The organism is Sphingomonas sp. SAFR-052 (assembly GCF_051965015.1).
Taxonomy (GTDB): Bacteria; Pseudomonadota; Alphaproteobacteria; order Sphingomonadales; family Sphingomonadaceae; genus Sphingomonas.
The window spans coordinates 1-56724 of the sequence record NZ_JBQCMO010000002.1 but is presented as its reverse complement, the minus strand read 5'-3'; the positions used below and the strand labels follow the sequence as shown (position 1 = coordinate 56724).

At 66.8% G+C, this 56724-nt stretch carries 50 protein-coding genes and 1 tRNA gene (1 of these 51 only partly in view); 26 read left to right on the top strand and 25 right to left on the bottom strand.

The window, feature by feature from the left end; all coding sequences use genetic code 11:
* Positions 1-1442 carry the 5' portion of an NAD(P)/FAD-dependent oxidoreductase gene (locus tag ACTHQV_RS03260; protein ID WP_440488357.1) on the bottom strand. The gene continues 181 nt to the left of window position 1, outside the view, so 1442 of the gene's 1623 nt are visible here — the first part of the coding sequence; the start codon lies at positions 1440-1442; the stop codon falls past the left edge of the window.
* Positions 1443-1520: 78 nt separating this feature from the next.
* On the opposite strand from ACTHQV_RS03260, the gene ACTHQV_RS03255 reads away from it, so the two are divergent.
* Together ACTHQV_RS03255 and ACTHQV_RS03250 are read left to right on the top strand one after the other, a co-directional pair.
* On the top strand, positions 1521-3914 hold the full coding sequence (locus tag ACTHQV_RS03255) for a DUF3772 domain-containing protein (protein WP_440488356.1): 2394 nt from the start codon (positions 1521-1523) through the stop codon (positions 3912-3914).
* Entirely contained in the window at positions 3911-4666 is a 756-nt protein-coding gene (locus tag ACTHQV_RS03250) for a dienelactone hydrolase family protein (protein ID WP_440488355.1), read from the top strand. The genes ACTHQV_RS03255 and ACTHQV_RS03250 overlap by 4 nt, the downstream gene beginning before the upstream one ends.
* A 160-nt stretch (positions 4667-4826) precedes the next feature.
* Here the strand turns inward: ACTHQV_RS03250 and ACTHQV_RS03245 are convergent, their stop codons facing one another.
* Positions 4827-5249: a CoA-binding protein gene (locus tag ACTHQV_RS03245; protein WP_440488354.1), complete on the bottom strand. Its 423-nt coding sequence runs from the start codon at positions 5247-5249 to the stop codon at positions 4827-4829.
* Position 5250: 1 nt separating this feature from the next.
* Positions 5251-6222: an Mrp/NBP35 family ATP-binding protein gene (locus ACTHQV_RS03240; protein ID WP_440488353.1), complete on the bottom strand. Its 972-nt coding sequence runs from the start codon at positions 6220-6222 to the stop codon at positions 5251-5253.
* Positions 6223-6291: 69 nt separating this feature from the next.
* Here ACTHQV_RS03240 and hflK point away from each other — a divergent pair, with 69 nt between their 5' ends.
* The 5 genes from hflK (at position 6292) to ACTHQV_RS03215 (ending at position 12626) form a co-directional block, all read left to right on the top strand.
* Positions 6292-7410 carry a protease modulator HflK gene (hflK, locus tag ACTHQV_RS03235; RefSeq protein ID WP_440488352.1) on the top strand — a complete coding sequence of 373 codons (1119 nt, stop codon included), beginning with the start codon at positions 6292-6294 and terminating at the stop codon, positions 7408-7410.
* A complete protein-coding gene (hflC, locus tag ACTHQV_RS03230) occupies positions 7407-8276 on the top strand; it encodes a protease modulator HflC (protein WP_440488351.1) in 870 nt (289 codons plus the stop codon). Before hflK ends, hflC begins: the two co-directional genes overlap by 4 nt.
* A 93-nt stretch (positions 8277-8369) precedes the next feature.
* The gene (locus tag ACTHQV_RS03225) at positions 8370-9902 is read left to right on the top strand and encodes a Do family serine endopeptidase (RefSeq protein ID WP_440488350.1); all 1533 of its coding nucleotides are present in this window, start codon (positions 8370-8372) and stop codon (positions 9900-9902) included.
* A 124-nt stretch (positions 9903-10026) separates the two neighbouring features.
* On the top strand, positions 10027-11697 hold the full coding sequence (locus tag ACTHQV_RS03220) for a helicase HerA-like domain-containing protein (protein WP_440488349.1): 1671 nt from the start codon (positions 10027-10029) through the stop codon (positions 11695-11697).
* Positions 11698-11702: 5 nt separating this feature from the next.
* Positions 11703-12626 carry a hypothetical protein gene (locus ACTHQV_RS03215; RefSeq protein ID WP_440488348.1) on the top strand — a complete coding sequence of 308 codons (924 nt, stop codon included), beginning with the start codon at positions 11703-11705 and terminating at the stop codon, positions 12624-12626.
* Positions 12627-12667: 41 nt separating this feature from the next.
* Here ACTHQV_RS03215 and ACTHQV_RS03210 read toward each other — a convergent pair whose 3' ends face one another.
* The 3 genes from ACTHQV_RS03210 to queF form a co-directional block, all read right to left on the bottom strand.
* Complete coding sequence (locus ACTHQV_RS03210) at positions 12668-13948, bottom strand: glycoside hydrolase family 130 protein (protein ID WP_440488347.1); 1281 nt, start codon at positions 13946-13948, stop codon at positions 12668-12670.
* Positions 13949-13986: 38 nt separating this feature from the next.
* Complete coding sequence (locus ACTHQV_RS03205; RefSeq protein ID WP_440488346.1) at positions 13987-16254, bottom strand: glycosyltransferase; 2268 nt, start codon at positions 16252-16254, stop codon at positions 13987-13989.
* Positions 16255-16395: 141 nt separating this feature from the next.
* Positions 16396-16839 (bottom strand): preQ(1) synthase, encoded by a 444-nt coding sequence (gene queF, locus ACTHQV_RS03200; RefSeq protein ID WP_440488345.1) that lies wholly within the window; start codon positions 16837-16839, stop codon positions 16396-16398.
* A gap of 30 nt (positions 16840-16869) precedes the next feature.
* On the opposite strand from queF, the gene ACTHQV_RS03195 reads away from it, so the two are divergent.
* Entirely contained in the window at positions 16870-18417 is a 1548-nt protein-coding gene (locus tag ACTHQV_RS03195; protein ID WP_440488344.1) for a cryptochrome/photolyase family protein, read from the top strand.
* Between the two features lie 52 nt (positions 18418-18469).
* On the opposite strand, the gene mscL is transcribed toward ACTHQV_RS03195, so the two are convergent.
* Entirely contained in the window at positions 18470-18940 is a 471-nt protein-coding gene (gene mscL / locus ACTHQV_RS03190; RefSeq protein WP_440488343.1) for a large conductance mechanosensitive channel protein MscL, read from the bottom strand.
* A gap of 77 nt (positions 18941-19017) precedes the next feature.
* Between mscL and ACTHQV_RS03185 the strand changes: the two genes are divergently transcribed.
* Positions 19018-19545, top strand: coding sequence for an NUDIX hydrolase (locus ACTHQV_RS03185; RefSeq protein ID WP_440488342.1), 528 nt, complete (start codon positions 19018-19020; stop codon positions 19543-19545).
* Here ACTHQV_RS03185 and ACTHQV_RS03180 read toward each other — a convergent pair.
* Both ACTHQV_RS03180 and ACTHQV_RS03175 read right to left on the bottom strand, forming a co-directional pair.
* Positions 19473-20372: an SUMF1/EgtB/PvdO family nonheme iron enzyme gene (locus ACTHQV_RS03180; protein WP_440488341.1), complete on the bottom strand. Its 900-nt coding sequence runs from the start codon at positions 20370-20372 to the stop codon at positions 19473-19475. The two genes, ACTHQV_RS03185 and ACTHQV_RS03180, sit on opposite strands and share 73 nt — an antisense overlap.
* Positions 20369-22156: an arylsulfatase gene (locus tag ACTHQV_RS03175; RefSeq protein WP_440488340.1), complete on the bottom strand. Its 1788-nt coding sequence runs from the start codon at positions 22154-22156 to the stop codon at positions 20369-20371. The genes ACTHQV_RS03180 and ACTHQV_RS03175 overlap by 4 nt, the downstream gene beginning before the upstream one ends.
* Positions 22157-22331: 175 nt before the next feature.
* Here ACTHQV_RS03175 and ACTHQV_RS03170 point away from each other — a divergent pair, with 175 nt between their 5' ends.
* Positions 22332-24719, top strand: coding sequence for a TonB-dependent receptor (locus ACTHQV_RS03170; RefSeq protein ID WP_440488339.1), 2388 nt, complete (start codon positions 22332-22334; stop codon positions 24717-24719).
* Here the strand turns inward: ACTHQV_RS03170 and ACTHQV_RS03165 are convergent.
* Positions 24702-25646 carry an alpha/beta hydrolase gene (locus tag ACTHQV_RS03165; RefSeq protein ID WP_440488338.1) on the bottom strand — a complete coding sequence of 315 codons (945 nt, stop codon included), beginning with the start codon at positions 25644-25646 and terminating at the stop codon, positions 24702-24704. The two genes, ACTHQV_RS03170 and ACTHQV_RS03165, sit on opposite strands and share 18 nt — an antisense overlap.
* Before the next feature lie 280 nt (positions 25647-25926).
* On the opposite strand from ACTHQV_RS03165, the gene ACTHQV_RS03160 reads away from it, so the two are divergent.
* Positions 25927-28563: a TonB-dependent receptor gene (locus ACTHQV_RS03160; RefSeq protein ID WP_440488337.1), complete on the top strand. Its 2637-nt coding sequence runs from the start codon at positions 25927-25929 to the stop codon at positions 28561-28563.
* Positions 28563-29651 (top strand): Ca2+-dependent phosphoinositide-specific phospholipase C, encoded by a 1089-nt coding sequence (locus tag ACTHQV_RS03155; protein WP_440488336.1) that lies wholly within the window; start codon positions 28563-28565, stop codon positions 29649-29651. Before ACTHQV_RS03160 ends, ACTHQV_RS03155 begins: the two co-directional genes overlap by 1 nt.
* A gap of 108 nt (positions 29652-29759) precedes the next feature.
* Here the strand turns inward: ACTHQV_RS03155 and ACTHQV_RS03150 are convergent.
* A tRNA-Leu gene (locus tag ACTHQV_RS03150) sits at positions 29760-29846 on the bottom strand.
* Positions 29847-29989: 143 nt separating this feature from the next.
* On the opposite strand from ACTHQV_RS03150, the gene ACTHQV_RS03145 reads away from it, so the two are divergent.
* The 6 genes from ACTHQV_RS03145 (at position 29990) to gltB (ending at position 38668) form a co-directional block, all read left to right on the top strand.
* Positions 29990-30934 carry a complex I NDUFA9 subunit family protein gene (locus ACTHQV_RS03145; RefSeq protein ID WP_440488335.1) on the top strand — a complete coding sequence of 315 codons (945 nt, stop codon included), beginning with the start codon at positions 29990-29992 and terminating at the stop codon, positions 30932-30934.
* The gene (locus ACTHQV_RS03140; RefSeq protein WP_440488334.1) at positions 30931-31776 is read left to right on the top strand and encodes an undecaprenyl-diphosphate phosphatase; all 846 of its coding nucleotides are present in this window, start codon (positions 30931-30933) and stop codon (positions 31774-31776) included. Before ACTHQV_RS03145 ends, ACTHQV_RS03140 begins: the two co-directional genes overlap by 4 nt.
* Before the next feature lie 151 nt (positions 31777-31927).
* Complete coding sequence (locus ACTHQV_RS03135) at positions 31928-33373, top strand: NAD(P)-dependent oxidoreductase (protein ID WP_440488333.1); 1446 nt, start codon at positions 31928-31930, stop codon at positions 33371-33373.
* On the top strand, positions 33370-33669 hold the full coding sequence (locus tag ACTHQV_RS03130) for a nucleotidyltransferase domain-containing protein (RefSeq protein WP_440488332.1): 300 nt from the start codon (positions 33370-33372) through the stop codon (positions 33667-33669). Before ACTHQV_RS03135 ends, ACTHQV_RS03130 begins: the two co-directional genes overlap by 4 nt.
* Positions 33666-34139: a hypothetical protein gene (locus ACTHQV_RS03125; RefSeq protein WP_440488331.1), complete on the top strand. Its 474-nt coding sequence runs from the start codon at positions 33666-33668 to the stop codon at positions 34137-34139. The genes ACTHQV_RS03130 and ACTHQV_RS03125 overlap by 4 nt, the downstream gene beginning before the upstream one ends.
* The gene (gene gltB / locus ACTHQV_RS03120) at positions 34136-38668 is read left to right on the top strand and encodes a glutamate synthase large subunit (RefSeq protein WP_440488330.1); all 4533 of its coding nucleotides are present in this window, start codon (positions 34136-34138) and stop codon (positions 38666-38668) included. Before ACTHQV_RS03125 ends, gltB begins: the two co-directional genes overlap by 4 nt.
* 19 nt (positions 38669-38687) lie before the next feature.
* On the opposite strand, the gene ACTHQV_RS03115 is transcribed toward gltB, so the two are convergent.
* Both ACTHQV_RS03115 and ACTHQV_RS03110 read right to left on the bottom strand, forming a co-directional pair.
* Positions 38688-39086 (bottom strand): hypothetical protein, encoded by a 399-nt coding sequence (locus ACTHQV_RS03115; protein WP_440488329.1) that lies wholly within the window; start codon positions 39084-39086, stop codon positions 38688-38690.
* Positions 39087-39179: 93 nt separating this feature from the next.
* Positions 39180-39743, bottom strand: coding sequence for a hypothetical protein (locus tag ACTHQV_RS03110; protein WP_440488328.1), 564 nt, complete (start codon positions 39741-39743; stop codon positions 39180-39182).
* A 45-nt stretch (positions 39744-39788) separates the two neighbouring features.
* On the opposite strand from ACTHQV_RS03110, the gene ACTHQV_RS03105 reads away from it, so the two are divergent.
* Positions 39789-40460, top strand: coding sequence for a glutathione S-transferase family protein (locus ACTHQV_RS03105; RefSeq protein ID WP_440488327.1), 672 nt, complete (start codon positions 39789-39791; stop codon positions 40458-40460).
* A 344-nt stretch (positions 40461-40804) separates the two neighbouring features.
* Here the strand turns inward: ACTHQV_RS03105 and rpoN are convergent, their stop codons facing one another.
* From rpoN to ACTHQV_RS03075, 6 genes are all read right to left on the bottom strand, one after another.
* Entirely contained in the window at positions 40805-42286 is a 1482-nt protein-coding gene (gene rpoN / locus ACTHQV_RS03100) for an RNA polymerase factor sigma-54 (protein WP_440488326.1), read from the bottom strand.
* Between the two features lie 5 nt (positions 42287-42291).
* Positions 42292-43077, bottom strand: a complete 786-nt coding sequence (gene lptB, locus ACTHQV_RS03095; protein ID WP_440488325.1) for an LPS export ABC transporter ATP-binding protein — start codon at positions 43075-43077, stop codon at positions 42292-42294.
* Between the two features lie 119 nt (positions 43078-43196).
* A complete protein-coding gene (locus ACTHQV_RS03090) occupies positions 43197-43742 on the bottom strand; it encodes an LptA/OstA family protein (RefSeq protein WP_440488324.1) in 546 nt (181 codons plus the stop codon).
* Between the two features lie 5 nt (positions 43743-43747).
* On the bottom strand, positions 43748-44386 hold the full coding sequence (gene lptC / locus ACTHQV_RS03085) for an LPS export ABC transporter periplasmic protein LptC (protein WP_440488323.1): 639 nt from the start codon (positions 44384-44386) through the stop codon (positions 43748-43750).
* Between the two features lie 10 nt (positions 44387-44396).
* Entirely contained in the window at positions 44397-45017 is a 621-nt protein-coding gene (locus tag ACTHQV_RS03080; RefSeq protein WP_440488322.1) for a ribonuclease D, read from the bottom strand.
* Positions 45018-45026: 9 nt separating this feature from the next.
* Positions 45027-45845, bottom strand: coding sequence for a TerC family protein (locus tag ACTHQV_RS03075; RefSeq protein WP_440488321.1), 819 nt, complete (start codon positions 45843-45845; stop codon positions 45027-45029).
* A 207-nt stretch (positions 45846-46052) separates the two neighbouring features.
* Here ACTHQV_RS03075 and ACTHQV_RS03070 point away from each other — a divergent pair, with 207 nt between their 5' ends.
* The 4 genes from ACTHQV_RS03070 to ACTHQV_RS03055 all read left to right on the top strand — a co-directional run bounded on the left by ACTHQV_RS03070 (position 46053) and on the right by ACTHQV_RS03055 (position 49212).
* A complete protein-coding gene (locus tag ACTHQV_RS03070; protein ID WP_440488320.1) occupies positions 46053-46871 on the top strand; it encodes a cold-shock protein in 819 nt (272 codons plus the stop codon).
* 98 nt (positions 46872-46969) lie between these two features.
* Complete coding sequence (locus ACTHQV_RS03065; RefSeq protein ID WP_440488319.1) at positions 46970-47326, top strand: bleomycin resistance protein; 357 nt, start codon at positions 46970-46972, stop codon at positions 47324-47326.
* An 88-nt stretch (positions 47327-47414) separates the two neighbouring features.
* Positions 47415-48365: a glutathione S-transferase family protein gene (locus ACTHQV_RS03060; RefSeq protein WP_440488865.1), complete on the top strand. Its 951-nt coding sequence runs from the start codon at positions 47415-47417 to the stop codon at positions 48363-48365.
* Between the two features lie 52 nt (positions 48366-48417).
* Positions 48418-49212, top strand: a complete 795-nt coding sequence (locus tag ACTHQV_RS03055; protein ID WP_440488318.1) for a glutaminyl-peptide cyclotransferase — start codon at positions 48418-48420, stop codon at positions 49210-49212.
* 106 nt (positions 49213-49318) lie between these two features.
* Here the strand turns inward: ACTHQV_RS03055 and ACTHQV_RS03050 are convergent, their stop codons facing one another.
* The 4 genes from ACTHQV_RS03050 to ACTHQV_RS03035 form a co-directional block, all read right to left on the bottom strand.
* On the bottom strand, positions 49319-50929 hold the full coding sequence (locus ACTHQV_RS03050) for a cisplatin damage response ATP-dependent DNA ligase (protein WP_440488317.1): 1611 nt from the start codon (positions 50927-50929) through the stop codon (positions 49319-49321).
* 49 nt (positions 50930-50978) lie between these two features.
* Positions 50979-51470 carry a Dps family protein gene (locus ACTHQV_RS03045; RefSeq protein WP_440488316.1) on the bottom strand — a complete coding sequence of 164 codons (492 nt, stop codon included), beginning with the start codon at positions 51468-51470 and terminating at the stop codon, positions 50979-50981.
* A gap of 108 nt (positions 51471-51578) precedes the next feature.
* On the bottom strand, positions 51579-52139 hold the full coding sequence (locus tag ACTHQV_RS03040; RefSeq protein ID WP_440488315.1) for a TMEM165/GDT1 family protein: 561 nt from the start codon (positions 52137-52139) through the stop codon (positions 51579-51581).
* An 11-nt stretch (positions 52140-52150) separates the two neighbouring features.
* Positions 52151-52435, bottom strand: coding sequence for a hypothetical protein (locus ACTHQV_RS03035; protein WP_440488314.1), 285 nt, complete (start codon positions 52433-52435; stop codon positions 52151-52153).
* A gap of 180 nt (positions 52436-52615) precedes the next feature.
* Between ACTHQV_RS03035 and rpmG the strand changes: the two genes are divergently transcribed.
* Complete coding sequence (gene rpmG / locus ACTHQV_RS03030; protein ID WP_055757016.1) at positions 52616-52783, top strand: 50S ribosomal protein L33; 168 nt, start codon at positions 52616-52618, stop codon at positions 52781-52783.
* A gap of 363 nt (positions 52784-53146) precedes the next feature.
* Here rpmG and ACTHQV_RS03025 read toward each other — a convergent pair whose 3' ends face one another.
* Positions 53147-53449: a hypothetical protein gene (locus ACTHQV_RS03025; protein WP_440488313.1), complete on the bottom strand. Its 303-nt coding sequence runs from the start codon at positions 53447-53449 to the stop codon at positions 53147-53149.
* Between the two features lie 88 nt (positions 53450-53537).
* Between ACTHQV_RS03025 and ACTHQV_RS03020 the strand changes: the two genes are divergently transcribed.
* Positions 53538-53957 (top strand): CBS domain-containing protein, encoded by a 420-nt coding sequence (locus ACTHQV_RS03020; RefSeq protein WP_440488312.1) that lies wholly within the window; start codon positions 53538-53540, stop codon positions 53955-53957.
* A 62-nt stretch (positions 53958-54019) separates the two neighbouring features.
* Entirely contained in the window at positions 54020-54946 is a 927-nt protein-coding gene (locus ACTHQV_RS03015) for a hypothetical protein (RefSeq protein WP_440488311.1), read from the top strand.
* Here ACTHQV_RS03015 and ACTHQV_RS03010 read toward each other — a convergent pair.
* Positions 54943-56412: a lipopolysaccharide biosynthesis protein gene (locus ACTHQV_RS03010; protein WP_440488310.1), complete on the bottom strand. Its 1470-nt coding sequence runs from the start codon at positions 56410-56412 to the stop codon at positions 54943-54945. The two genes, ACTHQV_RS03015 and ACTHQV_RS03010, sit on opposite strands and share 4 nt — an antisense overlap.
* Positions 56413-56724: the final 312 nt, after the last annotated feature.

Below are 56724 nucleotides of genomic sequence, written 5' to 3'. Positions count from 1 at the left end.
GTCATCACTGCATCGGGATGGTCATAACCGGGAATCGTCCGTCCGAATGCGACCAGCGCCTCGCGCATTGCCGCCACCACGAAATCGGGCAGGCATTCGGCCAGGTCGGTCAGGTGGACGCCTGGGCGGTAGGATGGGATGACGCTGCGCAAGGCCGCCGAGGGGCGGCCGGCAAGGAAGTCGCCGAGCAGCTGCGCTGGGGCGCGATATTCGCCGCCGCCGGCCACGAAGGCGCGTTCTTCCCAATGGCGTTGCAGCGCGATGCCGGCAAGCGGATGGCCGGGATAGTCGCGCGCCGGATCGATGCCGACGACGATGCCGGAATTGGCATTGCGTTCGTTGCGCGAATATTGGCTCATGCCGTTGGTCGCGACCCGGCCCGGTTCGGAGGTCGCCGCGACCACGGTCCCGCCCGGACACATGCAGAAGCTGTAGACGGTGCGCTGGTTGGTGCAATGGTGCGACAGCGTATAGGCCGCTGCGCCGAGATCGGGATGGCCAGCGCACGCCCCGAACCGCGCCTGATCGATCCAGCTTTGCGGGTGTTCGATCCGCACCCCGATCGAGAACGGCTTGGCTTCGAGGAACACGCCACGATCGTACAGCATGTGGAAGGTGTCGCGCGCGCTGTGCCCCAGCGCCAGCACGACCGGACCATCGGCGGCCAGCGTCTCGCCGGTCGACAGCTTCAGCGCCGACAGCCGGCGCGTGCCGTTGGCGCGTTCCTCCAGCTCGATATCGTCGACGCGGTGCGAGAAGCGATATTCGCCGCCCAGTTCCTCGACGCTTGCGCGCATCGATTCGACCATCTGTACGAGGCGGAAGGTGCCGATGTGCGGATGCGCCTCGGTCAAGATTTCCTCAGGCGCCCCCGCCGTCACGAATTCGGTCAGCACCTTTCGGCCAAGATGGCGCGGGTCCTTGATCTGGCTCCACAACTTGCCGTCGGAAAAGGTGCCCGCACCCCCTTCGCCGAACTGCACGTTCGATTCGGGGTTCAGTTCGCTGCGCCGCCACAGGCCCCAGGTATCCTGCGTCCGCTGGCGCACGACCTTGCCGCGTTCGAGGATGATCGGGCGGAATCCCATCTGCGCAAGGATCAGGCCGGCAAACAGCCCGCACGGCCCCGCGCCGACGACGATCGGGCGGGGACCGGCATAGTCGGCAGGGGCCTTCACGACGAAGCGATAGCCGGTATCGGGCGTCGGCCCGACATTGCGATCGCGGCGGGTGCGCGTCAGCACCTGCGCCTCGTTGCGCACGGTCACGTCGACCGAATAGACGAGCTGGATATCGCCCTTGTCGCGCGCGTCATGCGCCCGGCGCGCGATCGTGTAGCGGACCAGATCGCGCGGGGTGATGCGCAGCCGGTCACGGATCGCGGCGGTCAGTGCCTCCTCGGGATGGTTCAGGGGCAGTTTGAGTTCGGTGATGCGAAGCATCCGGCCATCTACAGCCTGTCGGCGCGACGGGAAAGCGTCGCGATTGTCCCCGCGGCGCGATGGCGATAGGCCGGGGCCATGATGGCATTGCTTCGAACCCTGTTGTCGTTGCTGCTGCTGGCGACGGCGATTCCGGCACTAGCACAGGGCGCCGGCGACGTCGCTGCCAGGCTGGACGGTGCGGCCAGCGAATTGGGGCTGGTCGACGGCGCGCTCGACACCCGGCTGGAACAGAGCGACCGGGCGGCGCTCCGCGCACGGGCGCAGGTGGTGCGGACGACGACGCTCGACGCCGCGCAGCAACTGACCGTCGATCTGGCGCAGATCGATGCGCGGCTGGCGCAACTGGGACCTGCGGCGTCGGGCGAGGACGCGGCGATTGCCAGCGAACGCACCCAGCTCGCCCGGCAGCGGACGACGATCGATTCGGCGACGAAGCGCGCGCGGTTGTTGTCGGTGGAGGCCCAGCAGCTTATCGATGAGATTCAAGAGGGGCAGGCCGCCGAGATCAGCCAGAAATGGTTCGGTCGCGGCGCTTCGCCGCTGACGCCGGCCTTCTGGAGCGCGATCCTGCGCGCCATGCCGCGCGACGCGCACCGGATCGAGCGCTTCGTCGCCGCCGAGGTCCGTACCGTCGCCACCGCCGCGGCGGGGCGGATATGGCCGGCGCTGCTCGGCCTCGCCCTCGCCATCCTGTTGCTCGGACCCGCGCGTCTGGCGGCGGGGCGGGCCGGGCAGCGGCTGCTGATCGACGGCGCGCCGGGGCGGCGGGTGCGACGGTCGGCCAATGCGCTGGGCCGGGTGCTGGTGGGCACGCTCGCCCCGCTGCTCGCCGCCGCCGCCGTGCTAGCCGGCGCGCGCTGGGCGGGGCTGGTCGCGCCGACATGGAGCGCGATGCTCGACCAGTGGCTGGTGGCGATCGGCTTCACCGCCTTTACCAGTTCGGTCCTGGGCGCGGTGCTGATGCGCGGCAGCCCCAGCTGGCGGATCGCGCCGATCGGCGATGCACTAGCGGCGCGGCTGCGTCCCTATTCGTTCCTGCTGGCGTTACTGGCCGGCTTCGCGATCGCGATCGATGCCGCGCACGCCGCAATCGGCACCAGCGCCGCCGCCCGCACCGCGACCGCCGCGTTGCTGGCGCTGGCGCATATCCTGCTGATCGCGGCGGCACTGTTCGCGATCGGCCGGTTGCGGGCCGAGGCGAGCGCGGGCGAAGGCGCGAATGCACCGGCGCGCACCGGATTCGCCGCGATCGCGCTGTTCGCGTGGGGGATTGCCGGCGTCGCGCTGCTGGCACTGGCGGCAGGCTATATCGGGTTCGGCCTGTCGGTCGGGCAGCTGGCGGCGTGGACGCTGGTGCTCGGCGCGGCGGTCTATCTCGCGCTGGCAGCGATCGACGACGTCGCGACGACGGTGTTCGAACGGTCGAGCCCATTGGGCCTTGCCGTGACGCGCGGCCTGGGCCTGCGCGGCGGGACGGTCGACCAGTTCGGGGTATTGCTGTCGGGGGTGCTGCGCGTGGTGCTGGCGGTGCTGGCGCTGGCGCTGTGGCTGTTGCCGTTCGGGGGCAGCGGCGTCGCCGACATCTTTACCCGGCTGGGCGATCTGGCGCGCGGCATCGAGGTCGGCGGGGTGACGATCTCCCCGGGCGCGATCCTGCGATCGGTGGTGGTGCTGGCGATCGGCCTCACGCTGGTGCGCGGCTTCATGCGCTGGCTGGAGGGGCGGTATCTGCCCGCCACCGAGCTGGACGGCAGCGGGCGCAATTCGGTCAGCCTCGTCGCGCGCTATGTCGGCATTGCGCTGGCGGTGATCTGGGCGCTGGCGTCGCTCGGCATCGGGGTCGAACGGATCGCGCTGCTGCTGTCCGCGCTGTCGGTCGGCATCGGTTTCGGCCTGCAGGCGATCACCCAGAATTTCGTGTCGGGCCTGATCCTGCTCGCCGAACGGCCGATCAAGATCGGCGATCTGATCCGCGTCGGCACCGATGAAGGCGATGTGAAGCGGATCAGCGTGCGATCGACCGAGATCGAGCTGGCCGATCATTCGACGTTGATCGTTCCCAATTCCGAACTCATCACCAAATCGGTGCTGAACAAGACGCTGGCGAGCCCGCTGGGGCGCATCCAGGTGCAGTTTTCGGTACCGCTCGGCACCGATGCGGCACAGGTCCGCGATCTGGTGCTGGGCGCATTTGCGCGCGAGGAGGCTGTACTTGCCGACCCGGCACCCTCCGCTTTCATCGATGCGATCGCCGATGGCAGGATCGCGTTCAACTGCTTCGCGCATGTCGCGTCGCCGCGCGCGGCCTATAGTGCGCGCAGCAACATCCTGCTCGACCTGCTCACCCGCTTTCGTGCCGACGGGATCGAGATGGGGACCGTACCGCAGCGGCTGGAGCTGGTGACCACGCCCGGCGATCCGGTTCCGCCCTTGCCAGCCACGTCGGACGGGGGCACGGCGCGGCCATGATCCTGCACAGCCACGAGCATCACGACCTGCCCTGCCGCGATGGCGGGGTGATGCGGACCCATGTCTTTCGCCCGGTGGCGGAGGGGCGCTATCCCGGCGTGGTCCTCTATTCCGAAATCTATCAGGTGACCGCGCCGATCCGGCGGCTGGCGGCGTTCATCGCCGGTCATGGCTATGTCGTGGCGGTGCCCGAGGTCTATCATGAGTATGAGGCGCCGGGGACGGTGCTCGCCTATGACAAGCCGGGTACCGATCGCGGCAACGACTTGAAATTCACCAAGCCGGTGGCTGGGTTCGATGCCGACGCGACGCTGGTGATCGACTGGTTGATGGCGCATCCGGCCTGTTCGGGGCGGATCGGGGTGGTAGGTGTGTGTCTGGGCGGGCATCTCGCCTATCGCGCGGCGCTCGATCTGCGCGTGCTGGCGGCGGCGTGTTTCTATCCGACCGATATTCATTCGGCGACGCTGGGCGAAGGGCGCTGCGACGACAGTCTGGCGCGGATCGGCGAGATCGGGGCGGAGATGCTGTTCGTGTGGGGGCGGCAGGACCCGCATGTGCCCTATGCCGGGCGGCAGGCGATCCGCGACGCGCTGCAGGCGGCGGGGACGGTGTATGAATGGCATGAGGTGAATGCGCAGCACGCGTTTCTGCGTGACGAGGGGCCGAGGTACGATCCGGCGTTGTTCGTGATTGCGACGGGGTGGATGCTAGGGTTGTTTGCGCGGGTTCTGGGCGGGCGCATTTTGTGATTAACTAACCCACCTATCCGTTTGCTTCGAGCGCAGGTTCGAGCCTGTCGAGAACCGTAGTCGAGAAGGGGGTGCCACAAACGACCGCGTTCTCGACGGACGCTTCTCGACAAGCTCGAAGCTGCTCGAACCGAACGGTTTTGGGGGAGGGAGGGGTAGGTTAACCGACCGCCTTCACCCCCAATCGCGGAATCTCGATCGCCGGACAACGGTCCATTACCACCTGCAGGCCCGCAGCCTCGGCGCGTGCCGCGGCGGCTTCGTTGACGACGCCCAGCTGCATCCACACCGCCTTCGCGCCGGCCGCGATCGCCGCGTCGACCGCGTCACCGGCGGCGGCCGAGTTGCGGAAGATGTCGACGATGTCGATGCGCTCGCCGATCTGGCCGAGGTCGCGGAAGACGAATTCGCCGTGGAGATGCTCGCCGGTGATCTGCGGATTGACCGGGATCACCCGGTATCCCTGCCGCTGGAGATACGCCATCACGCCATAGGATGCCCGGTCGGGGCGGTCCGAAGCGCCGACCAGCGCGATGGTGCGGGCTTCGGTAAGAAGTTTACGGATGCCGTCATCGTCGAGCATGTCAGTTTCTCGTCAGCCAGTCGCCGACCTGCCCGGCGATCGACATGAACGGATCGGCTTCCGCGCCGTTCCCGGCGGCGGGCGGGGTGCCTGCGTCCGAGGCGCTGCGGATGGCGAGCGTCAGGGGCACGCGGCCGAGGAACGGGATGCCGAGTGCGGCCGCTTGTGCCTCCGCACCGCCATGCCCGAACGGGTCCGATTCCTGCCCACAATGCGGGCAGACATAGCCGGCCATGTTCTCGACGAGGCCGATGATCGGCACCCCGGCCTTGGTGAACAGGTCGATCGCGCGGATCGCGTCGATCAGCGCAAGATCCTGCGGCGTCGAGACGATGACCGCGCCGGCCGGCTTGTGCTTCTGGATCATGGTCAGCTGCACGTCGCCGGTGCCCGGCGGCATGTCGACGACCAGCGTGTCGGCCATGTCCCAATGTGCGTCGACCAGCTGGGTCAGCGCGCCCGCCGCCATCGGCCCTCGCCAGGCGATCGCCTGTCCGGCCGGGACCAGCTGCCCCATCGACAGCAGCGGCACGCCGAGCTTCGTCGCGACCGGCACCAGTTTCTTGTCATGCGCTTCGGCCCGGGTCCCGTCGACGCCCATCAGGCGCGGTTGCGACGGGCCGTAGATGTCGGCATCGACCATGCCGACCTTGCGACCCGACCGCGCGAGCGCGATGGCGAGATTGGCGGCGAGCGTCGATTTGCCGACCCCGCCCTTGCCGCTGGCGACCGCGATGATGCGCTGTGCCACGCGCTCGCTGGTCTGCGCGACACGGACGCCGGCGATGCCGGGGGCGGTCAGGGCGGCGGCGCGGACATCGGCCTCCAGCGCGCCGCGCGCCGCGGGGGGCAGGCCGGTCACGTCGAGGATGATGCTCGCCTGGTCGCCGGTCACGCGGGACGTAGCGCGGCCGGCGGCAACGGGGGCGAGCAGCGCGTCGAGCGCGGCGGCGGCGGGCGAAGATGCGGTCATGGCGGCGATGTAGCGTCGGGGCAGCGCGTTACCACTGTAAAAGGTAAGGCGGCCCCCTATAAAGGATGGATGCGATGGATCATGGGGCGGCGCGCACGCGCGCAAGTGCTGGGGATGAGCGACAAGGGCCCATGGGGCGGCGGCGGCGATTCGGGGAACGGATCGGGCGGTGGCGGTGAGGACGGCCCGCGCAATCCATGGTCGCTGCCGCCGGCCGGCAAGCGCGGCCGGGTCGGCGGATCGACTTCGCTCGACGAATTCCTGAAGCGCGCGCGCACCGGCGGTCCGGGCGGCGGGCCATCGTTTCCGGCCAATGCCGGACGGCTGTGGCTGGCGGCGGTGGCGGCGCTGGTGCTGGTATGGATCGCCTTCACCAGCTTCCATTCGATCGGGCCGCAGGAACGCGGCGTCGTGACGATGTTCGGCAAATATACCGGCACGCTCAACCCCGGCATCCAGTTCACCTTGCCCGCGCCGATCATGCGCGTGCAGGTCGAGGACGTGCAGAATACCCGCACCGAATCCTTCCCCGAGGGCAGCCAGCCCAATCTGATGCTGACCGGCGACCAGAATATCGTCGACCTCGCCTATTCGGTGCGCTGGAACATCAAGTCGCCCGAGGACTATGTCTTCGAGATCAAGAACCCGAAGGAAACGGTGCGCGCCGTCGCGGAAAGCGCGATGCGCGCGGCGGTGGCGGGCAAGAACCTGACGCAGGCGATCGGTTCGGGCCGCGGCGAGATCGAGGCCGAGGTGCAGACGCGGATGCAGGCGTTGCTCGACGAATATCAGTCGGGCGTGCGCGTGTTGGGCGTCAGCATCCAGAAGGCGGCAGCCCCGGCCGAGGTCGACGATGCGTTCAAGGCGGTGACCGCCGCGCAGCAGGAGGCGCAGTCGAACCTCAACCGTTCGCGCGCCTATGCGCAGCAGGTGATCGCCCGGGCGCAAGGTGACGCGACCGAATTCGACAAGATCTACGAACAATATCGCCTAGCCCCCGACGTGACCCGCCGGCGGCTCTATTACGAGACCATGGAGCAGGTGTTGAACCGCGCCGACAAGACGATCGTGCAGCCGGGCGTGCAGGCCTATCTGCCGCTGCCCGAGGCGCGTCGCCGCCAGCAGGCGACCCCCGAGCCCGAAGCGCCCGCGACGCCGCAGGCGCAGCCGACGGGAGCCGCACGATGAGCCGGTGGCTGCGCAATCCGATGGCGGCGGGCATCGCGCTGCTGGTGCTGGTCATCCTGTTCTTCAGCACGATCGTGATCGTGCCGGAGACGCGGCAGGCCGTGATCCTTCGCTTCCAGCAGCCGGTCGGCATCCTCAACCCCTATCGCGCCGACCAGCCGTTCGGCCGGACGGGCGCAGGGCTGGTCGCGAAGATCCCGTTCCTCGACCGGGTGGTTTGGATCGACAAGCGGGTGCTCGACATCGAGCTGAACAACCAGCCGGTGCTGTCGACCGACCAGTTGCGGCTGGAGGTTGACGCCTTTGCTCGGTTCCGCATCGTCGATCCGTTGCAGGCGGTGATCTCGACCGGATCGGCGTCGAACACCGAGGAGCGGGTCGCGGCCCAGCTCGAACCGCTGCTGTCGTCGGCGCTGCGTGCCGAGCTCGGCCGGCGGCCGTTCGCGACGCTGCTCAGCCCCGAACGCGGCGCGGTGATGGACAATATCCAGAACGCGTTGCAGCGGACCGCGCGCCAATATGGTGCGGAGATCGTCGACGTGCGGATCAAGCATGCCGACCTGCCCGATGGCAGCCCGCTCGAATCGGCGCTGACGCGGATGCGCTCGGCCCGCGAACAGGAAGCAGCGACGATCGCGGCACAAGGCCAGCGCGACGCGCAGGTCGTGCGCGCCAATGCCGAGGCGGAGGCCGCGCGCATCTATGCCGCTAGCTTTGGCAAGGATGCCGATTTCTATGCGTTCTGGCGGGCGATGCAGTCGTATCGCACGACCTTTGCCGGGGCGCCGAACCAGAGCGGCAGCACGTCGATCATCCTTTCGCCCGAGAACGGTTATCTGCGCGAATTCGGCGGGCGGGAACGCTAAGGACCAGCCGAACATTCAAACCGCGTTCAGCAAGGCAATGGCAGGTTCCCACCCGAAGGGGTCGTGAGCCTAATTCGAGAGGACCATATAACTGTGCGTTACGCCTACGCCATTACTTCCGCTCTATTGCTGGGCGGCGCTGCCGCGACCCTGACGCTGAACCCGTCGGGGGCGCAGACGGCGCAGAACGAACCCGGCGCGATCAACGCCATCTCGGCCCCGCGCGCCGGCGCGCCGATGAGCTTTGCCGACATGGTCGCGCGCCTGTCGCCCGCGGTCGTCAACATCTCCACCACGCAGCGCATCACCGTGCAGCAGCAGGCGAATCCGTTCCAGGGCACGCCGCTCGAGCAGTTCTTCGGCGGGCGCGGCGGCGGTGGCGGCGGTGGACGGACGCAGGAGGCGCAGTCGCTGGGGTCAGGGTTCCTGATCTCGAACGACGGCTATATCGTCACCAACAACCATGTCGTCTCGGCAGGCGCGGAGGGCGCAACGGTCGAATCGATCACGGTGACGCTGGCCGACCAGAAGGAATATAAGGCGAAGCTGATCGGGCGCGACGCGCTGTCCGACCTCGCGGTGCTGAAGATCGACGGCGCGAACTTCCCGTTCGTCCGGTTCGGCGATTCGCGGCAGGCGCGGGTCGGCGACTGGGTGGTGACGATCGGCAACCCGCTCGGCCAGTCGGGCACGGTGACCGCGGGCATCATCTCCGCACTGAACCGCGTGGGTCAGGGGCCGTATGACCGCTTCATTCAGACCGACGCGGCGATCAACCGCGGCAATTCGGGCGGTCCGATGTTCGACATGCAGGGCAATGTCATCGGCATCAATTCGCAGATCCTGTCGCCGACCGGCGGCAATATCGGCATCGGCTTCGCGATTCCCGCCGAACAGGCCAAGCCGATCGTCGACAAGCTGATGAAGGGTCAGTCGGTTGCGCGCGGCTATCTGGGCCTCGGGCCGCAGCCGGTGAGCGAGGATATCGCCAACGCGCTGGGTATCCAGAAGGATCGTGGCGAAATCGTGCGTAGTGTGACGCCGGGCGAGCCGGCATCGCGTGCGGGCGTCCGCGTCGGCGACGTGATTCTCGCGATCAACGGCAAGGAAGTCACCGCACAACAGTCGCTGACCTATCTAGTCGGGCTGGAATCGCCGGGCAGTCGCGTCACGCTCGACGTGCTGCGCGACGGTCGCCGCCAGCAGATCCCGGTCACGCTAGGCACGCGTCCCTCCGAAGAGCAGCTGCTGGCACAGGATGAGCGCTTCGATCCGAACGAAGCGCCAAAAAGCCCGCCCGCCAATGACAGTCTGTCGGCGACCGCCGGTATCGCAGTACAGCCGCTCAATCCGTCGATCGCGCGACAACTGGGCCTCGAGGCGACGACGCGCGGCGTCGTGATCCTCGCGGTCGATCCGAACAGCGATGCGGCGGCCAAGCAGCTGCGGCGCGGCTTCGTCATCTTGTCGGCGGATCGCCAGCCGGTGACGTCGTCGGCCGAACTGGCCCGCGCAGTCGCGGCGGCACGTGCCGCCAAGCGCAAGCTGTTGTTGCAGGTGCAACCGATCGGCCCCGGCGGGTCGGTGCCGCCGGCATTCGTCGCGATCGCGGTCGACAACCAGTAAGTTCGACGAAGCTGGCGAGAAAAGGGGGCGGGGACGAAAGTCGCCGCCCCTTCTGCATTCGAAATCACGTAATTTACGCGGGCAGCAAAGCAGGTAATATCCTGCCACGATAAAGGGCAGGGACATGACCGATACGACCGAACTGTTTCTGGGCGCGACCGCCGGGGGCATCCGCCAGTCGTTGGTCCTCAAGCGCGCCAACCGTCACGGGCTGATCGCGGGGGCGACCGGTACCGGCAAGACGGTGACGTTGCAGGGGCTGGCCGAAAACTTCTCCGCCGCCGGGGTGCCGGTGTTCGTCGCCGATGTGAAGGGCGACCTGTCGGGCATCGCCATGGCGGGCAGCGCGACCGCTAAGCCGCATGCCGCCTTTGCCGAACGCGCCGCCGCGATCGGCGACGGCGACTGGCAGTATCGCGACACGCCGGTCGTGTTCTGGGACCTGTTCGGTGAGGCCGGCCATCCGATCCGGGCGACGGTGTCGGAGATGGGGCCGCTGTTGCTCAGCCGGATGCTCAACCTGAACGACGTGCAGGAAGGGGTGCTGACCATCGCCTTCCACGTCGCCGACGAGGACGGGCTGCTGCTGCTCGACCTCGACGATCTTCAGGCGATGCTGGCGCATGTCGCCGAGCGCGCCGACGAGCTGACCACCCGTTATGGCAATGTCAGCAAGCAGTCGGTCGGCGCGATCCAGCGCGCGCTGCTGCAACTCAGGACGCAGGGCGGCGACCGGTTCTTCGGCGAGCCGGCGCTCGACCTCGCCGACTTCCGGTGCCTGAGCGACGACGGACGGGGCATCGTGTCGGTGCTGGCCGCGGACAAGCTGATGGCGTCGCCGCGCCTGTATGCGACGTTCCTGCTGTGGATGCTGTCCGAATTGTTCGAGACGCTGCCCGAGGTCGGCGACCCCGACAAGCCGGTGCTGGTCTTCTTCTTCGACGAGGCGCATCTGCTGTTCGACGATGCCTCAGACGCGCTGGTCGACAAGGTCGAACAGGTCGTGCGGCTGATCCGATCGAAGGGCGTCGGCATCTATTTCGTGACGCAGAATCCGGTCGACATTCCCGATGCGGTCGCGGCGCAGCTGGGCAACCGGGTGCAGCATGCGCTGCGCGCGTTCACGCCCAAGGAAGCGCGCGCCATCCGCGCGGCGGCGGAGACGTTTCGCGCCAATCCCGGCGTCGACGTCGCGCAGGCGATCACCGAGCTGAAGACCGGCGAGGCGCTGGTATCAGTATTGCAGGCCGATGGATCGCCCAGCCCGGTCGAACGCACGCTGATCCGGCCGCCGCGATCGCGGGTCGGACCGGTGACGCCGGTCGAGCGCAGCGTGCTGATCGAGACCGATGCGGTCGGCGACCGGTACGACACTGCGATCGATAGCGAGTCGGCTGCCGAACTGCTGGGAGCGAAGGCCGAAGAAGCCGCTGCCGCTGCGGCCGCTGCAAAGGCGCAGGTCGCGGCCGACAAGCAGGCGGCGTTGCAGGCGAAGGAGGACGCGCGCCTAGCCAAGGAGGCCGAGCGCCAGCGCATCGCCGAACAGCGGGCGGCTGACCGTGCCGCGCGTGAGGAGGATAGGGCGGCCCGCGCTGCCGAGCGCGAGGCGGCGAACAATCCATGGGCGCGCGCGACGCAATCGGCAACGCGATCGGCCGGGTCGGCGGTCGGGCGGATCGTCGTCAACGAAATCGGCAAGCAGGTGTTCGGCACCGGCCGGGGTGGCCCGGGGAACGGCGGTGGCGTCGTCGGCGGATTGCTGCGCGGCGTGCTCGGCGGGCTGTTCCGCGGTTGAGCCGGATGCAACCGGTCATCGGGGGGACCGAGACGCCCGACATTCCGCCCGCGCTGTTCGCGATGCCACCGGGCATGGCGATCCGTTACGAACGGCCCGATCCGGGACTGGCCGATTACACGACCGGCTATCACCTCTATGCCGCCAGCGGGCCGGCATCGATTGGCATGGAGAACTGGTTCCTGCCCGGCACCGCCAATGTCCGGGTCACGCTGAACGCCGGGCCGATCGCGGTATGGATCGGCAACCGCGTGTTCGATCCGATGCCGCAGGCGAGCCTGTGCGGGCCGAGCAGCCATGCGCTGCGCACGATCACCAATGGCGGGATCATGATCGGCTTCGGCGTCAGCGCGCTCGGCTGGTCGCGATTCTTCGCGGGCGGTGCCGACCTGTATGCCGACCGCATCGTGCCGCTGGCCGATGCCGCGCCGCCGGGCTTCACCGAACGGTTGGTGGCGACGCTGTCGGCGGTCGAGAACGAACATGGCGTGAAGGCGGCGCTCGATGCGTTCCTGCTGGCCGAAATGGGTCCGCCCAGCCCCGATGAGGCGCTGATCCGTCGGATCGCGCGGCTGGTGGTCGACGACGCGCCGGGTGGCCTTGCACAGGCGGCGCGCGAATGGGATATTTCGCCCGAGGTACTGCGGCGCATCTGTCGCCGACATTTCGGGTTCCTGCCGAAGACGCTGCTGATCCGCTCGCGCTTTTTGCGGTCGATCATTCCACTGATCGAATCGCGGGGCGAGGTCGATTATTCGACGATCGATCCCGCCTATTTCAGTGCGTCGCACTTCCTGCGCGATGCGCATGCGGTGCTCGGCACCACGCCGCGCCGGTTCCTGCACGAACAGCTCGACTTCCTAGTCGCCAGCCTACGCGCGCGGGCGGCGGTGCTGGGCAGCGCGACGCAGGCGCTGCACCGGTTGTGAGGACGAATGTGATCCCGGCGGTCACCGGGATGACGTCGTCTTTACATCGCGCCGAGCAGCGCCTCAATCGTGACGAACGCGAAGGCGACCGAACTGTCGGCGACGCCATAGGGAATGAAAATCCGGTCGCCATGGCGGATCGCGCCGCACGAATAGACGACGTTGGGGACATAGCCCTCGCGGTCTTCGTTCGCCGCCGCCAGGATCGGTTCGCGGGTGCGGCCGATCACCTTGGACGGATCGTCCTTGTCGAGCAGCACTGCACCGATCGCATATTTGCGCATCGCGCCGACGCCATGGGTCAGCAGCAGCCAACCCTCGTCGATCTCGATCGGCGGACCGCAATTGCCGATCTGGACCAGCTCCCACGGATAGACGGGCTTGAGCAGCATCTCGCCCTCGTCCCAATGGGTCAGCGTGTCCGATTTGATGAGGAACAGGTTTTCGCCGTCCTGCCGGCCGATCATCATATACTGGCCGCCGACCTTGCGCGGGAACAGGCCCATGCCCTTGTTCCGCGCGGCGCTGCCGGTCATCGGGACCAGATCGAACGCACGGAAGTCGCGGGTGCGCAGCAACTCGGACTGGATCATCGACCCGTTATAGGCGGTGTAGGTGCCGAGCCATTCGAAGCTGCCGTCCTCGTGCTGAAAGCGGACGAGGCGCATGTCCTCCAGCCCCTTCGACTGGGCTTCGGTGATCGGGAAGATGACGGTGCCCGACAGCGTCGAGTCGCGGTGGCGAAAGACGGTGACCTCGCCTTCGGGCGCCTCGTCCTCCTCACCGATCGCGTCGGCGGCGGTGGCGAAGGGCGGTTCGGGGGCCAGCGTCAGTTCGTTCTCGTCGGTGATGATCCCTTCGCGGAACGCGACCGACGAGATATGGCCCTCGCCGACCGCGCGCAGCGACATCAGGATGCGGAGCGAACCATCGGGCATGCCCGACTGGTCGAAATGCGGCACCGCGCTCGGGTTCATCAGCGCGGCGGCGGCATAGCTGTATTCGTGGCAAAAATAGGCGCCGATCAGCTGACGCTTCTCGTCACCGATCTCGGCGCCGTTGAGGCCAAGCACCGCCTCGATCTCGTCATAGCGGGTCATGAACACGCGGCGCGTCTGCCAATGACGCGCCTCGAAGTCCTTGAGCACGGTTTCGAGTTGTGCGCGCGTTTCGGCGGGCGACATCGCCAGCACCTCGCCGACCAGCCGCTCGGTGCGGCTGGGGGCAGAGCCGTTGCGCTGCCACGCGATATGGAAGGGGCGCACCACCACGCGCGAAGGATCGGCGTACAGCCGCAGGGGGTGGTTGTAGATGTCCAGCATTCGCGCGTCCAAATAGTCCCGGCCGAAGCCGCGGCCAGTCAGGCCACGGCGCGGCGAGGGTCTGCCACGGATGCGCGGCGCTTTGAAAGGGCTGAAATGGCGCAAGACGCCAATTGCAGTGCCAGAATCGATTCCGCCCCCTGATTACGGTTCAATCCGGTCGGCATCAGCCCGTCGAAACAGCCGCCATCGGCGACGGTCGCGAGCGGCAGGTCGAGGTCGTTGGCGCCGAGATACCAATTATACGCCTTCACTGCCTCCTCACGCCAACGCTGGTCGCCGGTTGCTTCGAACGCGGCGGCGCAGGCTTCGACCGTCGCCTGTGCTTCGAGCGGCTGCTGGTCGAACGGGAGCGGTTCGGCATAGGGGCGGCCGAAGCTTTCGGTGCCGATCGCGCGGAACCGGCCCTCGGGCGAGGTCTGGCGACCGACGATCCAGTCGAGCGTGTCGAGACCGACCTGCAGGAAATCGTCGCGCTTGAGCGCTTTGCCCGCGCGGATCATCGCTTCGGGCAGGCGGGCATTGTCATAGGCGAGCACGATTTCGAACCACTGCCATTCGGGGCGACGGGTCGCGTCGAGCAACGTCACCAGTTCGGCGCCGAAGCGGGTGGCGATCTCCGTCGACAAAGCGTGACCCGGATTGACCTCCAGCATCGCCACCGCCGCCAGCATGGCGAAGGCGCGGGCGCGCGGGGAGCCGAGATCGAGCGCGATCGACGCGGTCTGTTCATAGAGCGCAGTAGCCCAATCACGATGCTTGTGCGAGCGCGCGTCGCGAGCGGTGATCGCCAATGCCCATAGCGTCCGGCCGTTCGAATCCTCCGACCCTTCGTCTTCGCACCAGGTCCGGTCGAAGTTCATGAAGTTGCGGAAGCGACGCTTGTCGGGGTTCCAGGCGTATTGGACGAACGCGGCGTAGATGGTCGTCCACTTGTCGCGCTGGACTTCGTCGAGATCGTCGATCTGCGACATCAAGATCAGCGCGCGGGCATTGTCGTCGATGCAATAGCCATGGCGGCGATCGGGCACCGAATAGATCGAATGTTGCAACATGCCAGTCGCATCGCTCATCCGTTCGACCGCGGCAAAATCGGGGGTTAGCGCGGTCAGGTCGGCAGCGATCCTGACACGACTGGGACGGGCGGCAACGGCACGTTCGATCTCGACCATTGCCGCTTCGGCGAGGCGCGGGAACAACATCGTCCGGCCGCGGGCATAGGCACGTTCGGCCAGCGTATCGCGGCGCACATCGTTGCCGAGCAGGTCGACGATCTCACGCGCGAACGCATCGGCATCGCCGAAATCGACGATCACGCCGTGTCCGTCGGCGAGAATTTCGGTGGCATGGACGTAAGGGGTCGAGACGACAACCTTACCCACGCCGACCGCGTAAGACAACGTGCCCGAGGTGATCTGCGCCGGGTTGCTATAAGGAGTGACGTAGAGGTCAGCGGCCTGGAGATAGTCGAGCAGTTCGTCCTGTTCGACGAAGCCGTCGAGGAAGCAGACATTGTCGGCGACGCCCAGCCGGGCGGCCTGCGCCTTCAGCCGGTCGCGATAGGCCTCACCCTCATGCGCGACCAGATGCGGGTGGGTCGCGCCGAGTACGACGTAGAGCGCGTCGGGGTGGCTGGCGGCGACCTGCGGCATCGCGTCGATCATCGTCTCGATCCCCTTGTTCGGGGCGAGCAGGCCGAAAGTCAGGATGACGGGGCGGCCGGTCCAGCCGAACCGGTCCTTCATCGCATCTGGTACCACGAACGGACGGTCATGGACGCCGTGGGGGATCATCACGATCTTGCGCGCGTCAGTACCGTGAACACGCATCAGGATCTCGCGACCCTTGTCGGCCATCACCACCACCTTGGCCGCGCGGCGTAGCAGCGATTCGAGCACGCGGCGCTCATCGGCGTTGGGATGTTCGAGGATGGTGTGTAGGGTGATCACGACCGGCACGTTCACCCGGTCGAGCAGCGCGACGATGTGTTCGCCGGCCGGACCGCCATAAATGCCATATTCGTGTTGCACCCATACCGCCTGCGCGCCGCTCGCCTCGATCCGGCGGGCCGCGTCGAGATAGGCGATACGATCGTTCTGCACGATCGCATGGGTCACCTCGGGCGGATAGGCGTAGGCGCCGGGGCGGTCGTCCATCGCATAGACGTCGACGGCAAGGTCTGGGTACCGATCGCGCAGTGCATTGAAGGTGTCGGTCGTAAAGGTCGCGAGTCCGCATTTGCGCGGCAGGAAGTTACCGATCAGCGCGATGCGGTCGAGCGGCTCCAAGGCGACCATACGGTCCATCTGCGTTCCTCTTTGCAATGCAGTAATCCGCTCCCAAAGGGCGGTGTCCGCAAACAGAAACATTTCGAAACGCGGAAAGGTTGCATGATTTGTGCATTGCGGCAGGTTTAAGCGTGGCGAACCGTGGCCCCGCCGCGACGGTCACCCCCGCCCGCGATAGCCGGGCACGCCCTGATCCGGAATCCATACGCTCGCCGGTGGTTCCCCCGATTGCCAGAACACGTCGATCGGAATGCCGCCGCGTGGATACCAATAGCCGCCGATGCGCAGCCATAGCGGCGCCATTTCGCCGAACAGCCGCTCGCCGATGCCGACGGTGCAATCCTCGTGAAACGCGGCATGGTTGCGGAACGCGCCCAGGAAGAGTTTGAGCGATTTCGATTCGACGATCGTTGCGCCAGGGACGTAATCAATCACCAGATGCGCGAAATCGGGCTGGCCGGTCACCGGGCACAGCGAGGTGAATTCGGGCGCGGTGAAGCGCACCAGATAGGGCGTGTTCCGCGGGTTCGGAACATAATCGAGTTCGGCGGCTTCCGGATTGGCGGGAAGCGGGCTGGCCTGGCCAAGGAATTTCGGGTCCATGGCCGCCCATGTAGGAAAAGGCGGGCATGAATGGAACGGGTGCTGATCCCGGTACTAGGCGACCAGTTGTCGATGGGCCTGTCGTCGCTGGCCAGTGCCGATCCCGAGGTCACGACCATCCTGATGATGGAGGTGGTCGAGGAAGCGACCTATGTCCGCCATCATCCCAAGAAGATCGCGTTCCTGTTCGCCGCGATGCGGCATCATGCGGCGGCGCTGCGCGAGGCGGGTTGGAGCGTCGATTACGTGACGCTCGACGATCCCGACAATCAAGCCAGCTTCACCGGCGAGATCGCGCGGGCGGTCGAACGGCACGATCCAACCCGCATCGTCGTCACCGAAGCCGGTGAATGGCGGGTGCAGGCAATGCTGGAGGCGTGGGAGACGATCTTCGGCATTCCCGTCGAGATTCGTCCAGATACGCGCTTCGTATGTTCGCACGACCGGTTCGCGGCATGGGCGGAAGGACGCCGCGAGCTGCGCATGGAATATTTCTACCGCGACATGCGGCGCGAAACCGGGCTGTTGATGGACGGGACCAAGCCGGTCGGCGGCAAATGGAATTTCGACCACGACAATCGCAAGCCGGCGCAGCGCGATATGCTGATGCCCAGACCGCTGTCGTTCGCGCCCGACGAAGTGACACAGGACGTGCTCAAACTGGTCGGCGAACGCTTCGGCGATCATGCCGGCACGCTCGACGGGTTCGACTTCGCGGTGACGCGCAAGGATGCGCTCCGCCAGCAACGCGCGTTCCTGACCCATGCGTTGCCGGGGTTCGGCGACAATCAGGACGCGATGCTGACCGACGAGCCCTATCTGTGGCACGCGGTGCTATCCCCCTATATCAACGCCGGGCTGCTCGATCCGCTCGACCTGTGCCGGGCGGTCGAAAAGCAGTTCGTGGCCGGAAAGGTGAAGATCAACGCCGCCGAGGGTTTCATCCGGCAGGTGATCGGGTGGCGCGAATATGTCCGTGGCATCTATTGGCGCGAGGGGCCGGACTATGTGACGCGCAACTTCCTCAACGCGAAGCGCGACCTGCCCGGCTTCTATTGGACCGGCGAGACCGACATGCACTGCCTGTCCCAGGCGATCGGGCAGACGCTGGCCAATGCCTATGCCCATCATATCCAGCGGTTGATGATCACCGGCAATTTCGCGCTGCTGATCGGGGCCGAGCCGCAACAGGTGCATCGCTGGTATCTAGAGGTCTATGCCGACGCCTATGAATGGGTCGAGCTGCCCAACACGCTGGGCATGAGCCAGTTCGGCGATGGCGGGCTGCTGGGGTCGAAACCCTATGCGTCGTCGGGGGCCTATATCGACCGCATGTCCGATTATTGCGGGCACTGCCGCTATGACGTGAAGCAGCGCACCGGGCCCGATGCGTGCCCGTTCAATGCGCTCTATTGGGACTTCATCGTCCGCAACCGCGACAAGTTCGGCAACAACCCGCGCATGGCGATGCCGTATCGCAGCTGGGACAAGATGGCCGGGGAAACGCAGCAGGCGCTGCGCAAGCAGGCGGCGGGGTTTCTCAAGCGCCTCGACGCAATGCCGCGCTACGCGGATTGATCCGGAAGGTTCGCCACTGCCCGTGAAGCGGCACGGGCATGGCGGATCAAGGTCAGACCTGCGGCGTGTTCCGTGCCGCGCGCAGTTCGTCGCGGATCTCGCGGAGCAGGGCGATATCGGCCGGATCGGCGGCGGGCGGGGCTTCGCCGGTCTTCTGTTCCTCGTGCACCACCGCGATCGCGCGGTTCACGAACTTGACCAGCAGGAAGACGATGAAGGCGAGGATCAGGAAGTTGATGACCACGCTGATGAATTCGCCATAGCCGAACAGCGGCACGCCCGCGGCCTTGAGCGCGGCATAGTTGGTCGGCGATCCGGTATAGCTGGCGGGGATCGGCCCCAGTTGCAGGAAATAGCTGGAGAAGTCGAAGCCGCCGAACAGATAGCCGATCACCGGCATGATGATGTCGTCGGTCAGCGATTTGGTGATCGTGCCGAACGCCGCGCCGATGATGACGCCGACCGCGAGGTCGAGGACGTTGCCACGCGCAACGAAGGTGCGGAATTCCTTGAGCATTCCCATGACCATCTCCCCATGGTTGAGGCGGCTGTTGTGCTTCGATACGGTGCGCGCAGGCAAGGGCCATGACAGGATGTGCGATGATCGACAGCGACGCTCCCGAAGAAGTGATGTGGGCGGGGCGCTTCATCACCGCCAAGAAGCGCGGGCGCTGGGAATATGTCGGGCGGGCGAACGGCATCGGCGCGGCAGTGATCGTGGCGATCGACGAGGGCCATGTCCTGCTGGTCGAGCAATATCGCGTGCCGCTGGGGCGGGCGTGCATCGAACTGCCCGCCGGCCTGGTCGGCGACGACATGGCGGGTGAGGCGGCGGCGGTGGCGGCGGTGCGCGAGCTGGAGGAGGAGACCGGCTACCGCGCGGGGCGGATGGTGTCGCTTGGCGAATATCATTCGTCGCCGGGGATGGTGTCGGAGAGTTTCACGCTGTTCCGCGCCGGCGAGCTGACGCGGGTCGGCGCGGGCGGCGGCGTGCCGGGGGAGGAGATCGTCGTTCATCGGGTGGCTTTGGCGGACCTGTCCGGCTTCGTCGCGGATCAGCGGGCGGCGGGAAAGGCGGTCGATGTGAAGCTGTTGCTGCTGCTGGCGCCGGTGTTGCTGGCGGGATAGGCGATGCGGAAGCCGATGTGCGAGGTCGGGAAATCCTGTTCCTGTGCCTGGAACGCGGCGGGGCGGAAATTCGCGCAGTAATTCGTCGCGCACAGGAAGCTGCCGCCCTTGACCAGCCCGACCGGGCCGTCGCCCGCGACCCATTCCCAGACATTGCCGACCATGTCGTACAGGCCGAAATCGTTGGCAGGAAAGCGTGCGACGGGAGCGATGCCGGCATAGCCGTCGTCGGCGGTATCGCGCATCGGGAAGACGCCTTCCCAGACATTGGCGCGCGGCCTGCCATGATCGAACGCCCATGCCATCGCATCGCGTGCGGTCGTCTGACCGCCGCGCGCGGCACGTTCCCACTGCTCGACATCGGGCAGGAACCCGCCGGCCCATGCGGCATAAGCGGCGGCGTCGGTGCGGTCGACATGCACGACCGGGTCCTGCCAATGGCCGTCGAGCGCGCTGCCCGGGCCCTGCGGATGGCGCCAGTCCGCGCCTTTCACGATCCGCCACCAGCGCGCGGCGTTGTCGAGCGGCACCGGTTCGGTAGGTGCTACGAACACGGCCGAGCCGCCCTCGCGTTCGGCACGGGTGCGATGGCCGGTGGCGGCGACGAAGGCGGCGAACTGGCGGTTGGTCACCTCGTGCGCGTCGATGCGGAAGGCGGCGACGGGGGTTGCCCGGCCGGGCCGTCCGGCGCCGTCCTCACCGAGCAGCACCGTACCGGCGGGGATGGCGACGCAAGGATCGGTCGCATCGCAGCGGGCCGCCGGGCGGTGCGCGCCGGTCGAGGCGAGCCCGGCTGCGGCAAGGAGCAGCGCGGTCGTCCGCCTCATGGCTTCGCACCGGTGGCGGTCGATGCCGCCGCGACGGGCAGGGGAACGACGCCCTTGTCCTTCGCATAGGCGTCATAGGCGGCGACCAGTTCGGCAAGCCGGGCGGGTTGGGCCGCGGCGAGATCGCGGGTTTCGCCCGGATCGCGCGCGACGTCGAACAGCTGCCAGCGACCGGTGCTCACCCCCTTGCGGGTATAGCGGTTGGTGCCGGCGGGCAGGTACACCGCCTTCCAGTCGCCCTTGCGCAGTGCCCTGCGGTAGAAGAGTTCGTAGCCGAGCTGCTCGTCGGCGGTGCGGATCGCGGGCGCGGTGGCGGCGAGGACCGGGCGCAGGCTGTGCCCCTGATGCGCGACGATCGGGCGGCCGGCAAAGGTCGCCGGCTGGGTCAGCCCGGCATAGTCGAGCAGCGTCGGCGCGATGTCGCGTACGTCGAGATTGGCGGTGGCGATGCGTCCGCCACCAGCCACGCCCTTGCCCGCGGCAAAGGCGCTGACGCGGATGCCGCCCTCGGTCGGATAGCCCTTCACCAGCCAGGACGGGGTCGAATTGGCCTGTGCCCAGCCGGGACCATAGCCGACATAGCTGGTCGCCTTGCCGATATTCCCGAGGCTGTTGTCGATGCCGAGCGACGGGTCGACGGGGGTCGGTGCGTCGGGATCGACCGGCGGTGCCTTCGGATCGGCGATTTTGAAACGGGGGGAGGGCGCTTCGATCACATTACCCTCCGGGCCGTTGTCGGAGAGGAACAGGATGATCGTGTCGTCATAGCGGCCCTGCGCCTTCAACGCCGCGATGACCCGGCCGACATTCTGGTCGAGCCGGTCGACCATCGCCGCATAGACCTCCATCTTGCGTGCCTCGATCGCGCGTTCCTCGGCCGGGAGCGAGGCCCAGGGGCGGACCTGTTCGGTGCTATGGGCGACGGCGTCGGCGGGGACGAGGCCCAGCTGTTTCTGCCGGGCGAGGCGGGCGTCGCGCAGCGCTTCGTAGCCGGCGTCGTAGCGGCCCTTGTACTTGGCGATCGTGTCGGCCGGTGCCTGGAGCGGCCAGTGTGGGGCGGTGAAGGGGAGGTAGGCGAAGAACGGGCGGGTGTCGCCCGCGCGCTTCGCCTGGTCGAGATAGCCGATCAGCCGGTCGGCGAGATAATCGGTCGAATAGCGGCCGGCGGGGAGGGAGGCGGGCTTGCCGTCGTCGCGGTAGCTGGGGTTCAGCCCGGCCTTCGTCCAGGCGGCATTCTGGTCGGCGCCGAAATGGTTCGACAGGCCCTGCAGCAGTGCAAAACTGTGTTCGAAGCCACGGGCGGCGGGCTCGCGATCGGGGGTGAGGCCGAGATGCCATTTCCCTGACATCAGCGTAGCATAGCCGCCGGCGCGTAGCAGTTCGGCGACCGAGGCGACACGGTCGTTCAGATACCCCTCATAGCCCGGACGGCCGCGGGTCGCGTCGCTCAGCAATTCGGCCATGGTGCCGAGCCCGGCCTGGTGGTTGTCGACGCCGCTCATCAGCATCGAGCGGGTGGGGGAGCAGGTCGGTGCGGTATGGAAGCCGGTGAAGCGCACGCCCGACAATGCCAGTGCGTCGAGGTTCGGGGTCGCGATCTCGCCGCCGAAGGCGCCGAGGTCGGACCAGCCGAGATCGTCGGCGACGATCACGAGGAAATTGGGCGCGTTTTTGGGAGCGACGGCCGGTGCGGGTGCGGCCGGCGGCGCTTCCGGCGCGGCGGCGGCGGGGAGCGCGAGCAGCAGCGCAGGCAAGGCGGCGGCGATCAGGGGCTTGGCCGGCACGGGGTCTCCAAAGGTGGCGAAGGTTACACGCACGGCATAACCAACCCCCTGATTCCAACAATAAAGAATATCTATCAAATCAATGGGAATAAGTGCGTTCGTTTCGGTGGCGTCGCTATCCTAGCCAGTGGCGGTCCGGCGGGTGCCGCCGCCATTCGTGACCGAAGGACCATCAATGCCGATTTCGCCCGCCCGCGCCTGCCGCCTGTCCCTGTTCGCCGGAGCCGCGCTGTTCGCGATGCCCGCATGTGCCGCCGATCCGGTGCCGACGACCGCCGAAGTTGACACCGAGGCACCCAAGGAAGCCACGACCGGCGAGGATATCGTCGTCACCGCGCGCCGCCGCGCCGAACGCAGCCAGGACGTGCCGATCGCGATCAACGCGTTCGGCGCAGGCCAGATCGAGGCGACGCGCACCTACAACCTTCGCGACCTGCAACAGCTGACGCCCAGCCTGGTCGTCACCAACACCAACCCGCGCAACACCAGCATCAACATCCGCGGTCTGGGCAACAATGTCGCGGTCTATAATGACGGGCTGGAGCCGGCAGTCGGGGTCTATGTCGACGGCGTCTATCTGGCGCGCCCGGGGCAGACGGTGTTCGACCTCGCCGATCTGGAGCGGATCGAGGTGCTGCGCGGACCGCAGGGGACGCTGTTCGGCAAGAACACCTCGGCCGGGGCGGTGGTGGTCACGACCAAGGCACCGACGTTCGAACCCGAAGCGGGCGGCGACGTGTCGCTCGGCAATGTCGGCTTCCGTCAGCTCCATGCCTATGTCTCGGGACCGATCACGCAGAGCCTCGCCGCGCGGCTGTTCGTTTCGAAGACCGATCGTGACGGCTTTACCCTGAACCGCTTCGACGGGCGGCTGGGGCAGGATTTCCACGACCTGAATCTGCGCGGGCAACTGCTGTACAAGCCGACCGACACGCTGACGCTGCGGCTGATCGGCGATTGGGGACGGCAGCGTTCGTTCACTGCCGGCACCATTTTGCTGGGTGCGATCCGCACCTATGACAACGGCACCAACTTCGCGAACAACTTCTACGATCGGGCGGCTCGGCTGGGCTACACGCCGGTGCCGGCCGATCCGGAACTGCGCACCACCGATGTCGATGCGAACCCGCGCTATGCGATGAATCAGCATGGGCTGAACCTGACCGCCGATCTCGATCTCGGCGCGGCGACGCTGACCTCGGTCACCGCCTATCGCGCGTGGAACTGGTATCCGCACAATGACGGCGACAGCACCAGCATCGATGCCGGCGCCGATTTCCACCAGAGCAACGAACAGCGCCAGGTCAGCCAGGAACTGCGTATCGCATCGAACGGCGACCGGCCGGTCGATTATGTCGCCGGACTCTATTATCTCTACCAGTCGATCCGGGCCGAGGCGGTCAACCGCTATGGCAGCCGCGCCGCCGACTGGTTCCTGCCGCCCACCACCAATGCCGCGGTCGGCGCGGCGGCGCTCAACGATTACAATGTCGTCAGCCAGTCGCGCCCGGTCACCGACAGCTATGCCGCCTTTGCCCAGACGACCTGGCATGTCGTGCCGGGCGTCGATCTGACCACCGGGCTGCGCTATACCTACGAAACCAAGACCGGTTATTTCGATCAGGTTGCGACCGGGCGGTCGCTGGCCGGGCTGACCGCTGTACAGCAGGCGGCGGCGCAGACGATCCGCTCGCGCTACGGCATCGCCAATCGCTATGAGGCCGAGACCAAGGCCGGGCGACTGTCGGGACAGGCGACGCTGTCGTGGAAGATCGCCGAACCGGTGCTCAGCTATGTCACCTATGCGCGTGGCAACAAGTTCGGCGGGCTGAACCTCGCCAACATCACCACCACCGGGCAGTTCGCCGCCAATCCGGTGATCGCGCCCGAGACGATCGACAGTTACGAAGCGGGCGTCAAGACGACGTGGTTCGGCGGGCGGCTGACCGCCAATGCCGCCGCCTTCTGGACCGACGTCAAGGATTACCAGACGACGATCATCGATATCGAACGTAACGGGGTCAGCTTCTTCACCAACGCCGCCAAGGTTCGCACGCGCGGGTTCGAAGGCGATGTGCGCGCCACGCCGACGCGGTGGCTGACGCTCTACGCATCGGGCACCTATGACGATGCGCGGTACATCTCCTACGCCAATGCGCCGTGCCCGATCGAGATTACGGGCCGCACGCTGTGCGACCTGTCGGGGCAGCGGCTGCCGGGCGTGTCGGAATGGGCGGCATCGGCGGGCGGCGAGGTGCGCCAACCCATCGCCAACATGGCAGGCCGGTCGGGCGAGGTCTATTTCGGCAGCGATTACAGCTATCGATCAAGTACGAACACCACCGCCAGCCTCAGCCGCTATTCGGTGATACCGGCCTATGATCTGGTCAATCTGCGCTTCGGGTTCCGCACCGACGACGGGCTGTTCGACATCCAGTTGTGGGGCCGCAACGTGACCGACGAGACGTACTTCTTGTCGCGCGCCGCCGCCAATACCGGGGCGATCACCGGCACGCTCGGCGATCCGCGGACCTATGGCGTGACGCTACGGACGCGGTTGTAGGGGCTGGTCGCGCCATAGCCATTGCAGCGCGTCGGGCAGCACCGCGCCACCATCGGCATCCGAATGGCCGCCATCGGTCCAGACATGGCGCACATCGTAGCGCGGACCCCCACTTCGCACGTCGTCGGCATGGCGGTTGGCCCATGCGAGTGCGGCGACCATCTGCTGATTGGCGAGAAACCAGTTGCCATGTTCGTTGTCGAGATCGTTACGTCCGTCCTGCAGGAAGATGCGCAGCGGGCGGATCGGCGATTTGCGGATCAGGCCGGGATAGACATCGCCGCCATAGGAGACCGGCGTCCCATCGGGGGCGAGGCGCAGACCGATCGACGTATAGCTGCCGATGAAGCTGAGCACGTTGCCGAACGCCTCGGGATGGCGCCAGGCGACGGTCCATGCCGCGATCGCGCCGCTCGACGTGCCGCCGATCGCGCGGCGTCGCGGGTCGGCGGCGAAGCGCCAGCGCCGCGCGACCGCGGGCAGCAGTTCGTCCAGCGTCATGCGCGCATAGTCGTCGGAGACTGCGTCATATTCCGCGACGCGGTGATCGGGATTGTCCATGCCCAGCGTATCGGGATAGCGCGCTGCATGGTGGCCCGGCGTGACGAACACGCCAAGCGTCGGGGGGATGGCGCCGCGGCGGATCAACGTGTCGAGCACGGCCGGGATGCGTAGCGACCCGTTCGGGTTGACCGCGCGCTGGCCGTCCTGAAACACCAGCAGATTGGGCGGCCGTTCGGGGTCATAGCCGGCGGGGACATAGACCCAGTAGCGGCGCACCGTGCCGGGATAGATGCGCGAGCGGAGTTCGAACGGCCCCTCGATCCGGACCGGCTGGGCGACCGGAGCTTGTGGCGGGCGGGCGAGCGTATCCGCACCGTACGCCAGCCCCGCCGCCATCAATGCTGCCGATACTAGCGCGCGCATCGTTCGCTCCCCTGTTTCCGGACACAGGCTATCATGCTGGCGGCCGGACGGAAGCCGTATCGGCGACGCGATCGATGCAAGTTGTTGCGTTTGCGCCAGATTGCCGGCGTTCGGTCCGCGTGCCGAGTGGCTCGAAGCGATCAAACCTGCCGGAGCCCGACCGCAGCATATTTTGCGCTGCAAGCGATTTGACGCGGGTTCGTCACCGGACTGCAATGCATTGCGGATAGCGGCCCGGCGCAAGGCGGCACGTCGATGCCCGCCATCCAAGGGGAATCACATGTCACCGTTTTCGCGCCTGCTTCGCGCCACGACCGCGCTCGCCTTCGTCACGGCCCTGCCGTTCGCCGCCCATGCCCAGAATGCCGATGGCGCGGACGCGACCGCGGCCGAGAGCGATGGCGAGATCGTCGTCACCGGCAGCTATGCCCAGAGCCTGTCGGCGGCGATCGAGACCAAGCGCCGTGCCGCGTACGGCGTCGATTCGATCAATTCGACCGATATCGGCAAATTCCCGACGCAGAACGTCGCCGAGGCGCTGCAGCTGATCCCCGGCGTCGCGATCACCCGCCCGCGCGGCGAGGGGCTGTATGTCAGCGTCCGGGGCCTGGGGCCGCAGTTTCAGAATACGCAGCTGAACGGGCGCAGCGTCGCGCTGAACGACCTGATCGAGAATGGTGGCGCGCAGGGGCGGCAGTTCCGGTTCGAGATGCTGCCCGCCGAATTCACCGCCAGCATCGACGTCATCAAGACGCCGACCGCCGACATGGCCGAAGGGGCGCTGGGCGGCAATATCGACGTGAAGACGTTCCGCCCGCTCGACGCCGGCAACACGACGACGATCAATATGCGCGGCACCTATACGTCGCAGACGCACGACGTCCGGCCCAACATGACCGCGCTGACCAGTGCGACGACCGACGACGGCCGCTTCGGCGTGCTGGCGGGGGTGCAATATTGGGGCAAGACCGTCCGCAACGATCGCTTCATGAATTTCGGCTGGCTGCTCAACCGCTATACCGCCGCCAGCGCCGGCGGGCTTGCGGCCGGGCTGTATTCGCCGACGCGCACCCGCCCGACCGTCGAGACCGAGGAGCGCAAGCGCGTGTCGGGCATCGTATCGGCGCAGTGGCGGCCGACGCCCGAGCTGGAGACCACGCTCGACGTGCTCGCGACGCAGCTCGACGTCGCCTATGACGAATTCGGGCTCGACATCTATCCCGACGATTCGGGTACCGCGGTCGTGCCGGGGAGCGCAGTGGTCGAGGGCGATACGCTGGTCGCGGCGACGATCAGCCGGGTGCGCTTCATGGCGTCGCGCGAGGACAGTCTGAACCGGCACGACCTGCTGACCATCGGGTTGAAGCAGGCGTGGAACCCCGATCGCTGGCATCTGTCGCTGAACGGCAACTGGTCGAGCGCGCACAGCTATCACCCCGATTATCGCCGGGGCACGGTGCGCAGCCGCGCCTTCTTCAACGGGCCGCTGACCTATGACGCGCGCGGCGGGTACAAGGTGCTGCCGACCTTCACCACCAGCGTCGACGTGACCAATCCGGCGAGCTACGCGCTCTATCCGTTCAACATCGCGCCCAAGGACAGCAAGGACTGGGACAGCTATGTCCGCGGCGACGTGGCGCGCGACTTGGGCGGCTTCCTGTCAAAACTGGCGGCGGGTGGCGAATATCACTGGCGCAAGCGCGACTATTTCCGGCGCGACTATAACGTCACGCCCGCCAGCGGGACGCCGCTGACGTCGCTGGGCAGCGGCGGTTACGAAGCGATGCCCTATGACGATTTCCTGAAGGGCGTCGACGGCAATGCGCCGCGCAACTGGCTGGTCCCGGTGACCGAAGCCTATGTCGCGCGCTTCTTCACCCCCAGCGTCGAGAATGGTCCGCTGACGCTCGGCGACCGGCGGTCGTCGTTCGTGGTGACCGAAAAGATTGCCGCCGCCTATGTCCGGGCGGATTATGATTTCGGCGTGGGCGCGGTGCCGATCACCGGCAATGTCGGCGCGCGCTATGTCCACACCGACCAGGTGTCGAGCGGGACGTTGACCAGCGGATCGACCTTTACCCCCGTCAGTTTCCCCAAGACGTTCAACAATGTGCTGCCGAGCTTCAACCTGCGCGCCGAATTGCAGCCGACGCTGGTCGCGCGGCTGGCGGCCAGCCGGGTGCTGACCCGCCCCAACGTCACCGACACGGCGCCGCGCATCACCGTGTCGACCGATGCCCCGACCGCGAGCGGCGGCAACCCGCAGCTGGTGCCGTTCCTCGCCACCCAGTTCGACGGGTCGCTCGAATGGTATTTCGCTCGGTCGGGCATGTTGTCGGGCGCGGTCTTCTACAAGACGCTCGACGACTATATCACCCAGCAGAATACCGAGATCACCATTCCCGGCCGCGGCATCGTCCGCCTGTCGACGCAGGTGAATGGCGGGCGGGCAAAGGTGTATGGCGCCGAAATGGCCTATACGCAGGTGTTCAACTTCCTCCCCGCGCCGCTCGACGGGCTGGGGGTGCAGGGCTCGTACACCCATACGTCGGTCCAGGCGGAATATACCGCGGGGTCGCGGACGATCCGCGACCAGCTGCTGGGCCTGTCGAAGAACAGCTTCAACCTCGTCGGCTTCTACGACAACGGACCGGTGTCGGCGCGGCTGTCCTATGTCTGGCGCGACAAATATCTGTCGAGCACCGGCAGCACGACGCAGGCACCGACCTATGTCGATGCGTTCGGCTCGCTCGACGGCAATCTGTCGCTGCGCGCGACCGAGCAGGTGACGGTCAGCCTGGAGGGGATCAACCTCGCCGGCGCGCGGCAATACACCTATAACGACAGCGAGCTGCGGTTCGGCGAGATCAACTATTACGGCCGGACGATCCTGTTCGGCGTGCGGGCGGCGTTCTGATGCGGACGATCGGCCTGCTGGCCGCTGCCGTCGCCTGTATGGCGGCGGCGCCACGCCCGCCGCTTCGCATGAACGAGGTGCAGGTCATTGGCTCGCACAACAGCTTCAAGCGGCGCATTCCCGACGCGGTGATGGCCGCGATCCGGGCGCGTGCGCCCAAGGAGGCCGAGGCGCTCGACTACGACCATCTGCCGCTTCGCGAGCAGCTCGATCGCGGGGTTCGCCAGCTCGAACTCGACATCTTCGCCGATCCGGCGGGCGGGCGCTATGCCGATCCGGCGGGCGAGAAGATCGCGAGGGCGGCGGGCGAGACGACCGGCTTCGATCGCGCAGCGATGCTGGAGCCGGGCTTCAAGGTCTTTCACATCCCCGATATCGATTACCTGTCGGGTTGCGTGACGTTTCGCCGCTGCCTGAAGGAGATCGACGACTGGTCGCGGGCGCATCCCGGCCATCTGCCGATCATGATAACGATCAATGCCGCCGACAAACCGGCAGGGCGCCCCGGCATCACCGATCCGCTGCCGCTGACCGCGCCGCTGCTCGATGCGCTCGACGCCGAGATCCGCGCTACGTTGGCACCGGGGCGGATCATCACCCCGGACGAGGTGCGCGGGACGGCGGCGACGCTCAGCGAGGGCGTGCGCCGGCGAGGCTGGCCGACGCTCGATCAGACGCGGGGGCGGCTGTATTTCGTGCTCGACGTGCGGGCGGAGGTCGGCGATCTGTACCGCGCGGGGCATCCGTCGCTGAAAGGGAGGCCGATCTTCGGCTGGTACGATCCGGCGACGCCCGAGGGCGTGGTGCAGATCGTACAGGACCCGCTGGTCGACGGGGCCAAGATCCGCGACTGGGTGCGCAACGGCGTGATCGTGCGGACGCGCAGCGACCTGCCGACGACCGATGCGCGCAGCGGAAGCCATGCCCGCGCCAATGCCGCCGCCGCCAGCGGCGCGCAGGCGGTCAGCACCGATTACTATCCCGGCGCACCGTCGCGACCGGGCATCGATTTCGCGGTGACGCTGCCCGGCGGCGTGATGGAGCGGTGCAATCCGCTGCTGCGACCGGGACACTGCGCACTGCGATGAGCGCGATCACCCGATCGGCACCCGTCAGGCGGGGGCCGGCGGGGCGGATCCATCCGCCAACGATGTCGATACGCTGCTGATTTCTGCTATTTTCCCTTAGCGGGAAAATGGTGCCCAGAAGAGGACTCGAACCTCCACGACCTTGCGATCGCCAGCACCTGAAGCTGGTGCGTCTACCAATTCCGCCATCTGGGCACGGGGTAGGAGGGCGCCTCTACGGGGGGTGCGGCGGGGTGTCAACAACTTGTTTTGCGATTTTTACGTTGTCCTTGCCGTTTTGCTGCGGGAGCGGCATGGGGCTGGCATAGAGGCATGTGGGCCAAGCAAAGGCGGGCACGATGAAGAACCAGTTGGTGACGCTGTTCGGCGGTGGCGGTTTCGTCGGCCGCTATATCGCACAGGAATTGTTGAAGGCGGGCGCGCGCGTCCGCATCGCGCAGCGCGATCCGCGCCAGGCGCTGTACCTGCGCACGCAGGGCGGGCTCGGCCAGACGCAGTTCGTCGCGGCCGACCTGTCGCGCCCGGAAACGCTGGCGCGCGCGGTGGCGGGATCGGATGCGGTCGTGAACCTCGTCGGCATCCTCGAGGGCGATTTCGACAAGGTCCATGTGACCGGCGCGCGCAACGTCGCCGAAGCGGTGGCGGCGGCGGGCGCCAAGGCATTCGTGCAGATTTCGGCGATCGGTGCCGATCCGGCGTCGCCCTCCGCCTATGGCCGGTCGAAGGCGGCGGGCGAGGACGCGGTGCGGACGGCGTTCCCCAACGCCACGATCCTGCGCCCGTCGATCGTGTTCGGGCGCGAGGACGGCTTCGTCAATCGCTTCGCGGGCATGATCGCGGCGGCACCCGCGCTGATCGGGCGACCGATCGTGCCGGTGATGGCGGCGGCGACGAAGTTCCAGCCGATCTATGTCGTCGATCTGGCGCAGGTGGTGGTCAAGGCGCTGGCCGATCCGGAGCGCTTCGGCGGACAGACCTATGCGATCGGTGGCCCCGACGTCATTTCGATGGGCGAGCTCAACCGCTGGATCGCGCAGGCGATCGGCCGTGACGTCCGTTTCGTGGAGATCCCGAACGACCTGGGCGGCGCGATCGCGGCGATGCCGTTCACCCCGATCAGCAAGGATCAGTGGGCGATGCTGTCGCGCGACAATGTCGTCGACGCGAATGTGCCGGGGATCGAGGCGTTCGACCTGCGGCCGGTGCCGCTGGCGACGGTCGCGCCCGACTGGCTGGTCGTCTATCGCAAGAATGGCCGCTTCAACAAGGTCGCCCGCGCGTGAACCCTGCCACCGCGTGGCTAGAAGCCGCGATCCTCGGCATCATCCAGGGGCTGACCGAGTTCCTGCCGGTCTCGTCCAGCGCGCACCTGCGCATCGCCGGCGCGTTCCTGCCGTCGGGGACCGATCCGGGTGCCGCCTTCACCGCGATCATCCAGATCGGGACTGAGGCGGCGGTGCTGCTGTATTTCCGCAAGGATATCTGGCGGATCGCGACGGCGTGGCTCGGCCAGTTCTTCGGGCGTCAGGCAACGCAGGATGCCGACAATGCCCGGATCGGCTGGCTGGTCATCATCGGCACGTTGCCGATCGTCGTGCTGGGCCTGCTGTTCAAGGACGCGATCGAGACGTCGCTGCGCAATTTGTGGTTCACGGCGTTCAGCCTGATCGGCTTCGGCATCCTGCTTGGGATCGCCGACCGGGTCGGGCGGCGCCGCTGGGGCATCGACCGGCTTGGCTGGGGCAGCGGCATCGCCTTCGGCTTTGCGCAGGCGATGGCGCTGCTGCCGGGCGTTTCGCGCTCGGGCGGCACGATCACCGCCGGGCTGTTCATGGGGTTCACCCGCGAAGCGGCGGCGCGCTATTCGTTCCTGCTGGCGATTCCCGCCGTGCTGGCGTCGGGGCTGTACCAGTTGTTCAAGACCTGGGGACAGTTCGGTCCCTATGGGCCGGGGCCGACGCTGCTGGCCACCGCGATTTCGTTCGTCGTGGGATATGCGTCGATCGTCGGTTTCCTGAAGCTCGTGTCGACGCGCGGCTATATGGTGTTCGTCGTCTATCGTGTGCTGCTGGGTAGTGCGTTGATTGCGCTGCTTTCCCAGGGACGTATCGCTCCGCTGGGGTAGGGCCGTTTCGGCCCTTCTTTCGCTAGTTAAGAATGGGTGTCATTACCGACAGCGGTCGGAGCCCTTAACAAGGTCAGTATAGCTTACCTATTGACCTTTTATTGCGTGACTCTGCCGTTAAAATATGCTTTCCGAACGGTCGGAGGGCATCATGGCCGATCAAGCAATGCTGAAGTTCGTTTCGCGTCCGCAGGCCTATCCGGCCAAGCGGGAACCGGAACTGCGCGCCGAGGACTTTCGCGAGATCGCGGAGCGCTACGCACCGCCGACCGCCGAGGATCAGGCGGGACGCTGTTCGCAATGCGGCGTCCCCTATTGCTCGGTCCATTGTCCGCTGCACAATCATATCCCCGACTGGCTGCGCCTGACTGCCGAGGGGCGGTTGCAGGAGGCGTATCAGCTGTCGAACAGCACCTCGACCATGCCCGAAATCTGCGGTCGCATCTGTCCGCAGGACCGGCTGTGCGAGGGCAATTGCGTCATCGAGTTTTCGGGGCACGGTGCGGTCACGATCGGGTCGGTCGAGAAGTTCATCACCGACACCGCATGGGAGAATGGCTGGGTCGAGCCGGTCGCGGTCGGTCCGGCACGGGGTCAGTCGGTCGGGATCGTGGGTGCGGGGCCGGCGGGGCTGTCGGCGGCGGAATGGCTGCGCAACCTCGGCTATGAGGTGCATGTCTACGACCGATACGACCGGGCGGGCGGGCTGCTGACCTATGGCATTCCGGGCTTCAAGCTGGAAAAGCCGGTGGTAATGCGCCGGGTCGAACGACTGAAGGAAGGCGGCATCGTCTTTCACGAAGGGTTCGAGGTCGGCCGCGATGCCAAGCTCGACGAGTTGCGGCAGAAGCATGACGCGATCCTGATCGCGACCGGCGTCTACAAGCCGCGTGCGATCAAGGCGCCGGGCGTCGGCAGCGGCGGGGTGGTCGATGCGCTCGACTATCTGACGACGTCGAACCGGATCGGCTTCGGCGACAGTGTGGCCGCCTATGACGACGGATCGCTGAACGCGGCGGGCAAGAATGTCGTCGTCGTCGGCGGCGGCGATACCGCGATGGACTGTGTCCGCACCGCGATCCGCCAGGGTGCGAAGTCGGTCAAGTGCCTCTATCGCCGCGACCGCGCCAACATGCCCGGATCGCAGCGCGAAGTCGCCAATGCTGAGGAAGAGGGCGTCGAGTTCGTCTGGCTTTCCGCCCCCGCCGCGTTCGACGAGCGCGATGGACAGGTGGTGCAGGTCCGCGCCACGGGGATGCGCCTCGGCGCGCCCGACGCCTCGGGCCGCCGCGCGCCGGAGACCGATCCGGGCAACGAATTCGTGCTCGACGCCGATCTGGTGGTGAAGGCGCTGGGTTTCGATGCCGAAGACCTGCCGACGCTGTTCGATGCACCCGAACTGGGCGTGACCCGCTGGGGCACGGTCCGGGTCGACGGCAAGTCGATGATGACGTCGCTCGACGGCGTGTTCGCGGCGGGCGATATCGTGCGCGGGGCGAGCCTCGTGGTGTGGGCGATCCGCGACGGGCGCGACGTGACCGAGCGGATGCACGCGTACCTCAAGGCGAAGGCCAAGGCGGCGAGGCAGGCAGCGTGAGGCTGAAGCCGAACGAGGTGCAGGCGATCAAGACGGCGGCGCGTGAAGCGTTCGGCGAGGATGTCGTCGTGCGTCTGTTCGGCAGCCGGGTGCGTGACGATCTGCGGGGTGGCGATATCGACCTGCTGGTCGAGGTTGACGCCAGCCTCGCGACCGAAGCCCGGGCCGACCGGTTCCGTGACCGTCTGTTCGAGCGGATCGACGAGCAGAAGGTGGATGTGGTCTTCGCGCCGCGGTCGGGCGACTGGTCCGATTTTGCCCGGATGGTCGCGCCGCAGGCGGTAGCATTGCCATGAGCGGTACCGACACAGTCCTGCGCGCCACGCTGCTGCGGTGCCGGCGGCTGTCGGACGGGATCGACGAACTGCGTCCGCTATTGTCGCCGCATTTGCCGACCGAGGTCAGGGCGCTGGAGGCGCTTCCGCTGATCGAGCGGATCGCATCGATCGCGCTGCTCAAACGCGTCGAACAGTTGCAGGACATGATCGCCCGGCTGGTTCGACTGGTCGCCGTCTGGGAACTGCTCGACACGGCGACGATGACCCGGCGCGATATCGCGAACTGGATGGAAAAGAGCCGGTTCGTCGAGGACGCCGATCACTGGGTCGACCTGACGCTGCTGCGCAACCGACTGGTCCATGAATATCCGATCGACGAGGCGGAGCAGGTCTGCCGGGTCAATCAATGCTGGGATGCCGCGACGCAGTTGCAGTCGATCGTCACAGCCATCGTAACATATCTTTCCAAGAAAGGGTTTGCGGCATGACCGACATGACCTCCGAACGCCTCCGCCTCGCCACCGAAGGCATGTACCGCCCCGAATATGAGGGCGATGCGTGCGGTGTCGGCATGGTCGCCGCGACCGATGGCAAGCCGTCGCGCCGCGTCGTCCAGTCGGCGATCGATGCGCTGCGCGCGGTGTGGCATCGCGGCGCGGTCGATGCCGACGGCAAGACCGGCGATGGCGCCGGCATCCATGTCGACCTGCCGCACCGCTTCTTCGACGACGCGATCGCCGCATCGGGGCACAAGCCGCTGCACGCTCGGCTTGCGGTCGGCATGGTGTTCATGCCGCGCACCGATCTGGGCGCGCAGGAAACCTGCCGCACCTTAGTCGAATCGGAGATCATCGAGGCGGGCTGGTCGATCTATGGCTGGCGGCAGGTGCCGGTCGACGTGTCGGTCATCGGCATGAAGGCGCAGGCGACGCGCCCCGAGATCGAGCAGATCATGATCGCCGGTCCCGCACCCGAGGAGATGGACGAGGCCGAGTTCGAAAAGAACCTGTATCTGGTCCGCCGCCGGATCGAGAAGCGGATCATCGCCGCGCAGATCACCGGCTTCTATTTCTGTTCGCTGTCGTGCCGCTCGATCATCTACAAGGGGCTGTTCCTCGCGGAGAGCCTGTCGGATTTCTATCCCGACCTGACCGACGAACGCTTCGAATCGCGAGTCGCGATCTTCCACCAGCGGTACTCGACCAACACCTTTCCGCAATGGTGGCTGGCGCAGCCGTTCCGCTGCCTAGCGCATAATGGCGAGGTCAACACGATCCGCGGCAACAAGAACTGGATGCTCAGCCACGAGATCAAGATGGCGAGCATCGCGTTCGGCGAGCGGTCGGAGGATATCAAGCCGGTGATCCCGGCCGGCGCGTCGGACACGGCGGCGCTGGATGCGGTGTTCGAGACGATCTGCCGTTCGGGCCGCGACGCGCCGACCGCCAAGCTGATGCTGGTGCCCGAGGCATGGCAGGGTGCCGCCGACATGCCCGAAGCGCATACCGCGATGTATGATTACCTCGCGAGCGTGATGGAGCCGTGGGACGGTCCCGCCGCGCTGGCGATGACCGATGGCCGCTGGGCGGTCGCAGGGCTCGATCGCAACGCGCTGCGTCCGCTGCGCTATACGATCACCGGCGACGGGCTGCTGATCGTCGGGTCGGAAGCGGGCATGGTGCCGGTCGCCGAAGCGACGGTGGTCGAGAAGGGGCGGCTGGGGCCGGGCGAGATGCTGGCCGTCGACTTGGGCGAGGGCAAACTCTACAAGGACCGCGCGATCAAGGACAAGATCGCGGGTGAGGCCGACTATGCCGCGATGACGGCCAAGTTCCTGACCATCGACGACCTGCCCGCCGCCACCGCCGAACCGCTGCGCTACGACCGCGCCGAACTGGCGCGGCGGCAGGTGTGCGCGGGGCAGACGCTGGAGGATATGGAGCTGATCCTGTCGCCGATGGTCGAAGGGGCCAAGGAAGCGATCGGGTCGATGGGCGACGACACGCCGCTGGCAGTCATCTCCGACAAGCCGCGGCTCATCAGCCATTTCTTCCGCCAGAATTTCTCGCAGGTCACCAACCCGCCGATCGATCCGTTGCGCGAGCGTTACGTCATGTCGCTCAAGACGCGGTTCGGCAATCTCGCCAACATCCTCGACGCCGCCGACCGCGGCAGCGCGGTGCTGGTGCTGGACAGCCCGGTGCTGACCAACACCGACTGGCTGCGGCTTAAAGGCCATTTCGGGGCGCAGGCGGCGGAGATCGACTGCACCTTCCCGGCGGGCGAGGGGCCGGAGGCGCTACGTGCCGCGATCGCCCGCATCCGCGCACAGGCCGAACAGGCGGTGCGGGAGGGACGCAGCGAGCTGTTCCTGACCGACGAACATCTGGACGCGACCAAGGTGCCGATCGCCGGTGTGCTGGCGGCGGCGGCGGTGCATACGCATCTGGTCCGCAAGGGGCTGCGCTCCTATGCGTCGATCAACGTGCGGTCGTCGGAATGCCTCGACACCCATTATTATGCGGTGCTGATCGGGGTCGGCGCGACAACGGTGAACGCCTATCTGGCTGAGGCGGCGATCGCCGATCGCCATGCACGCGGGCTGTTCGGCGAGATCAGCATGGACGAGGCGCTCAAGCGCCACCGGACCGCGATCGACGAGGGGCTACTGAAGATCCTGTCGAAGATGGGGATCGCGGTGATCTCCAGCTATCGCGGCGGGTACAACTTCGAGGCGGTGGGCCTGTCGCGCGCGCTGGTGAACGATTTCTTCCCCGGCATGCCGGCGAAGATTTCGGGCGAGGGCTATCATTCGCTGCACGTCAACGCGACGCAGCGGCACGAAGCGGCGTTCGATACGGCGGTGGCGACGCTGCCGATCGGCGGCTTCTATCGCCAGCGTGGCGGTGGCGAGGCGCATGCCTATTCGGCGCAGCTGATGCACCTGCTGCAGACCGCGGTCGCGACCGACAGCTATTCGACCTACATGCAGTTTTCGCGGGGCGTGCGCGATCTGCCACCGGTCTATCTGCGCGACGTGCTCGAGTTCAATTTCCCCGACACCGGCGTGCCGATCGATCAGGTCGAGGCGATCACCGAGATCCGCAAGCGCTTCGTGACGCCGGGTATGTCGCTGGGCGCGTTGTCGCCGGAAGCGCATGAGACGCTGGCGATCGCGATGAACCGCATCGGTGCGAAGGCGGTGTCGGGCGAGGGCGGCGAGGATTCGATCCGCTATCAGCCGTACGAGAATGGCGACAACGGCAATTCGGTCATCAAGCAGGTGGCGAGCGGAAGGTTCGGCGTCACCGCCGAGTATCTCAACGCCTGCGACGAGATCGAGATCAAGGTCGCACAGGGCGCCAAGCCCGGCGAGGGCGGGCAGCTGCCCGGGTTCAAGGTGACCGAGTTCATCGCCAAGCTGCGCCATGCGACGCCCGGGGTGACGCTGATCAGCCCGCCGCCGCACCACGACATCTATTCGATCGAGGATCTGGCGCAGCTCATCTACGACCTGAAGCAGATCAACCCCAAGGCACGGGTATGCGTGAAGCTGGTCAGCTCGGCCGGCATCGGCACCGTCGCAGCGGGCGTGGCGAAGGCGCATGCCGACGTCATCCTCGTGTCGGGGCATGTCGGCGGGACCGGTGCGTCGCCGCAGACCTCGATCAAATATGCCGGTACCCCGTGGGAAATGGGGCTGTCGGAGGTCAACCAGACGCTGACGCTGAACGGGCTGCGCGGGCGGGTGGTGCTGCGTACCGATGGCGGGCTCAAGACCGGGCGTGACATCGTCGCCGCCGCGATCCTGGGGGCGGAAGAGTTCGGCATCGGCACGTTGTCGCTGGTGGCGATGGGCTGCATCATGGTGCGCCAGTGCCATAGCAACACCTGCCCCGTGGGCGTGTGCGTGCAGGACGAGCGGCTGCGCGCCAAGTTCACCGGCACGCCCGAGAAGGTTATCAACCTGATGACCTTCATCGCCGAGGAAGTGCGCGAGATCCTGTCGCGGCTGGGCGTGCGCAGCCTCGACGAAGTGGTCGGGCGGACCGAGTTCCTGCGGCAGGTCAGCCGCGGGGCGGAGCATCTCGACGATCTCGACCTCAACCCGATCCTGGCCAAGGTCGATGCCGACGAGAGTGAGCGGCGGTTCAGCCTGTCGACCTTCCGCAACGACGTGCCCGACAGCCTCGATGCGCAGATGATCAAGGATGCGGCGGCGGTGTTCTCGCGCGGCGAGAAGATGCAGCTGACCTATTCGGTGCGCAACACCCACCGTGCGGTCGGTACCCGCCTGTCGAGCGAGATCACGCGGACCTTCGGCATGTCGAAGCTGGCCGATGGCCATGTGACGGTGCGGTTGCGTGGGAGTGCGGGGCAGAGCCTCGGCGCGTTCCTGTGCAAGGGCATCAAGCTGGAAGTGTTCGGCGACGCCAACGACTATGTCGGCAAGGGGCTGTCAGGCGGAACGATCGTCGTGCGGCCGATGGTGTCGTCGCCGCTGCGCAGTCACGAGAATACGATCGTCGGCAATACCGTGCTATACGGCGCGACCAGCGGCAAGCTGTTCGCGGCGGGACAGGCGGGCGAGCGCTTCGCGGTGCGCAACTCGGGCGCGACCGTGGTGGTCGAGGGCTGCGGTGCGAATGGCTGCGAATATATGACCGGCGGCGTCGCGGTGGTGCTGGGGCGGACCGGCACGAACTTCGGCGCGGGCATGACCGGCGGCATGGCGTTCATCTATGACCATGACGACAGTTTCGAGCGGAATTACAATCCGGAGAGCATCACGCTGCACCGGTTGGGATCGGCGCATTGGGACGGCGTGCTGAAGGACCTCGTCGCGCAGCATCACGCCGCGACCGACAGCCGCTGGTCGGGGGCGATCCTCGAGGATTGGGAGCGGTGCAAGGGTCGTTTCTGGCAGGTGGTGCCCAAGGAAATGCTGACGCGCCTGCCGCACCAGCTGCTCGACGATGCCGCGGGCGAACCGGGACAGGCGGTGGCGGCCGCCTGAACCCAGGGCGCCGCGACGGTTAGCCGACCGATCGCCGCGGCGCTGCCGCCCCGGCGGAGAGCAGCCACGCCTCCGCCGCGTCGGGCGCATCGAAATAGCGCGCCGGGCGGCTGCTCGCGGCGCGGCGAATCTGCATTGCCGCCAGCGACTTGGTCTCGACGAAGGCGATCAGCGGGGCGGCGGTGGCGGGGTTGGTCAGGATCCGCTGAAACGCAGCGACGCTCTGGCTGGATTGAATATCCATTTCCCGGATATCCACCAACGTCAGATGCCCGTTCGGCGGCGTCTGCAATCGGTGCAGGCCATCGACGACTGCCGCCGCGAAGCGAGCAATATCGGCTGCTTCGAAAAATCCGCCCATGCTGATCCGTAACAGACCGCGGGAGACGTCGGGCGTGATCGTGAAGGTCGCTTGCATGTAGAGCAACGTCGCGCAACCGCGGTTTCCAGATCGTTTAATTCAACACAAAAGTACGATATCGTCCAAAAGGACGATGGTTACTTGCGGATCTCAATGCATGGGGCGGTTCTTGTTGCGTCGGAGCGCCAGCCAGCCAAAGGCGGCATAAACGGACATCGCCCACCAACCGCCATCGGTGACGAACAGATAGGCGATGCCAAGCACCCCCAGGACCAACGCCGTGATGGCGGCCAGCGCGGTCGGCAGTGCGGCGGCGAGCAGCACCGCCCCGGCAAGCGTCGCCACCGCCGCCTGTACGCCGAGCCAAGCGTAGGAACCCGACACGCCGAGCGATCCGATACCGGGCAGCTTGACCGTCGCGAAACCGCGCATCGCGTTAGGAAAGGCATCGGCGGCGAGATGCAGGCCGATGCCGATCGCCAGACCCGCCATCACCGGGCGCCAGCGACGGACGAACAGCGCGAGCACCAGCGGCAGCAGCGAATGGGTCAGCGCGCTGCGATGACCGATCGGCAGCAGCAGGTCGAGATCGGGTAGGGTGGTGCCGGCGATCCCGGCACACACGACCGCGACCGCATGGACGACCGGCCGGTGCGAACGGTCGGCGAGCAGGATCGCGGCGGCCAGCCAGACCAGTGCAATCAGCAATCCCACACGAATCCCCTTCCGCGCCGCCGTCGTGCCGCCTAACACGAAGCCATGTGGCAGCTTCTGCAATTCCCGTTATGTCCGTTCTCGCGCAAGGTCCGTCTGCTGCTGGCGGAAAAGAGCATCGGTTATCAACCGGTTCGCGAATCGCCCTGGACGCGGCGCGACGAGTTTCTGCACCTGAACCCGGCGGGACAGACGCCGGTGATGATCGACGAAGCGGCGGGCATCCGGCTGATCGATTCGATGGCGATCTGCGAATATATCGAGGAGACGGGCGACAAGCCGGCGATGCTGAACGGCAACGCCGCCGACCGCGCCGAACAGCGGCGGCTGGTGACGTGGTTCGACACCCAATTCTATCGCGAGATCACCGGGCCGCTGCTGATGGAGCGGATGGAGAAGCGCATCGTCCATCGCCAGACGCCCGACACGCGGGTGCTGCGCGAGGCGATGAAGGCGGCGGTCGAGCATCTCGACTATATCGACTATCTACTCGACCATCGGCAGTGGATCGGGGGCGCGACGATGAGCCTCGCCGATCTGGCGGCGGCGGCGCAGATTTCGATCGCCGACTATCTGGGCGGGATCGATTTCAAGACGCATGACCTCGCCAAGCGCTGGTATGTGGGCATGAAGAGTCGGCCGAGTTTCCGGCCGCTGCTGGCCGAGCGGATGGAAGGCGTGCCGCCGCCGGCAGATTACGAGAAGCTGGATGTGTAGGGGGCGGTGTTTGCCGCCTGTCTTCTCCTCCGTTCGGTTCGAGTAGCGATCGAGCATGTCGAGAGCGCGTATCGAGAACAGGGTTCCGCAGGCGTGACCTTGGCAGGGTTCGCTTTTGGCGGATGTTCTCGACGGACGCTTCTCGACAAGCTCGAAGCTGTTCGAACCGAACGGATCGTGGGATTTGAAGCACTTAGCTCTTTGGCGAAGGTCAAAGTTCACTAAGTTCACACTCGCACGCGTTTTGCAGCGTGCGTGACCTTGCCCGGTAACGGGGCACGCTGGATGGACGGTTGTGAAAGAGCACCCCCGATCCTGACGCCGCCGCCCGCTGTAGGAAAGCCCTACCCGCCGAGCGCCTTCTGCCGCCGGCGCTGCACCGACGACCCCAGCCCGATCGCCTCGCGATATTTGGCGACCGTGCGCCTGGCGATGTCGAAGCCCTTGGCGTTCAGCAGCTCGACTAGCGTGTCGTCGGACAGGATTTTCTTCGGGTCCTCGGCAGCGATCAGGGTGCGGATCGCTTCCTTGACCGCGAGCGCCGACACCGCCTCGCCACCGTCCGCCGACTGAATGGCGGAGGTGAAGAAGAATTTCAGTTCGAACAGGCCGCGCGGGCAGGAGAGATATTTGTTCGAGGTCACGCGGCTGACGGTCGATTCGTGCATCTCGATCGCCTCGGCGACCTTGGCGAGGGTCAGCGGGCGAAGATGGGCGACGCCGTGCCGGAAGAACGCCTCCTGCTGCTTCACGATCTCGGTCGCGACCTTCAGGATGGTGCGCTGGCGCTGGTCGAGCGCCTTCACCAGCCAGTTGGCGCTGGCGAGGCAGTCGGACAGCCATGCCTTGGAGGACTTGTTCCCGCCGGCGCTCAGTTCAGCGAAATAGCCGCGATTGACCAGCACGCGCGGTAGGGTGGCGCCGTTGATCTCGACCGCCCAGCCATCGCCACGCGGTGCGACGAACAGGTCGGGGACGACCGATTGAGTGCGTTCGCCGCCGAAGCGGCAGCCGGGTTTGGGATCATAGCCGCGCAGTTCGCGGATCATGTCGGCCAGATCTTCCTCATCGACCTCGCAGATGCGGCGCAGTTGCGGCAGTGCCCCGCGCGCGAGCAGGTCGAGATGGTCGAGCAGCCGGGCGATGCACGGATCGTAGCGATCGGCTTCGCGCGCCTGGATCGCGAGACATTCGGCGAGGCTGCGCGCACCGACGCCGCTGGGGTCGAAGGTCTGGACGATGGTCAGCACCGATTCGACGCGGGCGAGCGGCACGCCGAGGCGGTTGGCGATGTCGAGCAGCGAGCCCGACAGATAGCCGCAATCGTCGATCTGATCGATGATCGCGCTGGCGATGAACAGGTCGGCGCCCGCGACACAGGCCCCGGCCTGTTGCAGCAGATGGTCGACCAGCGACACGTCGGCACTGGCCAGCGCATCGAGATCGGGAGCCTCTTCGAACCCGCCGCCGCCGGTCGCGGCGAGGCCGAGGCTGCCGTCGAGCGAACCGACCCCGTCCGACGCGCTGTCGTGGTGAAAGGTGTCGCCGAGATCGAGGTCGAGCGACTCGCCCCTCGCCGCGCCGAGGCCCAGTAGTTCGTCCGATCCGGCGGGTTCGCCGGAAGGAGCGGGTTCGGGCGCTTCGAGCGCGGGGCCGTCATCGTCGCTGCCGCCCGATTCGAGCAGCGGGTTCTTTTCGATTTCCTCGGCGAGGAAGCCTTCGATCTCCAGATTCGACAGCGCGAGCAAGCGGATCGCCTGCTGCAACTGCGGCGTCATCACCAGCGATTGCGACTGGCGCAGGTCGAGGCGCGGCGCGAGGCTCATCTGCGTTAGAGCTCGAAGCCTTCGCCCAGATACAGGCGGCGGACATTGGCATCGGCGACCAGTTCGGACGGCGATCCGGCGAACAGCACGCGGCCGTCATAGATGATATAGGCGCGGTCGACGATTTCGAGCGTCTCGCGGACATTGTGATCGGTGATAAGCACCCCGATACCGCGCGACTTGAGCTGGATCACGAGGTCGCGAATGTCGGCGATCGAGATCGGATCGATGCCGGCAAAGGGTTCGTCGAGCAGGATGATCGTCGGATTGGCGGCGAGCGCGCGGGCGATTTCGGCGCGGCGCCGCTCGCCGCCCGACAGCGCCATCGCCGATGCCGCGCGCAGCCGGGTCAGGCCGAATTCGTCGAGCAACTGTTCGAGTCGCGCCGCCCGCGCCGCCTTGTCCGGTTCGGCGAGCTCGAGCACGGCGAGGATATTCTTTTCGACCGACAGGCCGCGAAAGATCGAGGTTTCCTGCGGCAAGTAACCGAGCCCGAGGATCGCGCGGCGATACATGGGCAACGCGGTGATATCCTCACCATCAAGCAGGATGCGGCCGGCATCGGGCTTCACCAGGCCCATGGCGGAATAGAAGCTGGTCGTCTTGCCCGCGCCATTGGGACCGAGCAGCCCGACGACCTCGCCGCGGCCGACCGACATCGACACGTCGGACAGCACGACCCGCTTGTCATAGGATTTGGCGATCGACACCACCGACAGCCCCGTGTCGGAGGGCAGTTCGTGGACCGGGACAGCGTCGGCGCTGCGGGACAACAGGTTGGTGTCGGTCATCGGCAGCGTCCTGCATGGCAATGGTTACCGTACCGTTAGTACGGTTCGGTTGGCAGGATTATTGCATGAGAATCGGCTTCAGGGAAAGGTGCGATCACCGTTCCGCCGAGAAAGTGCGATCAGTTGCGCTTGGGTACCGAGAAGCGGCCGGTGACACGGCCGCCGCTCTGCTGAACCGTGCCGTCGGGTGCCCGGGTGGTACCGACGCCCGATCCGTCGATCGTCGCGCGGCCGGTGTCGAGGTCGATCGACAGGCGGCCGCCGGTCAGGGTGTTGGCCCCCTGCGTCAGCTGTACGCCACCGATCATCGTCACGACGCGGCGGTTGACGTCATAGACGGCGAAGCGCGACTTGGCGGTCTGGTCCGGGCGGCGGACGGTGACGTTGCCGGTGGCATCCATGCGCGATGCCTGGGGCGAGGCGCCTTCGGTGATCTGTCCGACATAGGCGACCACGACGCGGTCGGCGGTCAGCGTCATGGTCGACTGCCGGATGGTGACCCCGCCGGTCAGCACCGCACGATTGGCGCGATCCTGCAATTCGATGGCGTTGGCCGAGAAATCGATCGGCGCGTTCGAGTCGTGCCGCGTCTGCGCCGGGGCCGATCCCGCAATGGCGAGGAAGCCCAAGGTGGCGGCAAGGCCCGGTAGCGCATGGCGAATCATCGCGGCTATTTCGTGCGTGCCGGGTCGATACGCAAGCGGGCATTGCCGGTCAGCCGCACGGTGCGCGACTCGAGATCGGCGTCGAGCCGGTCGCCGCTGAACGTGCCCATCGATGTCGTGCCGGTGACCGCGCTGTCGCTTTGCAACCGGCGGGTCTTCAGGTCGACGGTCGCGCCATCGGTGTCGAGCGAATAGCCATCGGCCGCACGGAAGCGGATCGGGCCGTTCACATCGACCTGTTCGGAGCGCATGTCGTAGCGGCCGCTGGGCGCGGTGAGACGCGCCGGACCGTCGGGCAGGCGGATGGCGGCGGCCAGTTGCTGCATCTGCACGACCGGTTCGGCCGAGCTTTTCTGCACCGCCGAACCGGCATCGAGGACGAAGGGCTGGCCCTTGGCATCCTGTCCGCGATATTCGGCAGCGCGCAGCCGCATGCGTTCCTGCGCGACATCGACCTTGTTCTTGTCGAGCACGAAGCTGGTGTCGCCGCGCATGAACAGCGGCGCCATCACCAGGAACGCGGCGAGCACGCCGATGCCGATCGGCAGCGCGACCATCAGGAACGCGATCAGCCGGTCGTGCGCGCTGCCGGGCGCGGCGCGGCGTTGCCGGCGCGAGCGTTCCTGGCGAGCGATTTCCGACATCGGCTTACCCTTACATATGTGCGAAGATATCGGTCTCGGGCCAGCCGGCGAGATCGAGCGCGGCGCGGTGCGGCAGGAAATCGAAACAGGCCTGCGCCAGATGGGTGCGTCCTTCGCGCGCCAATCGCCTGGTCAGTTCCTCGCGTAGCGCGTGGAGGAAGCGGACGTCGGAGGCGGCATAGTCGCGCTGCGCATCGGACAGCACCGGACCGCCCCAGTCGGACGATTGCTGCTGCTTCGACAGTTCCTGCCCGAGCAGTTCGCGGACCAGTTCCTTGAGCCCATGGCGATCGGTGTAGGTGCGGACCAGCCGCGACGCGATCTTGGTGCAGAAGACCGGACCGGCGGTGACGCCCAGATAATATTGGATCGCCGCGAGGTCGAACCGGCCGAAATGATAGAGCTTCACCCGTGCCGGATCGGCCAGCACCGCCTTCAGGTTCGGGGCGGCATAGTCGCTGCCGGGGTTGAAGCGGACGAGATGCTGGTCCTCGCCGCCATCGGACAGCTGCACGACGCACAGCCGGTCGCGCGGGGTGATGAGGCCCATCGTCTCGGTATCGACGGCAATGTCGGCGCCCGGCGCGAAGACGTCGCCCGGCAGGTCTTCTTCGTGGAAATAAACGGTCATGGGTAGCGCCTAGCGGTTGGAGGGGGCGCGCTCAATGGCCTCGCGCGCCGCTCGCTTCTTTGCCTTGGAACGGCGCGAGACGATGTTGAGCGTCTCGACCCCGGCGGAAAAGGCCATGGCGGCGTAGATATAGCCCTTGGGCACATGTACCCCGAAGCCGTCGGCGATCAGAACCGCGCCGATCATCAGCAGGAAGCCGAGCGCCAGCATGACGACGGTCGGATTGGCATTGATGAAGCGCGCCAGCGGATCGGCGGCGACCAGCATGATCGCGACGGTGACGATGACCGCCGCCATCATGATCGGCACGTCGTCGGTCATGCCGACGGCGGTCAGGATCGAATCGATCGAGAACACCATGTCGAGCGCGACGATCTGCGCGATCGCCGATCCGAACGACAGCGCGGTCTTGCCCTGCTTGTCGAGCGCCTCGCCGGTCGGTTCGTCGTCCATCGTGTGATGGATTTCCTTGGTCGCCTTCCACACCAGGAACAGCCCGCCGGCGATCAGGATCAGGTCGCGCCACGAAAAGGCGGTTTCGAAGCTCGGCCGGCCATAGCCATCGGGGCGGCCCTGAATGCCCAGATCGAACACCGGGTTGGTCAGCGAAACGATGAAGGCGATCATCGACAGCAACAACAGTCGCATGACCAATGCGAGGCCGATACCGATTCGCCGTGCCAGTTGTTGCTGCTGCACAGGCAACTTGTTCGACAGAATCGAAATGAAGATCAGGTTGTCGATGCCGAGCACGACTTCGAGCACGACCAGCGTGAGAAACGCAGCCCAGGCGGCAGGGTCGGCAAGAAGCGCCAAAATGGTGTCCATAAGGCGAATCTGTGCCGTCTTCGCCACAATATCGCAAGCTTCGCGGCCACAGGAACGATTGCAGCGGCGAAATTCGTTTGGGAGTGTGCACTTTTACGCTATGGCAGGGAGGTGGCACCCGGTTTGGCGGTGCCCGGACACCTGCGTTTTTCGCTCGGCGCTTGGGTTTAGAATGAAGTTGGGCGAACCGGGAAGACGAACAGGGCAATGAGTTTCGATCGAGGACGGCGCGGCGAGCGCGGTGGGCGCGGCAGGGACAAGCGCGACGGTTTTGGTGACGAAGGCGGCAGCTACGGCGGCGGCGGCTTCGGCGGCGACCGCGGCGGATTCGGCGGCGGTGGTTTCGGTGGCGGCGGCTTCGGCGGCGGCGGTGGCGGTTACGGTGATCGCGGCGGCGGCTTCGGCGGCGGCGGCGGTGGTTTCCGTGGCGGCGGTGGCGGCTTCGGCGGCGGCGGTGGCGGCTTTGGTGGTGGCGGCGGCGGTGGCCGCGGCATGCCGCCGCAGGTCGTCGGCGAAGCGACCGGCGTGGTCAAGTTCTTCAACGCGCAGAAGGGCTTCGGCTTCGTGGTCCGTGATGACGGCGGCGAAGACGTGTTCGTGCACATCTCGGCCGTCGAGCAGGCGGGGCTCTCGGCGCTGGCCGAAGGGCAGCCGATGGGCTTCACCCTCGTCGATCGTGGCGGCCGCATCTCGGCGACCGACCTGAAGATCGACGGCGAGCCGATGCCGGTCACCGGCGGCGGCGCCCCGCGCGAACCGCGTGAACCGCGCGCCGGCGGCGGTGGCTTCGGTGCCCCGCAGCGGCAGCTGACCGGCGAACGCGCGAGCGGCGTCGTGAAGTTCTTCAACGCGATGAAGGGCTTCGGCTTCATCCAGCGCGACGACGGCCAGCCGGACGCATTCGTCCACATCTCGGCCGTCGAGCGTGCGGGTCTGCCGACGCTCAACGAAGGCGATCGTCTCGAGTTCGAACTCGAAGTCGACCGTCGCGGCAAGCACGCCGCGGTGAACCTCAACAAGCTCTGAGGTTCGCGCTTCGGCGACAGACAAGGGGCCGGTCATCCGCAAGGGTGGCCGGCCCTCTTCGTTTCGGCGAACCGCGTTCGTTATTGGGGAGGTAGCGGATGGACCTGGCGACACCCAATCTGCCGTCGCGCGACTTTGCCGTAACCTCGGCCTTTTTCGCGGCGCTCGGCTTTGTCGAGACGTGGCGCGATGCGACGTGGATGATTCTCGAGCGCGGATCGCTAAAACTCGAATTCTTCCCGTGGCCCGATTTCGATCCGACGACCAGCGGCTATGGCAGTTGCCTGCGCCTCGACGATCTCGACGCCTTCTACGCGGTGGCGAAGGCGGCGGGGATCGAGGAGAAATCGACCGGCTTTCCCCGACTGCAACCCCCGCGCGAACAGAATGGGCTTCGCATCGGCGCGTTGCTCGACCCGGACTGCTCCTTGCTGCGGCTGATCCAGAATCCTTGATCTGCTCGCGGTCACTGCTGGACCACCGTGGCCGCGAACCCCGATACGCGTTCGCTCGTTGCAGCGCCTCACAGCGAAGGGATTGGCGATGGGCATGTTGCAGGACGGGGTTTGGACCAACGACACGCCGGTCGCACCGACCGACGAATCGGGTAATTTCCAGCGTGCGGAAAGCGGATTTCGCGACTGGCTGACCCGCAATGGTGGGGCCGGACCGGACGGGCAGCGCGGCTCCCCGGCGGAGGCGGGGCGCTATCATCTCTATGTGAGCCTTGCCTGTCCGTGGGCGCATCGCGCGTTGGTGGTGCGAGCGTTGAAGGGGCTGGAGGATCTGTTGCCGGTGACGGTGGTCGGGCCGTTGATGGGGGCGCAGGGGTGGAGTTTCGCCGAGGCGTTTGGCGGGACCGGCGATCCGGTCAACGGCGTCGACCATCTGCACCAGCTCTATACGCTCGCCGATCCGCACATGACCGGCAAGGTCACCGTGCCGGTGCTGTGGGACAAGGTCGAACGGCGGATCGTGAACAACGAATCGTCGGAGATCATCCGGATGCTGAACACCGCATTCGACGATCTGGGCGCGGCGCCGGGCGACTTCTATCCGCCGGACCTGCGCAGCAAGATCGATGCGGTCAACGACCGTGTCTATGCGAGCGTCAACAACGGCGTGTATCGCGCCGGTTTCGCGACGACGCAGGCAGCGTATGACAAGGCGGTCGCGGCGTTGTTCGAGTCGCTCGACTGGCTGGAGGCGCGGCTGACCGACGAGTGGCTCGTCGGCGACCGGCTGACCGAGGCGGATATCCGGTTGTTCACGACGCTGGTGCGCTTCGACCCGGTCTATCACGGCCATTTCAAGTGCAACGTTCGGCGGCTGCTCGATTATCCGCGGCTGCGCGCGCTGACCGAACGGATCGCGGGCCTGCCGGGGGTCGCGGCGACGATCGATCTCGACCAGATCAAGACGCACTATTATCGCAGCCACAAGGATATCAATCCGACCGGGATCGTGCCCGCCGGACCAGCGGTACCGTTCTGAAGGGTCCGACCGTTCAGCGGGCGGCAAGGCAGATGCGAGGATGACGATAACGATGATCCGCTGGTTCCTGCCCGTGAGCCTTGCGCTCGCCACCGTCGCGTCGGCCCAGACCGGCTTACCTCCCGCCGCGCCGGTACAGCCGGTGCCGGTCGAGGGCATTTCGGCGCGGATCGTGGCGCGCTATCCACATGATCGCACCGCCTTTACCCAGGGGCTGGTGTGGCATGACGGCGCGCTGTTCGAGAGCACCGGGCAACCGGGCGTGTCCGACGTGCGGCGGGTCAATCTGAGCGACGGCAAGGTGTTGGCGCGTGCGCGGCTGCCGGGCCAGCAGTTCGGCGAGGGGCTGGCGGTCGACGGGCAGCAACTGGTCAGCCTGACGTGGCAGGACGGCATTGCGCACCGCTGGAACGCGAAGACGCTGAAACCGGTCGGCAGCGCGCGCTATCCGGGCGAGGGCTGGGGGCTGGCGAGCGACGGCCAGTCGCTGATTCTGTCCGACGGGACGCCGACATTGCGCTTTCTCGACCCCAAGACGTTCCGGGAAACGCGGCGGGTGACGGTGACCGCGAATGGCCGGCCGGTGCACAATCTCAACGAGCTGGAGATGATCGACGGCAAGCTGTGGGGCAATATCTGGCACCGCGACTATATCGTGCGGATCGATCCGGCGACGGGGGCAGTCGACGGGCTGGTCGACCTGGCGCCGCTGCGCGCCGAACTGGGCGAGCTGGACCCGGAGGCGGTGCTGAACGGGATCGCGTGGGACGCGGCGGGCAAGCGGTTGTTCGTTACGGGCAAATGGTGGCCGACGCTGTTCGAGATCGCGTTGGAGCCTGTGCCCTGACGTCACCCCAGCGCAGGCTGGGATCTCTTCGAGGCGCTTGTCCCCCGCTGCAACCGGGAGACCCCAGCCTGCGCTGGGGTGACGATTGTGGCGGTGGGGTGGTGTGCTAACTCACCAGCTTCAGCAGCGTCGCGACATGGTCGGCCTCGGCCGCGGGCTTGTCGGTGCGGATGCGGTTGATGCGGGGGAAGCGCATCGCGACGCCCGATTTATGGCGTTTGGAGGCGTGGATCGAATCGAACGCCACCTCCAACACCAGCGTCTTTTCAACTTCGCGCACCGGGCCGAAGCGTTGCACGGTATGTTGGCGGACGAAGCGGTCGAGGTCCTTCAGCTCGGCATCGGTAAATCCCGAATAGGCCTTGCCCACCGGCAGCAGCTCGCCGCCGTCGGCCGGGTCGGCGGTCCAGCAGCCGAAGGTGTAGTCGGAATAGAAGGACGAGCGTTTGCCGCTGCCGCGCTGGGCGTACATCATCACGCAATCGGCGACGAGCGGGTCGCGTTTCCATTTATACCACAGCCCGACGCGGCGCCCGGCGACATAGGGTGAATCGCGCCGCTTGAGCATGACCCCCTCGATCGCGGCGTCGCGCGCGCCACTGCGAATATTGGCGAGCGCGTCGAAATCGGCAGCGTCGATCAGACGGGAAAGGTCGAAGACGGTCGGGTCGAGGCGCGGCACGAACGCTTCGAGCCGGGCGCGGCGCGTGGTCCAAGGCTGGTCACGCAGGTCCTGCGGTCCGTCGAACAAGATGTCGTAGAGGCGGACGAAGGCGGGATAGTCGGCCAGCATCGCCTTCGACACCAGCTTGCGTCCCAGCCGTTGTTGCAGCGCGTTGAAGCTGGCGGCGCCGGCATCTTCATGGACGCTCGCCCCCTGTCCCTCGCCGCGCACGAGCAATTCGCCGTCGAGCACGCCGGGCGTGCGGAAGGCGGCGGCGACTTCGGGAAAGGCGGCGGTGATATCGTCGCCGGCGCGGCTGTAGAGGCGGGTCTCGCCACCGACATGGACCAGCTGTACCCGGATGCCGTCCCATTTCCATTCGGCGGCATAGTCGGCGAGGTCGACCACGCCGTCGTCGAGCGGATGGGCGAGCATGAACGGGCGGAACACGGGGAGGTCGGCGGCATGCGGCTGTTCGCCACGTCCCTCGGCCCAGGCGAAGAGTTCGGCATAGGGCGGGGCGAGACCGTGCCACACCTCCTCGACCGCATCGACGTCGAGCCCGAACGTCTGCGCCAGCGCGGTCTTGGCGAGACGGGCCGACACGCCGACGCGCAACGCGCCAGTGGCGAGCTTCAGCAGGGCATAGCGTTCGTCCGATTCGAGCCGGTCGAGCATGGCGGCGAGTGCGCGCGGTGCGTCGGAGCGCGACAGGCCGGCAAGGCGGGTGACGACGGTGTCGAGCGTCAGCGGATCGCTGTCGCCGATCGCGCCGGGCGGCGGCTCGGGCCACAGCAGCGCGACCGTTTCTGCCGTATCGCCGACGAAATCGCGGCTCATCGCGAACAGGACTGGGTCGGTGCGTTCGGTGATGAGCGCACGGATCGTCGCCGATTTGACCGCCGGCAGGTCGAGATCGCCGGTCAGCGCGGCGATCGCCCAGCCGCGATCGGGATCGGGGGTGTCGCGCAGATAGGCGCCGATCAGCGCCAGCTTGGCATTGCGCGACCGGGTATAGATCAGGCGGTCGAGCAGATCGGCAAAGGCGCGCATCGCATCGTCCGGGACAGGCGGGGCGGCGGCAACCGCCCCGCGCGCCCGATCAGCCCTTGCGCGCCGCTTCGAACAGGAACCAGGCGCGTTCCTCGGCCTCGTCGATCCAGTCGTCGGCAAGGCTGCTTGTCGCGGTGTCGCCGGCGTCCTCGGCCGCCTCACGGGCTTCGCGCAGCCGCTCGACCAGCTTCAGATTGTCGTCGCGCAGCTCGGCGAGCATGTCGTCGGGCTTCACGAAGTCCTTGTCATTGTCCTTGATCGCGGTGCGGCGGGCGATATCGCCGATCGAGCGCAGCGTGGTGTTGCCGGTCTTGCGCACGCGCTCGGCGATGACGTCGGTCACGGCAAGGATCTGCGACGCCTGATCGTCGAGCATCAGGTGATAGTCGCGGAAATGCGGGCCGGACACGTGCCAGTGGAAGTTCTTGGTCTTCAGATACAAGGTGAAGCAGTCTGCGAGCGCGGCGTTCAGCCCGTCGGCGACGGTCACCGTCTTATTGTTGGGCAGGTCGGTCGGCGTGTCGAGCGCGGGGTTGGTCACGGGGAGAGTCTCCGGCTGGATATGGTTCGGTTCAGCAACGATCGCGCTGGCGAATCTTTCCCGGCGGCTCCAGTCAAAAAATCCGGTCGCGGTGATCGTCCGGCTGGATCATAGTAGCCGGAGCGCGCCGAGGCCGAGGACCGCGCCGGTTAGGCCGAGCAGCAGCGTCGCCACGATCCGGATCGGCGTAAACGGCAGCCTCTGCCAGTCGCGCTCGCCGAGCGTCGCCGCGGCCAGCAGCAGCACCGCCCCCGCCAGCGTCGCGCCGATCGCGCCAGTCACCGGATCGGGGGTGCGCGCGACCAGTGCGAAGACGAGGAACTGGCTGCGATCGCCGAGCACCAGCACCGCCATGCCGAGCAGGCCGGTCGGGAACGGCCGCAGCCGCCAGCCATCGAGCCGATCCTTGATCCGTGCCGGAATCGGCACCGCGGTCGCCGCTGCGATCATCGCGATGGCAAGGATCAGGTTGCGAGCGTTGGGGGTCAGGATCGGCGCGACCAGCATCCCGCCAATCGCCGCCAGCATGAAGCCGACGGCCTGTGCGAGGATGGCTCCCCAGACGGCACCGCTGGCGAGTCGGTCGAACAGGATCGCAGCGAGCAGCGGCGGCCGGTCGCTCACCCCCGCCAGCAGGACCGCGACGAACGCGGGGACGAGCGGGTCCATCGCGGTGTGGTTCAGTCGGCGAGTCGCACCGTGCAGGCGGCAGCATAGGCCTGTGCCGTGACGGCGTCGCTGCGCCCGCAATGCACCGCTTCGCGGGCTAGCGCGGTCCATTCGCCGATCGAGCGCCGTTCGCCGCGCGCGAGGGCGGCATCGACGACGGCGAGGACGGTCAGCGCGGGTAGGCTCGATTCGGCGGTGGCGATGGCGCGAATCGCCTCGATCTCGGCAAAGGGGCAGGCGCGGTGCCCGACGCGTAGTGCCCGTTCCGCATCGATATGCACCGACTCGATCCGCATCCTCACCTCCAATGTCCTGATTCATAACCTAGGATCGCTTGGTTACGTTCCGGTGAAGGTCGCTCGCCTTGACTTCGCCGCGCATTTGGCCCATGCGCCCACGTCTTGCAGCAGCCCCCGTGTGGCGGGCCGCTTATTATTGTCAATTCGCGGGCGTCAGGCCCAAGGGGTTTTTGGGTCATGGCAAAGCCGACCACCGTCAAGATCAAGCTCGTCAGCTCGGCCGATACCGGCTTCTTCTATGTCACCAAGAAGAACCCGCGCAACCAGACCGAAAAGCTGACCTTCCGCAAGTACGATCCGGTCGTGCGCAAGCATGTCGAGTTCAAGGAAGCCAAGATCAAGTAAGCCACGCCGGTCCATCGGGACCGGGCGTGCCACTTGCGGCTTTCGCAAACCCGCCGGACGTCGATGGGCGACCGGCGGGTTTTGCTGTGCAGGTCGTGGTCGGCGGAAGGGTTGCCGAAGCCGATCCGTCGCTCGGTACTTGATCCGGGGTACCGCTGTTGCGGGACCTCTGTAAATGTCTGCGGCGCCGTCTCCCCGCGAAGGCGGGGACCCAGGGCCAGAAGCGCAAGCCTTTGTTTGCTTGGCTCTAGACCCCTGCCTGCGCGGGGGTACGGCCTGTATGAGTCGGAGCGCGCGGACGTTCGTAGCGGTCGCAAGCGGCGAATTTCGGGCGCGGCGGGCCGAAAGGAAGCCGGCGACTTGCTACCCCCGCTGATCGCGCCCCGGATCGCGGTCGGCATTGAATGCATCGACCGCCGCATCATGGCCCGAACCGTTGCTGAGGAACACCAGCGCCATCAGCGCGCCGCCTAGCATCACCGACAGCCCGACGCCGGCCAGCGTGGCGGCCGCAATCACCCAGTTCATCGACCCGATCCACCACCAGATGCCGCCCAACGCCAGCAGCGCCGCGACCGTCGAGATCGCCGCCATCACCTTGAGCAACCAGCGGAATCGTCCCCAGGCGAACGCGGCATATTCAGGGTCGTCGAGATCGTTCGCCATGGCTTTTCAATGGTGGCGAAGCGTGGAATTCTCAACCCATGGATGCTCCCGCCGCGTTGGACCGGGGCACCAGTGGGAGGAGAGGGCGATGACCATCGCGAAACTGTTGGGCCGCCGTGCGGTCGTGTCGGTCGGGGCCGATGCGAGTGTCGGCGACGTCGTGGCGTTGCTGGCCGAACATCGTATCGGCGCGGTGCCGGTGCTGGCGGACGGTCGGGTCGCCGGGATCTTTTCCGAACGCGACATGATCCATGCGCTGGTCGAATGCGGCGCGGCGGCGATCGACCTGCCGGTCGCCGAACGGATGACCAGCCCGGCGATCACCGTCGGTCCCGATGCTTCGGTGCTGGGCGCGCTATCGCTGATGACGCAGCGGCGCATCCGGCACCTGCCGGTGCTCGATGGCGATCAGCTGGTCGGGTTCGTATCGATCGGCGACCTCGTCAAATATCGCATCGACGGGATCGAGGCGGAGGCGGAGGCGATGCGAGCCTACATTCAGGGTTAGATTGCGCAGGGTTGGCCGTGCCCGTTGACCGCCGTTTAACCGGCGGTCGATAAGCAGTCGGCATGACGTCGCTCGGCGAACATCTCAACTGGCACTGGAAGCAATGGCGGCACCGCCGGCTGGCGCGCGGCATCCTTGCCACGCCGCCGGCGACGGTGCGCCACGACGGGGTCATCGTCTTCTCGATGATCGGCAGCGCGGTGCTGCTCCCCTATCTGGTCGCGGTAAAGTCGCTGTTGCATCATCTTGGGCGCGGGCGGGTGGTGATCCTCGACGACGGAACGCTGACCGCGGCGGACCGCGCGGTGCTCGCCGCGCAACTGGGCGATCCGCGGATCATTGCGATCGACACGGTCGCGACCGATCCCTGCCCCCGCCGCGACGTTTGGGAACGGCTGCTGACGATTCTCGACCTGCGCGCGCAGGATTATGTGATCCAGCTCGATTCGGACACGGTGACGCTGGGCCCGGTGCCCGAGGTCGCGGCGGCGATCGATGCCGGGCGCAGCTTCACGCTGTTGGGGGAGGGCAACGCGCGGCTGTTGCCGGTCGATGGCTTCGTCGCGACGCGGCGCGCGGTCGATCCGCTGTCCCCGGCCACCCATGTCCAGGATGCCTCGGAAGCGGTGCTCGACCGGGTCGCCGTGCCGGGGCGGGAGGCGCTCCGTTATGTCCGGGGCTGTGCCGGGTTCGCCGGCTTTGCGCGCAGCGACGACGGGCGCGGCGTCGCCGAAACGCTGTCGCTAGCGATGGACCGGATGCTGGGGGAGCGGCAGTGGCGCCGCTGGGGCAGCGAACAGGTCGCGGCCAATTTCGTCGTCGCCAACGATCCCGATCCGGTGCTGCTGCCCTATGACCGTTATTTCAATTTCTGGAATGCCGGCGTGCCGCGTGGCGCGGCGTTCGCGCACTTCATCGGCACCTATCGCTTTCACGGCACCGCCTATCTGCGCGCGACCCGCGCGGCGATCGCGCAGTTGCGGGGTTAACGCCGCCGGATCATCGCGATCGCATCGGTAATTGCCGAGCGGGCGAAGCACCACAACATGCCGGCATAGACGCCGCCGCCGACTACGACCGACAGTGCCAGCGTCGCGACCGGCGAAACCGGCGCGACGACGCTGCGGGCCAGCAAGACCGCGCCGACCATCGCGATTCCGGCGGCAAAGGCCGGGCGGACCGCGGCGATGAAACTGCCGAGCGACAGGCCGATCACCGGCAGAGCGCGGTGGAGCACGATGCCGAGCAGGATCGGATGCGCCACGATCCAGGCCGCCGCCAGCCCGCCGATGCCGAAACGCACGCCGATCAGGAACGCGACCGGCAGCAGCACCGCGCCGATCGCGGTCGTCCGCGCGGTGATCCCCGGCCGGCCCAGCGCCTCAACCACCGGCGGGAACAGTGTCTGCAGCGCCATGAACGGCATCGCGATGCCCAGCAGCGCGACCAGCGGCGCCGCTTCGCGCCATTGCTCGCCGAGCGCAATCGTGACGACCGGCCCGGCGGTCACCGCAAGCCCGAGGAAGAAGGGGACCGCGACCAGCATCACCAGACGCACCGAGCGGACGAAGCCGTCCGCCACCGCCGCGCGGTCGTGCTGCATCCGGGCATAGGCGGAGAACGCGACTTCGTTGAGCGGCGGCACGACCTTGTTGGTGAAGATCTGCGTCAGGAACAGCGCGGTGGTATAGACGCCGACGACATGGGCATCGAACCAGCGCCCGGCGACGAGGATGTCGGCCTGGGACTGTGCGAAACCGAGCAGGCTCGATCCGGCGACGACCCCGCCATAGCGGGCGAGATGGCCGGCGCCGCGAAAGTCGAAACTCGGCCACATCCATGCGCGGGCGGCGATCGTCAGCCCGATCGCGCGCGTGGCGAACAGCACTGCCGGGGCAAGTACCAGCGTCCACACGCCCAGCCCGCCATAGGCACCGCCGATCGCGGCGAGCGCGCCGAGGAAGGAGGACAGCAGATTGACCTGTGCCTGGCGATGGAAATCCATTCGCCGCGCGAGCAGGGCATAGGCGAACGAGCTGAACGGGGTGGTAAGGTAAAGCAGCGCCTGTACCCGCAATAGGTCGGCGACGAACGGCTCGCGATAATAGGCGGCGGCAAGCGGCGCGATCGCGAACTGCACCGCACCCAGCGTCAGGTTGAGCAGCAACAGCATCCCGAACACCTGCCGCTGCTCACGCGGCGACACGTCGCCATGCTGGATCAACGCGTTGGCAAGGCCATGGCCGTTGAGCATGCTGAGCAACAACAGCACGACGCCGGTCATCGCCACCAACCCGTAATCGCCCGGCGTCAGCATCCGGATGACGAGGAAGGTCGACGCCCAAGACACAATCTGCCCGACGATCTGGCTGCCCGATCGCCAGATGACGGCACGCCGCACCTGTCCATGCAGCGATTCGGATGGGGCAGGGGGCGATTCGGCGGAGGCGTCCATGCTGCCCCCTTGTACGCCAAGCGGTTGAAACCGCGTAAACCCGCGGAAATCCGTCAATCTGCAACTTTCTCGAAACAAAATTGCAAAAAGCCGTTGACGGTTTCCGACATCGCCCGTAGAGGGCTGTTCACCGGACGGGGCGAGCCAATCGCTTCCACCGAGACAGCGAAACGCAGGCGACGCGAACCGCCCCTCCTAAAAAAGGGGTAGCGAAGCGACGCCGATTTCTTTGTCCGCTATTTGACATTGTAGTTTAGATGAAGGGACATGTGGGCGGCGGCTTGCGGTCTATGGCATTCAAGGTGCTGTGGG

Excerpts from the sequence above, each read along its gene's own strand:
- ACTHQV_RS03185 (WP_440488342.1), top strand. The coding sequence starts at position 19,018 with ATGATCGACAGCGACGCTCCCGAAGAAGTGATGTGGGCGGGGCGCTTC.
- ACTHQV_RS03075 (WP_440488321.1), bottom strand. The coding sequence starts at position 45,845 with ATGGACACCATTTTGGCGCTTCTTGCCGACCCTGCCGCCTGGGCTGCG.
- rpoN (WP_440488326.1), bottom strand. The coding sequence starts at position 42,286 with ATGAGCCTCGCGCCGCGCCTCGACCTGCGCCAGTCGCAATCGCTGGTG.
- ACTHQV_RS03165 (WP_440488338.1), bottom strand. The coding sequence starts at position 25,646 with ATGCGCGCGCTAGTATCGGCAGCATTGATGGCGGCGGGGCTGGCGTAC.
- ACTHQV_RS03080 (WP_440488322.1), bottom strand. The coding sequence starts at position 45,017 with ATGACCGTTTATTTCCACGAAGAAGACCTGCCGGGCGACGTCTTCGCG.
- ACTHQV_RS03240 (WP_440488353.1), bottom strand. The coding sequence starts at position 6,222 with ATGACCGCATCTTCGCCCGCCGCCGCCGCGCTCGACGCGCTGCTCGCC.
- ACTHQV_RS03065 (WP_440488319.1), top strand. The coding sequence starts at position 46,970 with ATGGACCTGGCGACACCCAATCTGCCGTCGCGCGACTTTGCCGTAACC.
- ACTHQV_RS03170 (WP_440488339.1), top strand. The coding sequence starts at position 22,332 with ATGCCGATTTCGCCCGCCCGCGCCTGCCGCCTGTCCCTGTTCGCCGGA.
- ACTHQV_RS03035 (WP_440488314.1), bottom strand. The coding sequence starts at position 52,435 with ATGCGGATCGAGTCGGTGCATATCGATGCGGAACGGGCACTACGCGTC.
- ACTHQV_RS03020 (WP_440488312.1), top strand. The coding sequence starts at position 53,538 with ATGACCATCGCGAAACTGTTGGGCCGCCGTGCGGTCGTGTCGGTCGGG.
- ACTHQV_RS03245 (WP_440488354.1), bottom strand. The coding sequence starts at position 5,249 with ATGCTCGACGATGACGGCATCCGTAAACTTCTTACCGAAGCCCGCACC.
- gltB (WP_440488330.1), top strand. The coding sequence starts at position 34,136 with ATGACCGACATGACCTCCGAACGCCTCCGCCTCGCCACCGAAGGCATG.
- ACTHQV_RS03025 (WP_440488313.1), bottom strand. The coding sequence starts at position 53,449 with ATGGCGAACGATCTCGACGACCCTGAATATGCCGCGTTCGCCTGGGGA.
- ACTHQV_RS03160 (WP_440488337.1), top strand. The coding sequence starts at position 25,927 with ATGTCACCGTTTTCGCGCCTGCTTCGCGCCACGACCGCGCTCGCCTTC.
- ACTHQV_RS03015 (WP_440488311.1), top strand. The coding sequence starts at position 54,020 with ATGACGTCGCTCGGCGAACATCTCAACTGGCACTGGAAGCAATGGCGG.
- hflC (WP_440488351.1), top strand. The coding sequence starts at position 7,407 with ATGAGCCGGTGGCTGCGCAATCCGATGGCGGCGGGCATCGCGCTGCTG.
- ACTHQV_RS03010 (WP_440488310.1), bottom strand. The coding sequence starts at position 56,412 with ATGGACGCCTCCGCCGAATCGCCCCCTGCCCCATCCGAATCGCTGCAT.
- ACTHQV_RS03220 (WP_440488349.1), top strand. The coding sequence starts at position 10,027 with ATGACCGATACGACCGAACTGTTTCTGGGCGCGACCGCCGGGGGCATC.
- ACTHQV_RS03050 (WP_440488317.1), bottom strand. The coding sequence starts at position 50,929 with ATGCGCGCCTTTGCCGATCTGCTCGACCGCCTGATCTATACCCGGTCG.
- ACTHQV_RS03055 (WP_440488318.1), top strand. The coding sequence starts at position 48,418 with ATGATCCGCTGGTTCCTGCCCGTGAGCCTTGCGCTCGCCACCGTCGCG.
- ACTHQV_RS03090 (WP_440488324.1), bottom strand. The coding sequence starts at position 43,742 with ATGATTCGCCATGCGCTACCGGGCCTTGCCGCCACCTTGGGCTTCCTC.
- lptC (WP_440488323.1), bottom strand. The coding sequence starts at position 44,386 with ATGTCGGAAATCGCTCGCCAGGAACGCTCGCGCCGGCAACGCCGCGCC.
- hflK (WP_440488352.1), top strand. The coding sequence starts at position 6,292 with ATGCGATGGATCATGGGGCGGCGCGCACGCGCGCAAGTGCTGGGGATG.
- ACTHQV_RS03210 (WP_440488347.1), bottom strand. The coding sequence starts at position 13,948 with ATGCTGGACATCTACAACCACCCCCTGCGGCTGTACGCCGATCCTTCG.
- ACTHQV_RS03135 (WP_440488333.1), top strand. The coding sequence starts at position 31,928 with ATGGCCGATCAAGCAATGCTGAAGTTCGTTTCGCGTCCGCAGGCCTAT.
- ACTHQV_RS03145 (WP_440488335.1), top strand. The coding sequence starts at position 29,990 with ATGAAGAACCAGTTGGTGACGCTGTTCGGCGGTGGCGGTTTCGTCGGC.
- ACTHQV_RS03115 (WP_440488329.1), bottom strand. The coding sequence starts at position 39,086 with ATGCAAGCGACCTTCACGATCACGCCCGACGTCTCCCGCGGTCTGTTA.
- rpmG (WP_055757016.1), top strand. The coding sequence starts at position 52,616 with ATGGCAAAGCCGACCACCGTCAAGATCAAGCTCGTCAGCTCGGCCGAT.
- ACTHQV_RS03180 (WP_440488341.1), bottom strand. The coding sequence starts at position 20,372 with ATGAGGCGGACGACCGCGCTGCTCCTTGCCGCAGCCGGGCTCGCCTCG.
- ACTHQV_RS03040 (WP_440488315.1), bottom strand. The coding sequence starts at position 52,139 with ATGGACCCGCTCGTCCCCGCGTTCGTCGCGGTCCTGCTGGCGGGGGTG.
- mscL (WP_440488343.1), bottom strand. The coding sequence starts at position 18,940 with ATGGGAATGCTCAAGGAATTCCGCACCTTCGTTGCGCGTGGCAACGTC.
- ACTHQV_RS03155 (WP_440488336.1), top strand. The coding sequence starts at position 28,563 with ATGCGGACGATCGGCCTGCTGGCCGCTGCCGTCGCCTGTATGGCGGCG.
- lptB (WP_440488325.1), bottom strand. The coding sequence starts at position 43,077 with ATGACCGACACCAACCTGTTGTCCCGCAGCGCCGACGCTGTCCCGGTC.
- ACTHQV_RS03205 (WP_440488346.1), bottom strand. The coding sequence starts at position 16,254 with ATGGACCGTATGGTCGCCTTGGAGCCGCTCGACCGCATCGCGCTGATC.
- ACTHQV_RS03195 (WP_440488344.1), top strand. The coding sequence starts at position 16,870 with ATGGAACGGGTGCTGATCCCGGTACTAGGCGACCAGTTGTCGATGGGC.
- ACTHQV_RS03070 (WP_440488320.1), top strand. The coding sequence starts at position 46,053 with ATGAGTTTCGATCGAGGACGGCGCGGCGAGCGCGGTGGGCGCGGCAGG.
- ACTHQV_RS03125 (WP_440488331.1), top strand. The coding sequence starts at position 33,666 with ATGAGCGGTACCGACACAGTCCTGCGCGCCACGCTGCTGCGGTGCCGG.
- ACTHQV_RS03250 (WP_440488355.1), top strand. The coding sequence starts at position 3,911 with ATGATCCTGCACAGCCACGAGCATCACGACCTGCCCTGCCGCGATGGC.
- ACTHQV_RS03215 (WP_440488348.1), top strand. The coding sequence starts at position 11,703 with ATGCAACCGGTCATCGGGGGGACCGAGACGCCCGACATTCCGCCCGCG.
- ACTHQV_RS03060 (WP_440488865.1), top strand. The coding sequence starts at position 47,415 with ATGGGCATGTTGCAGGACGGGGTTTGGACCAACGACACGCCGGTCGCA.
- ACTHQV_RS03255 (WP_440488356.1), top strand. The coding sequence starts at position 1,521 with ATGATGGCATTGCTTCGAACCCTGTTGTCGTTGCTGCTGCTGGCGACG.
- queF (WP_440488345.1), bottom strand. The coding sequence starts at position 16,839 with ATGGACCCGAAATTCCTTGGCCAGGCCAGCCCGCTTCCCGCCAATCCG.
- ACTHQV_RS03105 (WP_440488327.1), top strand. The coding sequence starts at position 39,789 with ATGTGGCAGCTTCTGCAATTCCCGTTATGTCCGTTCTCGCGCAAGGTC.